Source organism: Flavobacterium rarum (SeqCode), assembly GCF_965234445.1.
In the GTDB taxonomy this organism is placed as follows: domain Bacteria; phylum Bacteroidota; class Bacteroidia; order Flavobacteriales; family Flavobacteriaceae; genus Flavobacterium; species Flavobacterium rarum.
Genome location: NZ_OZ248487.1, coordinates 1 through 57,671, shown reverse-complemented (window position 1 = coordinate 57,671; position 57,671 = coordinate 1). Strand labels below are relative to the sequence as shown.

41 protein-coding genes (1 of these 41 running past the window's edge) are annotated in these 57,671 nt (G+C 33.4%); 36 read left to right on the top strand and 5 right to left on the bottom strand.

Features of this window, described 5'->3' with window-relative positions; all coding sequences use genetic code 11:
• The 3 genes in view from AC8GF4_RS07600 to AC8GF4_RS07590 are tightly spaced (at most 13 nt apart) and all read right to left on the bottom strand, a layout consistent with a single transcriptional unit that may run on beyond the window.
• Window positions 1-259, bottom strand: the beginning of a protein-coding gene (locus AC8GF4_RS07600; RefSeq protein ID WP_506593649.1) for a glycoside hydrolase family 13 protein. The gene continues 1,517 nt to the left of window position 1, outside the view; only the first 259 of its 1,776 coding nucleotides appear in the window; its start codon is at window positions 257-259; the stop codon falls past the left edge of the window.
• A gap of 13 nt (window positions 260-272) precedes the next feature.
• Window positions 273-2,036 carry a glycoside hydrolase family 13 protein gene (locus AC8GF4_RS07595; RefSeq protein ID WP_506593648.1) on the bottom strand — a complete coding sequence of 588 codons (1,764 nt, stop codon included), beginning with the start codon at window positions 2,034-2,036 and terminating at the stop codon, window positions 273-275.
• A gap of 11 nt (window positions 2,037-2,047) precedes the next feature.
• Window positions 2,048-2,956 (bottom strand): carbohydrate kinase family protein, encoded by a 909-nt coding sequence (locus AC8GF4_RS07590; protein ID WP_506593647.1) that lies wholly within the window; start codon window positions 2,954-2,956, stop codon window positions 2,048-2,050.
• Between the two features lie 223 nt (window positions 2,957-3,179).
• Here AC8GF4_RS07590 and AC8GF4_RS07585 point away from each other — a divergent pair, with 223 nt between their 5' ends.
• The 28 genes from AC8GF4_RS07585 (at window position 3,180) to AC8GF4_RS07450 (ending at window position 46,026) form a co-directional block, all read left to right on the top strand.
• Window positions 3,180-5,189, top strand: coding sequence for a kojibiose hydrolase (locus AC8GF4_RS07585; RefSeq protein WP_506593646.1), 2,010 nt, complete (start codon window positions 3,180-3,182; stop codon window positions 5,187-5,189).
• Window positions 5,190-5,900: 711 nt separating this feature from the next.
• Window positions 5,901-8,831, top strand: coding sequence for a SusC/RagA family TonB-linked outer membrane protein (locus AC8GF4_RS07580; RefSeq protein ID WP_506593645.1), 2,931 nt, complete (start codon window positions 5,901-5,903; stop codon window positions 8,829-8,831).
• Window positions 8,832-8,843: 12 nt separating this feature from the next.
• Complete coding sequence (locus tag AC8GF4_RS07575) at window positions 8,844-10,385, top strand: RagB/SusD family nutrient uptake outer membrane protein (RefSeq protein WP_506593644.1); 1,542 nt, start codon at window positions 8,844-8,846, stop codon at window positions 10,383-10,385.
• A 168-nt stretch (window positions 10,386-10,553) separates the two neighbouring features.
• On the top strand, window positions 10,554-13,868 hold the full coding sequence (locus tag AC8GF4_RS07570; protein ID WP_506593643.1) for a VCBS repeat-containing protein: 3,315 nt from the start codon (window positions 10,554-10,556) through the stop codon (window positions 13,866-13,868).
• Entirely contained in the window at window positions 13,861-17,130 is a 3,270-nt protein-coding gene (locus AC8GF4_RS07565; protein ID WP_506593642.1) for a VCBS repeat-containing protein, read from the top strand. Before AC8GF4_RS07570 ends, AC8GF4_RS07565 begins: the two co-directional genes overlap by 8 nt.
• A gap of 33 nt (window positions 17,131-17,163) precedes the next feature.
• On the top strand, window positions 17,164-18,489 hold the full coding sequence (locus tag AC8GF4_RS07560; RefSeq protein ID WP_506593641.1) for a vanadium-dependent haloperoxidase: 1,326 nt from the start codon (window positions 17,164-17,166) through the stop codon (window positions 18,487-18,489).
• Window positions 18,490-18,491: 2 nt separating this feature from the next.
• Window positions 18,492-19,409: a GyrI-like domain-containing protein gene (locus tag AC8GF4_RS07555; protein ID WP_506593640.1), complete on the top strand. Its 918-nt coding sequence runs from the start codon at window positions 18,492-18,494 to the stop codon at window positions 19,407-19,409.
• 120 nt (window positions 19,410-19,529) lie between these two features.
• Window positions 19,530-20,840: an MFS transporter gene (locus AC8GF4_RS07550; RefSeq protein WP_506593639.1), complete on the top strand. Its 1,311-nt coding sequence runs from the start codon at window positions 19,530-19,532 to the stop codon at window positions 20,838-20,840.
• Entirely contained in the window at window positions 20,833-22,008 is a 1,176-nt protein-coding gene (locus AC8GF4_RS07545; protein ID WP_506593638.1) for a glucosidase family protein, read from the top strand. Before AC8GF4_RS07550 ends, AC8GF4_RS07545 begins: the two co-directional genes overlap by 8 nt.
• A gap of 1 nt (window position 22,009) precedes the next feature.
• Window positions 22,010-22,948 carry a carbohydrate kinase family protein gene (locus AC8GF4_RS07540; protein ID WP_506593637.1) on the top strand — a complete coding sequence of 313 codons (939 nt, stop codon included), beginning with the start codon at window positions 22,010-22,012 and terminating at the stop codon, window positions 22,946-22,948.
• 20 nt (window positions 22,949-22,968) lie between these two features.
• Entirely contained in the window at window positions 22,969-24,195 is a 1,227-nt protein-coding gene (locus tag AC8GF4_RS07535; protein WP_506593636.1) for an MFS transporter, read from the top strand.
• Complete coding sequence (locus AC8GF4_RS07530; protein WP_506593635.1) at window positions 24,179-26,050, top strand: trehalase family glycosidase; 1,872 nt, start codon at window positions 24,179-24,181, stop codon at window positions 26,048-26,050. Before AC8GF4_RS07535 ends, AC8GF4_RS07530 begins: the two co-directional genes overlap by 17 nt.
• A gap of 68 nt (window positions 26,051-26,118) precedes the next feature.
• On the top strand, window positions 26,119-26,544 hold the full coding sequence (locus AC8GF4_RS07525; RefSeq protein ID WP_506593634.1) for a CBS domain-containing protein: 426 nt from the start codon (window positions 26,119-26,121) through the stop codon (window positions 26,542-26,544).
• A 159-nt stretch (window positions 26,545-26,703) separates the two neighbouring features.
• Complete coding sequence (locus AC8GF4_RS07520; protein WP_506593633.1) at window positions 26,704-28,986, top strand: NADP-dependent malic enzyme; 2,283 nt, start codon at window positions 26,704-26,706, stop codon at window positions 28,984-28,986.
• 146 nt (window positions 28,987-29,132) lie between these two features.
• The gene (gene ruvA / locus AC8GF4_RS07515; RefSeq protein WP_506593632.1) at window positions 29,133-29,714 is read left to right on the top strand and encodes a Holliday junction branch migration protein RuvA; all 582 of its coding nucleotides are present in this window, start codon (window positions 29,133-29,135) and stop codon (window positions 29,712-29,714) included.
• A 24-nt stretch (window positions 29,715-29,738) separates the two neighbouring features.
• Entirely contained in the window at window positions 29,739-36,908 is a 7,170-nt protein-coding gene (gene sov / locus AC8GF4_RS07510; RefSeq protein WP_506593631.1) for a T9SS outer membrane translocon Sov/SprA, read from the top strand.
• 82 nt (window positions 36,909-36,990) lie between these two features.
• On the top strand, window positions 36,991-37,371 hold the full coding sequence (gene gcvH / locus AC8GF4_RS07505) for a glycine cleavage system protein GcvH (protein WP_506593630.1): 381 nt from the start codon (window positions 36,991-36,993) through the stop codon (window positions 37,369-37,371).
• Window positions 37,364-37,756: a VanZ family protein gene (locus AC8GF4_RS07500; RefSeq protein WP_506593629.1), complete on the top strand. Its 393-nt coding sequence runs from the start codon at window positions 37,364-37,366 to the stop codon at window positions 37,754-37,756. Before gcvH ends, AC8GF4_RS07500 begins: the two co-directional genes overlap by 8 nt.
• 102 nt (window positions 37,757-37,858) lie before the next feature.
• Window positions 37,859-38,602: a deoxyribose-phosphate aldolase gene (deoC, locus tag AC8GF4_RS07495; protein ID WP_506593628.1), complete on the top strand. Its 744-nt coding sequence runs from the start codon at window positions 37,859-37,861 to the stop codon at window positions 38,600-38,602.
• 17 nt (window positions 38,603-38,619) lie between these two features.
• Window positions 38,620-40,734, top strand: coding sequence for a gliding motility outer membrane protein RemB (remB, locus tag AC8GF4_RS07490; RefSeq protein ID WP_506593627.1), 2,115 nt, complete (start codon window positions 38,620-38,622; stop codon window positions 40,732-40,734).
• Window positions 40,735-40,882: 148 nt separating this feature from the next.
• Window positions 40,883-41,785 (top strand): heme o synthase, encoded by a 903-nt coding sequence (gene cyoE / locus AC8GF4_RS07485; RefSeq protein WP_506593626.1) that lies wholly within the window; start codon window positions 40,883-40,885, stop codon window positions 41,783-41,785.
• A gap of 2 nt (window positions 41,786-41,787) precedes the next feature.
• Entirely contained in the window at window positions 41,788-42,375 is a 588-nt protein-coding gene (locus tag AC8GF4_RS07480; protein ID WP_506593625.1) for a cytochrome c oxidase subunit 3, read from the top strand.
• A 42-nt stretch (window positions 42,376-42,417) separates the two neighbouring features.
• Window positions 42,418-43,392, top strand: coding sequence for a cytochrome c oxidase subunit 3 (locus AC8GF4_RS07475; RefSeq protein ID WP_506593624.1), 975 nt, complete (start codon window positions 42,418-42,420; stop codon window positions 43,390-43,392).
• Between the two features lie 16 nt (window positions 43,393-43,408).
• Window positions 43,409-43,759, top strand: coding sequence for a cytochrome C oxidase subunit IV family protein (locus AC8GF4_RS07470; protein ID WP_506593623.1), 351 nt, complete (start codon window positions 43,409-43,411; stop codon window positions 43,757-43,759).
• 76 nt (window positions 43,760-43,835) lie between these two features.
• Window positions 43,836-44,477, top strand: a complete 642-nt coding sequence (locus AC8GF4_RS07465) for a hypothetical protein (protein WP_506593622.1) — start codon at window positions 43,836-43,838, stop codon at window positions 44,475-44,477.
• Window positions 44,478-44,480: 3 nt separating this feature from the next.
• Window positions 44,481-45,167 (top strand): SCO family protein, encoded by a 687-nt coding sequence (locus AC8GF4_RS07460; RefSeq protein ID WP_506593621.1) that lies wholly within the window; start codon window positions 44,481-44,483, stop codon window positions 45,165-45,167.
• Window positions 45,168-45,230: 63 nt separating this feature from the next.
• Window positions 45,231-45,773, top strand: a complete 543-nt coding sequence (locus AC8GF4_RS07455; RefSeq protein WP_506593620.1) for a DUF420 domain-containing protein — start codon at window positions 45,231-45,233, stop codon at window positions 45,771-45,773.
• Window positions 45,763-46,026, top strand: a complete 264-nt coding sequence (locus tag AC8GF4_RS07450) for a CAMCR motif-containing small membrane protein (RefSeq protein WP_506593619.1) — start codon at window positions 45,763-45,765, stop codon at window positions 46,024-46,026. Before AC8GF4_RS07455 ends, AC8GF4_RS07450 begins: the two co-directional genes overlap by 11 nt.
• A gap of 97 nt (window positions 46,027-46,123) precedes the next feature.
• Here AC8GF4_RS07450 and AC8GF4_RS07445 read toward each other — a convergent pair whose 3' ends face one another.
• Window positions 46,124-47,542, bottom strand: coding sequence for a DUF4403 family protein (locus tag AC8GF4_RS07445; protein WP_506593618.1), 1,419 nt, complete (start codon window positions 47,540-47,542; stop codon window positions 46,124-46,126).
• 174 nt (window positions 47,543-47,716) lie between these two features.
• Between AC8GF4_RS07445 and AC8GF4_RS07440 the strand changes: the two genes are divergently transcribed.
• The 7 genes from AC8GF4_RS07440 to tsaB all read left to right on the top strand — a co-directional run bounded on the left by AC8GF4_RS07440 (window position 47,717) and on the right by tsaB (window position 55,735).
• Window positions 47,717-48,418 carry an ABC transporter ATP-binding protein gene (locus AC8GF4_RS07440; protein ID WP_281238003.1) on the top strand — a complete coding sequence of 234 codons (702 nt, stop codon included), beginning with the start codon at window positions 47,717-47,719 and terminating at the stop codon, window positions 48,416-48,418.
• Window positions 48,411-49,655 (top strand): ABC transporter permease, encoded by a 1,245-nt coding sequence (locus tag AC8GF4_RS07435; RefSeq protein ID WP_506593617.1) that lies wholly within the window; start codon window positions 48,411-48,413, stop codon window positions 49,653-49,655. The genes AC8GF4_RS07440 and AC8GF4_RS07435 overlap by 8 nt, the downstream gene beginning before the upstream one ends.
• 2 nt (window positions 49,656-49,657) lie before the next feature.
• Complete coding sequence (locus AC8GF4_RS07430; protein ID WP_506593616.1) at window positions 49,658-50,923, top strand: ABC transporter permease; 1,266 nt, start codon at window positions 49,658-49,660, stop codon at window positions 50,921-50,923.
• Between the two features lie 67 nt (window positions 50,924-50,990).
• On the top strand, window positions 50,991-52,109 hold the full coding sequence (locus tag AC8GF4_RS07425; RefSeq protein WP_506593615.1) for an efflux RND transporter periplasmic adaptor subunit: 1,119 nt from the start codon (window positions 50,991-50,993) through the stop codon (window positions 52,107-52,109).
• 77 nt (window positions 52,110-52,186) lie between these two features.
• A complete protein-coding gene (locus tag AC8GF4_RS07420) occupies window positions 52,187-53,557 on the top strand; it encodes a TolC family protein (RefSeq protein WP_506593614.1) in 1,371 nt (456 codons plus the stop codon).
• Between the two features lie 6 nt (window positions 53,558-53,563).
• The gene (locus AC8GF4_RS07415) at window positions 53,564-54,859 is read left to right on the top strand and encodes an efflux RND transporter periplasmic adaptor subunit (protein ID WP_506593613.1); all 1,296 of its coding nucleotides are present in this window, start codon (window positions 53,564-53,566) and stop codon (window positions 54,857-54,859) included.
• Between the two features lie 201 nt (window positions 54,860-55,060).
• A complete protein-coding gene (tsaB, locus tag AC8GF4_RS07410) occupies window positions 55,061-55,735 on the top strand; it encodes a tRNA (adenosine(37)-N6)-threonylcarbamoyltransferase complex dimerization subunit type 1 TsaB (protein ID WP_506593612.1) in 675 nt (224 codons plus the stop codon).
• Between the two features lie 15 nt (window positions 55,736-55,750).
• Here tsaB and AC8GF4_RS07405 read toward each other — a convergent pair whose 3' ends face one another.
• Window positions 55,751-56,575 (bottom strand): mechanosensitive ion channel family protein, encoded by an 825-nt coding sequence (locus AC8GF4_RS07405; protein ID WP_506593658.1) that lies wholly within the window; start codon window positions 56,573-56,575, stop codon window positions 55,751-55,753.
• Window positions 56,576-56,825: 250 nt separating this feature from the next.
• On the opposite strand from AC8GF4_RS07405, the gene AC8GF4_RS07400 reads away from it, so the two are divergent.
• On the top strand, window positions 56,826-57,671 hold an 846-nt coding region (locus tag AC8GF4_RS07400; protein WP_506593611.1), incomplete at its 3' end, for an ISL3 family transposase.

Sequence of the window (57,671 nt, the reverse complement as noted above, 5' to 3'; positions counted from 1 at the left end):
TTGGATTCATCCAAATGGCATCAATACCTAAACTTTGTAAATAATCTAATCTTTGGGTTATTCCCTTTAAATCTCCTACACCATCACCATTACTGTCTTGAAAACTTCTTGGATAGAGTTGATAAATTATAGCTTCCTTCCACCATTTTGCCTCTGATTTTTCTGCAAATGCAGTTTTAATAGTTTGTGCATTACTGTTTGATGAAAACAATAAAAATAAAGCGATTGGATATACAATTGAATGGTATGTTTTTTTCATGACTGCTTTTATTTTAAAGCTGATAAATAATGGCTTCGTAAGGTCGTAATTCACCCGTTTTTGAAGGCGTTGCATAATTGTTTATTAGAACTTTGGCTTTCGAGAGGTTTATTCCAGTATTTGCAGAAACGTTTTTGGCGCTAAAGTTTAACAATACCAATACTTTCTTGCCGTCAAGTTCTCTAGTGTAAGCATAAACATTTGGATTGTCTTTGTCCATAAGCGTATATTTTCCATAAACCAGCACAAGATTTTCTTTGCGTAATTTGACCATTTTTCTAAAATAATTCAACACCGAGTTAGGATCTTTATCTTGCGCTTCAGCATTCAAAGTAGTGTGATTGTCATTTACTTTAAGCCAAGGAGTTCCTGTGGTAAATCCGCCGTTGGTTGAGCTGTCCCATTGGAAAGGTGTTCTCCCGTTATCTCTGGCACCACCTGTTTTTTGATCTTCAATGAATTGTTTTAAATCACCACCCGCATTTTTTACCTTTTCATATTCAGCAAAAACTTCAATATCTCTATAATCTTCGATTTTGTCAAACTTAGCATTCACCATTCCAATTTCGTCTCCGTTGTAATAATACGGAGTTCCTCTCATCGACAGTAAAAAAGTAGTCAGCAGTTTGGAGGAATAATCATGAAATTCTGGCGAATCATTTCCCCATCGTGTCGCCATTCTAGGTTGATCGTGATTGCCTAAATAAATTGTTCCCCAACCTTTGGTTTGGTAAACGGCATCCCAATCGGAATAAATTTTTTTGAAATCGACTAAGGAATACGGCCCCGATTTTTTGAAATAACCAGGAACGTATCCCAAATTAGTGCCTTCAAAATGGTAACCCATATTTAGTTCTTTTCTGTCGGCATCCACAAAATTCAATGCTGTCGCCGTTAGCATTCCTGCGCCTTCGGCCAATGACATACAATCGTATTTGCTCAAAACTTCGAGATTCATTTCTTTAAGGTATTCATGTAAATGTGGGCCACTTCCCATATAAACATCCCAACGGCCATGATAGTTTTTGTCTAATTCTGCTTGAGTGATTATGGGAAAATTTGGGTCTTTGGATATAAACGGAATTACATCCATTCGAAATCCATCAATACCTTTGTCCAGCCACCAACGCATCATACTGTAGATTTCTTGTCTAACTTTTGGGTTTTCCCAATTCAAATCGGGTTGTTTGTTGTTGAAATAATGTAGGTAATAAGAATCGGTAGTTTTGTCATATCTCCAACCACTTCCATCAGCCTCGAATGCTCCTGGGCGAAAAGCTGGTTTTCCTTTTTCGGCTGGCCACCAATGATAATAATCTCGGTATGGATTGTCACGTGATTTACGGCTTTCTTGAAACCATTTGTGCTCGTCACTGCTGTGATTTACAACCAAATCCATCACGAGTTTGATTCCTCTTTGATGCATTTCTTTTAACAAAGCATCAAAATCCTGCAGGGTCCCAAATTCTTTCATTATATTTTGATAATCAGAAATATCATACCCGTTATCTGCATTGGGTGAACTGTAAATTGGATTTAGCCAAATGATATCAACACCCAAACTTTTTAAGTAGTCCAGTTTGGAAATAATTCCTTTCAAATCGCCTACACCGTCTCCATCAGAGTCTTTGAAACTTCGTGGATAAATTTGGTAAACGACCGCTTCTTTCCACCATTTTCTATCGATTGGTGCTTTTTTTTCTTGAGCTGTCATAGTATTGCAAATGATAGTAATAAGTGTAATTAATACGAGCGAAAGTGTGGTGTTCTTTTTCATTTCTGTTAGTGTTAATTTTTTATCGGATTCATAAAAGAATCAATAGTTGATTGGTTGATTTTGGGATTGGCTCCTTCTTTTTGCGCTACTAATGCCCCAATAGCACAGGCAAAATCTATAGCTTTTTGCGGGTCTTCTTTGGCTAATAGTTTGCTTAAAAGTCCTGCCAAAAAGGAATCGCCTGCTCCAACAGTATCAGCTACTTTTATTTTGTAACCACTGTTATAGTAGAATTGATTGTTGTAGTATAAAACCGCTCCATGACTGCCTTTGGTAACACAAATATGTTTGGTGTTGGTTTGTTCGGCTATAAAAAGAATGTTTTGTTCCAAGGAATGAAAAGGCGATTTTAGATATTTGCTTATTTCATAAATTTCATCAACATTAAATTTTATAAAATCGGCTTCATGCATTAAATGATTTATTAGTTCTTTAGTGTAAAACGGAGCTCTTAAATTGACATCAAAAACAGTATATCTTGCATAATTGATTAATTCAAACAAAGTGTTTTGCGAAACGCTGTCTCTACAAACTAAACTTCCAAAAACGAATACATCGGCTTTTTTTACAATAATCTCATCTTCTGGTGTTTCGATAATTTTGTCCCAAGCTACAGGATAATTAATGGTGTATGAGGCAGAACCTTTATCGTTTAATTGCACAATGACTTCTCCTGTTTTTAAATCATTATCTATTTGTATGGAATCCGAATTTACTTTCTGTTCTTTTATATATTCTATTAATTCTTTTCCTATTTCGTCGGTTCCGATTCGGCTTATTATTTGAGATTGTATTCCCAAAGACGCCAATCGAATGGCTACGTTTAATGGAGCTCCTCCCATTTTTTTATGAGTTGGAAAAACGTCAAATAAGACTTCTCCAAAACAGACAACGGAAACTTTTTTGCGGTTATTGATCATTCCGTTTATTGGATTATTTAATTAAAAATCAGCTTTCAATTGTACTTCATGTTTCAATTGCATTCTTTATAACAAAAAATAAGGATTTATAAAATTAGTTTTCAATTCTTAGTTATTTCTAATTCTAAAAATCGAAAACGTTTTCGGAACGTCGAAAACGTTTTCGATTTAATTTTCAAGAAGTTAATGATTAAATGTTTTAAGTTTATGAAAAAATCACATTATGAAGACAAATGTAAAATGGCTGTTTTTGGTTTTGTTTATTAGTCCTTTAGTTTTTGGACAATCCAAATCGGATGAATGGAATTTGTATGCCAATTCAAGAGAAAATTATTTTGGAGTAGCAATGGCAAATGGACAAATCGGTATTGTTACAGATGATACTCCTTTAAAAACCAAAGAAATAATTTTGAACGGTGTGTATGACGGAAGCCCCGAAAACGGAATAAGCAGAATTGTGCGTGGAATTGAATTTTTAAATCTTCATTTAAGTATTGATGGTCAAGAAATCAAATCCGACAATATTTCAGATTGGAGTCAGGTTGTGAACATTAAAGAAGGGATGAGTACAACCGCTTTTTCGTTCAAAGATCTGGCAACCATAAATTATACAATTTTAGCCAATAGAGCAGTGCCGTATTCGGCGATGGCAATTGTCGAAATTACTCCCAATAAAGATATTGAAATGATTGCCAACAATTATATGGTTGTTCCAGAGGAGCTAAAAGAAGCCAAAAGTCAGTTTCGGGTTTTAAAAGACAATCAATATCTAATGCCTGTTTTTGGTACAACCGCTAAAACATTAACTGGAAAATATAGAGTATCGGCATCAACTACTTTTCTTTTTGACGGACAAAATGAACCTTTAAAACAAACAGGTAATGAAGTTGGGTTTACAAAGAAATTAGAAAAAGGGAAAAAATATAGATTTGCTATTGCTGGAGGTATTTGTACTTCTAAAGATTTTAATGATCCACTAAACGAATCCGAAAGACAGCCTATTTATGCCTTACAGCAAGGAATAGATAATCTACTGGATCGTCACAAACAAGCTTGGGCCGAATTGTGGAGCACGGGTGATATAGAAATAGAAGGCGATTTGGATGCGCAACAACGTGTTCGTTTTGCATTGTATAATTTGTATTCGTACAATCGACCTGAAACCAGGCAAAGTATAGCGCCAATGGGATTGTCTTCGCAAGGGTATAATGGACATATTTTTTGGGATAGTGAACTTTGGATGTATCCAACTCTTTTGGCATTACAGCCTGATATGGCCAAATCGTGTTTGGATTATCGTTTCGACCGTTTGGCAAAAGCAAAGCAAAAAGCCACTATTTATGGGTATAAAGGAGCTATGTATCCTTGGGAATCCGATGATACGGGCGAAGAAGCTACTCCGACTTGGGCTTTGACAGGAATTTTCGAACAACATATCACAGCCGATGTATCCATTGCTTTTTGGAATTATTACTCTTATACACAAGACAAAAAGTGGCTAAAAGAAAACTATAAAGTACTTAAGGAAACAGCTGATTTTTGGGTAAGCCGTGTAGTCAAAAATGATGACGGCAGTTATTCCATTCTGAATGTCGTAGGAGCCGATGAATATGCACAGCATGTAGATGACAATGCATTTACCAATGCATCGGCAATAGAAGCCTTGAAAAACACGATTAAGGCGGCAATCATTTTAAATGAACCCATAAATCAAATGTGGTTAGAAGTTTCGAATAAATTAATGATTCATTCCGAAAACGGAATTACTCAAAACTATAAAGGGTATAAAGGACAAATGATTAAGCAAGCTGATGTTAATTTATTGGCTTACCCTTTGCATGTGATTACAGAGAGAAAGCAAATCGAAAAAGACTTAGATTATTACACGGAGAAGATTGACAAAAAAGATGGGCCTGCGATGGCTTCGGGAGTTTTATCGGTATTATATGCCAGATTGGGTGACAGAGACAAAGCGTATGCTTATTTTGTAAAATCATATTTACCCAATAGCAGACCGCCGTTCGGAGTGTTTTCGGAATCGGCCAATAGCAATAATCCATATTTTGCAACTGGTGCAGGTGCTATGCTTCAAGCGGTAATTTATGGTTTTGGCGGTGTGGAGCAAACAGATAAAGGATTGCAGTACAATAAAGGACTTTTGCCTAAGCAATGGAAGTCTCTAACCATTATAGGGGTTGGGATTGAAAACAAAACAATTACAATAAAACAATAAGAACCTTTTAAAAAAACCACATACTTTGAAAGCAATTTTAATGTATGTGGTTTTTTTATGCTTTTTTTTAAACTATTTTATTCAATGTTGATGGCTTTAGTTTAATAAATGAATGTTTTTTTTAGCCTCAGCTTAATCAGATTAGTACATTTTTTATACAAATCACGGATAAAATCTTTTTTATCCATTAAATCTGTGGTGAAATAATTTGAGAATCAATATGTTTTTTAAATTATAGGCATTTTAATTAATAGACCAAAAAGAAACTGTTAATTTTTATTAAGAAAGTGGTTTAAGGTGTTTTTTATTTATTTATACAAATTAACGTATTATGTTAAAAAAGAGGTTGTTAGGCTTTTTTTTTTCATATTGATAAAATTATTTCAATGGACTTCAATATCTACAAAAGATTAACACAACTAAGGGCTTTGTTTTTGTTTAATTTATGGAATACTATCAAATATGCCTTTAAAATTATATAATATGTTATTTTGTTTGCTATTTATTTTAATATAAATATTTATATCTTAAAATTTTAACGGCTATTTTACAAAATCGAAAACGTTTTCGGTTAAACTACAACGTTATAGTTTGGGTTTTCTTAAATTTTTCTTAATTAAATAACTATGTTTGAATTAATATTTAAACAAATAACCAAATTATTAACTAACTTATTTATTACGTATGAAAAATAGTCTAAAAAAAGGCTTAATGGTTTTCATAACCATGCTGTGTACTAGTTTGATATATTCGCAAGATGTATCAGGACTGGTATCTGATGCAAATGGCCCTCTTCCAGGGGCTTCGGTATTAGTAAAAGGAACAACAAACGAGACTCAAACCGATTTTGACGGTAGGTTTACAATTAAGAATGCGGGTTCAAACGCCGTCTTGGTTTTTACTTACATTGGTCTAAAATCTCAAGAAATCAGTGTTTCAGGTAAGTCTGAAGTTAAAGTGACAATGTCTCAAGATCAAAGTCAATTGAGTGAAGTAATTGTTGTTGGGTATGGAACTTCAAAAAAGAAAGATTTAACAGGTGCAGTAGATATGTTAAGTTCCAAAGATTTTGATAATGTTGCAGCTCCCTCTCCAGCTCAATTGCTTAGAGGTAAAGTGGCAGGTGTTCAGGTTACTCAATCAAGTGGAGAACCAGGTGCTGGAGTTTCTATTAGAGTAAGAGGAAATACATCAATTCGTTCTGGAAATGGCCCATTAATTGTAGTGGATGGAGTTCCTTTAGATGGTGGTAATATTTCTGACAGTGGTGCTGATTTATTGGGTTCTTCAACAGCAAAGAATCCATTGAATTTTGTTAATCAAAACGATATTGCAAGTATTACAGTGTTAAAGGATGCTTCTTCTACAGCTATTTATGGTTCTCGTGGAGCAAACGGAGTTATTGTAATAACAACTAAAAAAGGAAAATCTAATGTTCCAGAATTAACCTATAGTACTTCAATGCAGTTTAGTAGTCTTTCAGGTGATTTTAAGTTGCTTAATGGAGATGAATTTGTTGCAGCTGGAGGTAAAGATAGTGGCTCTAGATCTTATGATTGGGAAGATGCTATTTTGAGATCTGGTTTTTCAACCAATCATGATCTTTCTTTTGCAAAAGCTAGCGAAAATTCGAACACAAGATTGTCATTTGGATTAAACTCAACAGAGGGGATTGTTCAAAATACAGGAATTGATAAGTATTCTGCTTCGTTATATAATTCAAATGATTTTTTTGGGGATGCATTGAAAATAGAAACTAGATTAAGTTATACTTCAATCAAAGATCAAGCAACATTAATTGCAAATAATTCAGGTTTTATTGGAAATGTAATTGGGTCAGCTTTATATTGGAGTCCAACATTACCAACTTATAACCCAGATGGTAGTTATAAAGTAGTGAGTGATTCCTATTTAAATCCAGTACAATTATTAGATTCTTACAAAGATTATACTAACACAAATAAACTATTAGGAAGTATTAATACTACTTGGAAAATTAATAATCATTTCAAATATGCTTTTTTGTTTGGTATAGAAAATTCTACATCTGAAAGAAAAAGCCAATTGTTACCAACCATTAAGATCCAAAATGTTGCAGTTGCAACAGATCCATCTACAAAAGAAGAAAAGAGAGGTCAAGCAAATATTTCTCATATCAATAAATTTAATAAAACATTCGAACATACTTTAAATTATACAAATAGTTTTAGTGACAATTTTAATTTGGATGCATTGGTTGGATATTCTTATTATTCTTATGATTATGATAGAAACTCATCTTCTGGAAAAGGATATGATAAAGGTCAAACTAATTTAATTGATAATATTGAAGGAGGACTTCAAAACGAATTTAGAGTTTTTTCTGATAGAAATAAAGTAGAGTTACAGTCTTATTTTGCAAGGGTAAACGCAACAATCTACAAAAGTTTAATTCTTACTGGAACAATACGTGCAGATGGTTCTAGTAAATTTGGAACTAATAATAAGTACGGTTATTTTCCATCTTTAGGTTTAGCTTATAATGTTTATTCGGATAATGAAGGAATTTTGAATAATCTGAAAGTAAGAGGAAATTATGGTATTACCGGAAATCAAGAATTTGCTCCCAATTCTGCAATATTGAAAACAGCTTATGGAAATAATGGAGCTTTAAGTGTTGTAAATAATCCAAATCCAGATTTAAAATGGGAAACTACTACTTCTTATGGCTTTGGAGTTGATTTTGGATTATTAAACGATAGACTTACGGGATCATTAGATTATTTTCAAAAAGATACTCAAGATTTAATCTATGCTTTTCCACCAGAAGCATCTGGTCCAGGCCCTTCAGATGTACGTTATGCAAATCTTGATGGAAATTTAGTTAATACTGGTTTTGAGGTTTCTTTGAATTATAAAATTATTGATAAAGGAGATTTAACTTGGGATATTTCTGGAAATGTATCTTTTTTAGATAATGAGGCTAAAAATTTTCCAGATGTATTCAAAGCTTATACGGGTGAATTAAACGGACCAGGTTTGTCAGGAGCCTATGCTCAAATTATTACTAATGGATATGCTGCTTATTCTTATGAGCTAGCCGAGTGGGAAGGGTTTGACGCAGTTACTGGAAAATCGATTTATGCAAATGGAGGAGCAAAAAAAATATTAGATAAACAACCAATTCCTAAAATTAATCTTGGTTTTTCTTCTAGTTTAGCTTACAAAGGATTTGATGCAAGTGTTTCTTTTTATGGTGCTTTTGGTCACTATATCTACAATAATACAGCAAACGCACTTTTCTTTAAAGGATCTTTATTAGGTGCTGATAAAAATGTTTCACCAGAAGTTGCTGCTTCAAATCAAGTAAGTAGTGATCCAAATTCAGCATCAACTCAATACTTAGAAAGTGGAGATTTTTTGAGAATGGGTAATTTGACTTTCGGATACACGGTTGAGAGCAAATTCTTAGAAAAAATAAAAATTAAAGCAGCTCGTTTTTATGTAAGTGGAAATAATTTATTTGTTATAACTCCTTACAGTGGCTTCGATCCAGAGGTGGATACTAGTAAACCAATTGGAGGTGTTCCTTCTGCAGGAATAGATTATTTGGCTTATCCTAGAGAGAAAAGCTTTGCTTTAGGTTTGAATGTAACATTTTAATTAGAAGAAAACATGAAAAGAAATAATATAATTAGAAGTGTCTTATTTGTCTCTACCATTATTTTAGGTGTAAGTTGTACAAATTTAGATGAAGAAATACTCGATGGGAAAGACTCTACAAATTCTATAGAAACAAAAGGAGTTTTGCAATCTGCTTATGAAGGGTTAAGGAACTTTCAAGGTCAAGGGCAAATGTTTACAATGGAGGAGATGTCTACAGACGCATTAGTTGGTCCTACAAGAGGAGGAGATTGGGATGACAATGGAAAATGGAGAGCTTTTCATACTCACGAGTGGGACGCAACCAATACAGAAATTAGAGATGCATGGAATTCTTTACTTGTGCCTATTTACAATTGTAATTTGGTGATAGAAAATGGAACGGCAGCTGAAATCTTGCAAGCTCGTTTTCTTAGGGCTTTCTATTACTTTAATGTGATAGACTTGTTTGGTCAAGCTCCTTACAGAGAAATAAATTCAAGTTTACAGGATTTTCCAAAAGTATATACTAGAACTGAAGCGACTGCATTTGTAATCAGCGAATTGGAAGCGATTTTACCTTCTTTAGCTGCAAGAACAGCTAATGATCCAAGTATTGCAAATAAAGATGCTGCTCATTTTTTATTGGCTAAGTTATATTTAAACAAAGGAGTTTATGAGGCTGCAACACCAGCTGGTCCCTACACATTTGCTGCAGCTGATATGACTAAAGTGGTTCAAAATGTTGATGCAATTAGTAGTTCACTTTCTCCAAATTATTGGTCAAATTTTGCTCCAGATAATAATACATCTCCAGAATTATTATTTACTTCAAAAAATGTTGTAGGTACAGGAGGAGGTATTCAATCGCGTTGGAGAATGGGTATGCATTATAATCAATCTCCAAGTGGTTGGAATGGGTTTACTACTTTAGCAGAGTATTATGCAAAGTTTGACCCTACTGATCCTCGTATTAAATATTCGACCACAGAAATTATAGAAAATTTTGGTAATCCAGTTGGTCTTCAACAAGGACAAATGAGAAATGGTAAAGACAGAGATGCCAAAGGAGCCGAAGCTAAAGGGACTTTAGCTAATACTTTAGATTTACAGGATAGAACAGGTAAGCCTTTATTTTATACAACTGCGATTACTTTATTTGTTGAAGGTGCAGTGCTGGAAACAGCAGGTGTACGTGGAATGAAATATATTCCAGATGTAAATAACATTGAAGCACCTAATAATGATTATGTATTCATGCGTTATTCAGATGCTTTGTTAATGAAAGCAGAAGCAGTTTTAAGAGGAGGCACTGGATCTGTTGGGGCCATAATGACAGATATTGCAGCCAGAACAGGAAAACCTGCATCTCCAGCAACTCTTGATGGTGTTTATCTTGAAAGAGGAAAAGAGTTATGGTGGGAAGGTTGGAGAAGAAATGATATGATTCGTTTTGGAAAATTCTTAGGGCCAAGAGAGTTAAAAACAAAAACTTCTGATCCTAAATATTTGTTATATCCTTTACCAGTTAATGTTTTATATAATCCAAATATCAAACAAAACCCTGGATATTAAAAGAATTTTTTACTTCATTTTGTTTTGAGTTAGTTGTAAAGAGGGTAATTTATTACCCTCTTTATTTATTTAATATTTTTATGGGATTTTGATTATACCTACTGGTTTAATGTATAAATTGGACTATTATAGCAAAATCAATTTCCTAACCAAATTCTACCTTATATTATGCTTAATCGTGTTGTTTTATTTTCACTGCTTACTATTGTTTGTTCTAGTTGTTTCAATAATAATACTTATGAGGACAGTTTATTTACCAAACTGGAATCTTCAAAAACCGGAATTAATTTTGTTAACGAAGTTAAGAACGGAAAAAACATGAATATCTTCAAATACCGAAATTTTTACAATGGTGGAGGTGTTGCAATTGGAGATATTAACAACGATGGTCTTTCGGATGTTTTTTTTACATCTAATCTTGGCGATAATAAATTGTACCTTAATAAAGGGAATTTTAAGTTCGAGGATATTTCTAAATCTTCAGGAATTGTAATGTCCAAATCTTGGTCTACAGGTGTCGAAATGGTCGACATTAATGGCGATGGATTGTTGGATATTTTTGTGTGTAATGCTGGAAATGGAATTGATGCCAAAAGAAAAAGCGAATTATTTATCAATAACGGAAACCTGACTTTTACCGAAAAAGCAGCTGAGTACAATCTTGCCGATACGGGCATTACGACTCATGTCGCTTTTTTTGATTACGATAAAGATGGTGACCTCGATGTTTATATTTTAAATAATAGTTTTATTCCAGTAAGCAGTCTCAATTATTCCAACAAAAGAGAATTGCGTGACAAAGACTGGGCAGTTAATGATATTCTAAAAGGCGGAGGCGATAAATTAATGCGCAATGATAACGGAAAATTTGTTGATGTAAGCGAAGCAGCAGGAATTTATGGTAGCCTTATCGGGTTTGGACTTGGGGTTACAGTAGGCGATGTTAACGGTGATTTATATCCAGACATTTACATTTCAAATGACTTTTATGAACGTGATTATTTGTATATTAATAATAAAAACGGAACTTTTAGTGAACAAATTCAAGGTTGGGCATCACATACCAGTCAGTCCTCAATGGGAGCTGACATGGCCGACATCAACAATGACGGAAAACCTGATATTTTTGTGACTGATATGTTGCCGGAAGGGGATGAACGATTAAAAACTACTACTAGTTTTGACAACTACGATTTATTTACACGAAAATTAAACTTGGATTTTTTCAATCAATACATGCAAAATACCTTGCAACTGAACAATGGAAACAATCAGTTTCTTGAAATTGCCAATTATGCGGGTGTTGCCAAAACCGATTGGAGTTGGGGAGCTTTGTTATTTGATATGGATAATGATGGGTACAAAGATATTTATGTGTGCAACGGTATTTATAACGAATTGACCAATCAAGATTTTATGGACTTTTTTGCCAATGATTTGGTTCAAAGAATGGCGATTACTGGTAAAAAAGAAGACATTGAAACCGTAATCAATAAAATGCCAAGTACGCCGATTCCAAATTATGCCTATAGAAACAATAAAGATTTAACCTTTACCAATGAAATAGAAAAGTGGGGGTTGGGTACTCCAAGTTTTTCAAATGGTGCGGCTTATGGCGATTTAGATAATGACGGGGATCTTGATTTGATTGTCAGTAATGTAAATCAAGAGGCTTTTGTTTACCAAAATAATTCAGAGAAAAAGAAAGACAACCATTTTGTGAAAGTAAAATTGAAAGGGGAGAACCAAAATAAATTTGCTATTGGTAGCGTTGTCGAATTGTTTTCTGGAAAAGAAATCATCAGACAGGAATTGATTCCTTCCCGAGGGTTTCAATCTTCGATAGACTACGTGATGACCTTTGGTATTGGAACCAAAAAAATTGACTCACTGCAAGTCATTTGGCCAAATGGAAAATACCAAACCATTAAAAAAGTGGCGAATAATTCGACTATTAATTTAAAGATAACGGATGCAGTTTTGAATTATACGGTTAAGAAATCAACTGTGAAACCGATGTTCGCTGAAAAGGCTAGTTCGTTTTTGGCGCACAAAGAAAATGATTATATCGATTTTGATTACGAAGGATTGATTTCCAAAATGCTTTCCCAAGAAGGACCTTCACTCGCCGTTGCCGATGTTAATGGGGACGGAAATGAAGACGTTTTTATTGGTGGAGCCAAGGGAACATCAGGCAATGTCTATTTGAATAAAGGGAATGATACTTTTTCAATAACCAAACAGATTGATTTAGGTGCAGATGCCAATTATGAAGATACTGCAGCATGCTTTTTCGATGCTGATAATGATGGAGATCAGGATTTAATGGTAGGTTCTGGTGGAAATGAAAAAGCAGATCAGGCCAATTATAAAAATCGTTTGTATTTGAATAATGGGAAAGGTGTTTTTGCTAAAAGTAAAGCAGCTATTCCTATGACCAATAATAACGTTTCTGTAATTGCTCCTTATGATTTTGACAATGATGGTGATATAGATGTTTTTGTGGGTAGCCGCAGCGTGCCTGGGATCTATGGTATCGATCCTAAACAATTGTTATTAGAAAATGATGGCAAAGGAAATTTTACCAATACTACTGATAAAAAAGCATTCAAACTCAATGAAGTTGGAATGATTACAGATGCTGTTTGGGAAGATATTGACAATGATGGTAAGAATGATTTAATCGTTGTTGGAGATTGGATGGCGCCTAGAATATTCAAAAACACTGGCCGCCGTTTGGTGGATTTCAAAGCCAACTTGAGCAGTTTTAGCGGTTTTTGGAACGCTGTAAGTTGTGTGGATTTAAACAATGACGGTAAGAAAGATCTTGTTCTTGGAAACAAAGGAACAAATACGGCTTACAAAGCTTCCGAAAAAAATCCGATGCGAATGTTTGTCAATGATTTTGATAATAATGGAACGATTGAACAAATCACCACTCGTGACATTGATGGAAAAGATATGCCTTTGCATCTAAAAAAAGAATTAGCAGGTCAAATCCCTACCATCAAAAAGAAAAATTTGAGCTATGCAGATTATGCCAAGAAATCATTTCAGGAAATATTCTCTCAAGACGTAGTGGATAATTCCATTCAGAAAAGCGCAACCATTCAAGAAAGTGTAATAGCTATCAATAAAGGAAATGGAAATTTTCAGGTTAAGCTACTTCCAAAAGAAGTTCAGTTCTCTTGTGTAAACACTATTTGTGTAACCGATGTAAATAAAGACGGAATTTCAGATCTTATTTTAGGAGGTAATCAATACGAATTCAAACCACAATTTGGAAGATTGGATGCTAATTATGGAAGTGTGCTTTTAGGCAATAAATCGGGTGTTTATTCTTGGTTGCCTTATAATCAATCCGGATTCTTTGTGAAAGGGGAAATCAAACATATTAAAACTATAAAAAATAAAAATAAAACAGTTTCAGTTCTAGCAGTTACCAATGATAATACCCCAAAAATATTTAAAAGCAATGAATAAGTTTTATAGTTTAGGTTTGGTTGCATTGCTTTTTTTGAGTTGCTCGGAAAAAGAAGATCGTTTATTTGAAAAATTAGACCCTTCAGAAAGCAACATCAATTTTAATAATGAATTACTGGATTCCAAAAACATTTCTATTTTGGATTATCTCTATTATTACAACGGTGGAGGAGTGGCTCTTGGCGATATCAATAATGATGGTTTGGCCGATATTTATTTTACGTCCAATCAAGGTAAAAATAAATTGTATCTCAATAAAGGCAATAATAAATATGAAGATATTTCACAAAAGGCAGGAGTAGAAGGAGAGAGCGATTGGAATACTGGTACCGTTATGGCCGATGTAAATGGTGATGGGTATCTCGATATTTATGTGTGTGCTGTAGTTGGGATCAATGGTTTTGAAGGGCATAATGAGTTGTTTATTAATAACAAAGACAATACGTTTACAGAGAGTTCGGTCGAGTATGGTTTGGATTTGGACAATTACAGTACTTCGGTTTCGTTTTTTGATTATGATTTGGATGGCGATTTGGATATGTATTTGCTAAACCATGCAGTACACTCTGAATTGTCTTTTGGAAATGCTAATATTCGAAATAACAGAGTTTATGAATGCGGTGATAAGTTATTTAGAAATGACAATGGTAAATTCGTTGACGTAAGCGCTCAGGCTGGAATTTTTGGCGGAGCTAATGGATACGGTTTGGGAATTGCAGTTTCGGATTTTAATTTAGACGGTTATCCTGATATTTATATTGGGAATGATTTTCACGAAGATGACTATTATTACCTCAATAATGGCGATGGAACTTTTACAGAATGTCTAAAAAACTATTTTGGTCATACCAGCCGATTTTCGATGGGAGTAGATGTAGCTGATATAAATCATGATGGTTTTCCAGATATAATGTCACTGGATATGCTTCCAGAAGACGAAAAAGTTTTAAAATCTTCTTTAGGAGATGATAACGTTCAAATGTTGAAATTGAGAACCGAAAGGTATGGATATCACTATCAATACACTCGAAATATGTTGCAAATCAATCAAGGCGGACAGCATTTTACTGAGATGGCTTTGTTGAGTGGCGTAGCGGCAACCGATTGGAGTTGGAGCGCTTTATTTGCCGATTACAATCAGGATGGAGAGCAAGATATATTCGTGTGCAACGGAATTCCAAAACGACCAAATGATTTGGATTATGTGAAATATTTCTCAAATGAGCAGGTTAAAAGAAAAATCAGCAGCACCAAGTTATTAGACAAAGAAGCATTGAAAAAAATGCCAAAAGGTGATGTGTCTAATTTTGTTTTTGAAGGAGCGCCCGATTTAAAATTTGTAAATAAATCCAATCAATGGATTGAGAACGATTCCATTATCTCCAACGGAAGTGGGTATGCTGATTTAGACAATGACGGAGATCTTGATGTAGTGACCAATAATATCAATAACGTAGCTTCGGTTTACATTAACCAAACGAATAAATCATCCCATTATTTAAAAGTAAAACTTCAATTTTCTGGTAAAAATACTTTCGGGATTGGGGCAAAAGTTATTACATATTCAAAAGGGAAAATGCAATTCAAAGAGTTGCAGACTACCAGAGGTTTTCAATCATCATCAGAACCGATGCTTCATTTTGGTTTCGGAAAGACGGCCAAAATTGATTCTTTGGTCGTGATCTGGCCTGACAAAACATATCAAACTTTGAAAGATGTGAAAACCAATCAAAGTTTGACTATAAAAGCAAATGCAAACCGAAAAGCATTTGATTATCAAAAATTGCATCCTAAAGCAGTTCCTGTTTTCAAAAAAGTTGAAACAGGTTTAGGTATTGATTTTACACATCAGGAGAATGATTTTATCGATTTTGTGTACCAAAAATTAATACCCTACCAACGTTCGGATCGCGGACCTGCAACTGCAATAGGAGATTTGAATGGTGATGGTAAAGAAGATATATTTTTTGGCGGTTCCAAAGGGAAAAAGGCAACGGTTTATATTCAAAATGCCAATGGTTTTTCTAAAAAAAGCTACAGTGAAATCGAAAAAGATTCTGTTTTCGAAGATGTCTCTGCTGTAATTGGAGATTTTAATAACGACAAAATCAATGATTTGTTTGTGGCTTCGGGTGGAGGAGAAAATGCTTCGAATTTGCAAGACCGTTTGTATCTTGCCAAAGGAAATCAATTGGTAAATTCAGTTTTACCTAAATTAACTCAGAATGCATCTGTAGTCAAAGCTTTTGATTATGATAAAGACGGAGATCTCGATTTGTTTGTAGCCAATAATTCCTTGAATAACAGATTCGGTAGTACATCCGACTGTTATTTATTGAAAAATAATAAAGGTGTTTTTGCTTTTGCGGATGCGAAAACATTTGAAGGCATTGGAATGGTTACCGATGCTGTTTTTAGTGATTTTAACAAAGATGGTAAAGTTGACCTGATCGTCATTGGCGAATGGATGAAACCTACTTTTTTTGTCAATAAAAATGGAAAATTTGTCAATGTAACCGAAACAGTTTTGCCAGAAAAAAGCAATGGATTGTACCAGTCGATAATACCGTTTGACATTGATGGAGATGGCGATCAAGATTATTTGTTAGGAAACTGGGGTATGAATTCCAAATTCAAAGCATCACAAGAGTTTCCTATGAAAATGTATTATGATGATTTTGACAAAAATGGAACTTTTGAAACCATTGTTGTCAAAGAAAAAGACGGTAAATATTATACAACAATGGGTCTTGATGAACTCGTGGAAGAGTTTAGCGGTTTGTTGAAAAAGAAATTCAACAGTTATAAATCTTTTGCAGGAAAACCATTGGAGGAAGTTTTTGATATGAAAATGCTGGAGGCCGGTAAATTGTATGAAGTACATAACTTGAAATCTGGTTATTTAAGAAATGATGATGGAAAATTTACATTCGTTCCTTTTTCCAATAAAATGCAAGTAGCACCTATTACCAGTTTTGTGAAATCCAATTTTGATAGTGATGCCAAAGAAGAAGTTTTTGCCGCAGGAAATTATTTTGGAGTAACGCCTTACCAAAGCCGATTTGATGGCTTCTCGGGAGCATTAATCAAAAATGAAAAGACCATATTTTTAGGCAATCAAATAGGAATAGACTTGACACAAAAAGCAATTCGACACTTGGATATTATTCAATTAAACGGTAAAAAGTATTTGCTGGTTACGATCAATAATAAAAAAGCCGAAGTTTATGAATTGCCGATGAATTCGAATTTAAAAAAATAAAACCTACTCAAAATTTAAAATACATTACAGAATATGAAGTCTAATATTTATACCATAACAGCAGTTTGTTTGCTTTTTCTTTCCTGTGGGAAGCAAAAATCAATAGTGGTGACTACTGATGAATACCACTCGGCAATCGAAAATGTTACTCAAATTATGATTCACGATATTTTTTCACCTCCAGTTGCGAGTAGAATTTTTGTGTATCCTAATGTGGCAGCTTATGAAGTAATTGCCCAAAACAGTACAACCTATAATTCGCTTCAAGGGCAGTTAAAAGGTTTGGATTCTATTCCTGCATTAGACCCAAAAAGTGGAGTTAATAAAGATCTTGCTGCTTTGATTGCCCATATGGAAGTGAGCAAACAATTGGTTTTTTCCGAAGATATGATTGAAGTTTTTAGAGACAGTTTGTATAAAAAATGGGAAAACGAGAACGCCGATGAGTTTGAAGTTTCAAGGGAATATGGTTTAAAAGTAGCCGAGCGAATCAAAAAATGGATGGGGAAAGACAATTACAAACAAACCAGAACGTTGCCTAAGTTTTCGGTTTTTGCGAAACAGGCAGGAAGATGGCAGCCTACTCCGCCCGCTTACATGGATGCAGTAGAGCCTCATTGGAGAGAAATTAGAACATTGGTTTTAGATTCGGCTTCACAGTTTAAACCAGCACCGGCATTACCTTTTTCATTGGATAAAAATTCTCCTTTTTTCAAGCAAGTACAGGAAGTTTATGACATCAGTAAATCATTAGCCAAAAAAGGGGATGCCTCAGAAGAAATAAAAATTGCCCAGTTTTGGGATTGCAATCCTTATGTTTCGGTTAGTCAAGGACACATGATGTTTGCCAAAAAGAAAATTTCTCCAGGTGCGCATTGGATGGGAATCACGAAAATTGCCTGTAAAATTAACAAAGCCGATTTTAACAAAACTGTTTTTGCATATACCAAAACATCGATAGGTATGTTTGAAGCTTTTATCAGTTGTTGGGATGAGAAATACAGAAGCAATGTAGTGCGCCCAGAAACTGTTATTAATCAAAATATTGATGAAAATTGGAAGCCTTTACTGCAAACGCCTCCTTTTCCTGAATATACTAGCGGACATTCTGTTTTGTCAACTGTAGCCGCTACAGTGCTGACTTCTATTTTTGGAGATAATTTCTCGTTTACAGATGATACGGAGTTACAATTTGGATTGCCTAGCCGATCTTTTAAATCTTTCATAACGGCTTCAAAGGAAGCGGCCATGAGTCGTTTTTATGGCGGTATTCATTATAGAGCTGCTATTGAAAACGGCATGGTTGAAGGTGAAAATGTAGGTGATTTTGTGGTTTCTAAATTAAAGATGACGAAGTAATTATGAAGGCAAAAAATAAATTTATAATTGGTTTTTCCTTGTTAGTGTCAGGTCTTCTAATTTGGTATTTGTTTGTTAAAGAAAATGATTATACAATTTCATTTACGGTTAAGGCGGCAACCGGTACTGTTTTTCAAGGGATAAACGAATGGAGTGTTGTAAGGTTAGAAAAAGAAAAAGAAACCTATAAAACAATCTCTAAAAATAATTTTGATCTTATCAAACAGCGAATGACCAAAGGGAATTCTCAAATGGAGTATACTTGGGAGATGGTTCCCGTAAATGATTCGATGACACGAGTTAATGTAGGTATAAAGGAAATGGGGCATGAATTATACAATAAAGTTACTGCTCCATTTTGGAATACCTCTTTCAAAGTAAGTCAAATAAAAAAAATCACCTCTTTTAAAGACGGTTTAAATGATCATATTTCAAAATTTAAATATAAAATTGATGGAATTGGTTCATCAAAAGAAGAGTTTGTGGCATACATATCACTAAAAAGTGTTTTACAAACCAAAGCGCAAACTATGATTGGGAATGATGGATTAATTACGGGTTTTTTGCATACTCATAATATTAAAATTAAAGGAAGACCCTATGTTGAGGTTACAAAATGGGATTTGGATAAAGAAACGCTAGAGTTTAATTATTGTTTCCCAATTGACAAAAACACTAAAAAGATTGCCGACAATGATGTGAAGTTTAAAATTATTCCTTCAATGAAAGGGCTTCAGGCAACTTATTATGGTAACATGAGAACTTCAGACCGTTCTTGGTTTGCTTTAATGGATTATGCAAAAAAGAATGGTTATGAATTAATTAATAAGCCACTAGAGCATTTTATGGCTAATCCTTTTGATGGCGGTGATGAGCTTACTTGGCAAACTCAAGTTGTTATTCCTTTCCAGAAAAAATAAGGACTCTTTTTTTGCTTTACGAAAACGTTTTTGGTGTTTTCGAAAACGTTTTCGGTTTTATATTCTGTTTTTATTGTTTGTATAGAATTACTTTTAATTAAATATTAACTAAACCACGGTATGAATTTTAAAGCAAAAATGAGTTTTTGGCAAATTATCAATATGAATGTTGGATTTTTTGGCATTCAGTATAGTTTCGGATTGCAGCAAAGTGCGGTAAATCCAATTTATGATTTTCTAGGAGCAAGTCCAGATCAATTACCAATTCTTAACCTAGCTGGACCTTTAACCGGATTATTGATACAACCCATAATTGGTGCTTTGAGCGATAAAACTTGGTTGCCAAAATTTGGAGGAAGACGAAAACCTTATTTTTTTATAGGAGCATTGATTTGTAGTTTAGCTTTATTTCTTTATCCTTTTAGCAGTTCGTTATGGATGGCAGCTGGCTTACTTTGGATCTTAGATGTTGGAAATAATACAGCAATGGAACCCTATCGCGCTTTTATTGCTGATAAATTAGACGAATCACAACAGCCAACAGGGTTTCAAGCTCAAAGTTTTTTTACCGGTTTTGGACAAACCTTAGCCAATGTTTCGCTATTTATTTTCCCTCTTATTTTTATTGGATCAACGGGAAAATTACCTACTTGGGTTTTTGCATCTTTTTTTCTGGGTGCAGTTTGCTCTATTGGATCGGTTTGGTGGAGTTCGCATACAACTAAAGAAATTCCTCCTTCAGACGAAGAGTTGCAATTAATGAAATCAGAACCTTTAAATGTATTAACTCCATTTATTGATATTGCAAAAGCAGTAAAGTATATGCCCAAAGTAATGTGGCAACTTGCTTTAGTTTATTTGTTTCAATGGTATGCGCTTTTTTGTTATTGGCAAAATTCGTCAAAAAGTATCGCGCTTTCGGTTTGGCATACCACTCCTCAAAAAGACATGAATTTGTATGCCGAAGCGGTAAGTTGGACAGGTCTGGTAAATGGCTGGTATAATGTTGTTACTTTTTTAGTTGCTTTTAGTTTGGTCTATTTTGCCAAAAAATATTCTGCAAAAATGGTGCATTTTACCTGCTTGATTTTAGCGGCAATTGGATTTTTACTTTTTCCGCATATCGAGAATAAGTACCTTTTATTTCCAGCGATAACTGGTTTTGGAATAGGTTGGGCTAGTATGATGGGAATTCCATATCTAATGGTTGTTTCGCAAATTCCAAAAGAACGATACGGAGTTTACATGGGAATCATTAATATGATGATTGTAATTCCAATGTTTATTCAAACAATTAGTTTTGGATATATTCTCAAGCATTTTTTAAATAATGACCCACGTTTAGCAATAACATTTGCGGGTGTTTTATTAGTTTTAAGTGCTGTTTTTACTTTATTTATCACAACCAAAAAAGAAGGAATCAGTGAATAATTTAGCCTATAAAAAAGCAATCGAATTACTTCAGAAAGTTTCTTCTTCAGAAGGGTTTTTAGCAAGCGCACAAAACATTTCAAACTACAAAAGAGTTTGGGCTAGGGATGGCGTGATTTGCGGATTGGCGGCTTTAGCATCTGGTGATGCTGATTTGATATTGACTTTCCGAAAAACAATAGAAACATTGGCGAGCCACCAACATAACAACGGTACTATTCCATCTAATGTAATGATAGATGGTACAAAGATTGAAGTGAGTTATGGTGGTTTGGCTGGAAGAGTCGATGCAGTAACTTGGTTTGTAATTGGGATTTGTCAGTATGCTTTTCATATCAATGACCATTCTTTTATAAATAAATACAAACTCAATATAGAGAAATGTTTGGTTTTACTGGAAGCCTGGGAATTTAATAACAAAGGTCTTTTGTACGTGCCGCTGTCAGGTAATTGGGCCGATGAGTACATTACCGATGGTTATGTGTTATACGATCAACTACTAAGAGTTTGGGCTTTAAGAAGCTACAATCATTTTGTTGAAAGTGAAACAATTGCTCATAAAATTCAGGAAATAACAACTCAAATAGAATGTAATTTTACCCCCCATTCTGTTGGAGACAAATACCACGAAAGAGCGTATAAGGAATTGATTTTTCAAAATTACATGCCTTGCTCTTTTTCTCCTGCGGGTTACAAAACGCAATTTGATGCATTTGCCAATTCTTTGGCTTTGATGCTCAATATAGGATCAAGTGAATTTCAAAATTGCATAGTAGACTATTCTTTAGAGCTTAAAAATAATATGCCTTTGCATTTATTACCAGCTTTTTGGCCTCCTATTTATGAATCCGATTTGGATTGGAATCTTCTTAAAAACAATTGCAAGTACGAATTTAGGAATTACCCCAATGAGTTTCATAACGGGGGCAGTTGGTCTATGGTCAATGGGTTTTACGGATTGGCTTTGCTCTACAAATTAAAAATAGAAGAATCGATAGCAGTACTAAACGCTATAAATGAACTAAATGCTGTTGAAGATTTTAGCTTTTATGAAAATTTCAATAGTGAAACAAAAGGGCCAAATGGAGTTCCTCTTTGTGCTTGGAGTGCAGCAGCAACCGTTTTTTTGCACCAAAGTATTTATGCTAATTTTAAATTTTTAGTTTAAAATGGAAAAAACTATTGATATTATATGTGTTGGAGAGTTATTGATTGATTGTATCGGTCATCAGGTGAATGCCACGATAAAGGAAACCGAGGATTATCACAGGTATCTGGGTGGTTCGCCTACCAATGTTGCTACGAATTCGGCAAGATTGGGTATGAAAGCGGTTTTGGTGGCTACTATTGGTAAGGATGGTTTGGGAGATTTTAGTATTCAAAAACTTCAGGATAACAAAGTGATTACTACGCAAATTGCTCAATTATCGGATGCTTCTACTTCGATAATTTTGGTTTCAAAATCAACTGGGACTCCAGATTTTATTCCATATCGCGATGCCGATTTTCAAATTGCATCGAGTCAAATACCCGATGACTTATTAGAAAGTGCAAAAATATTTCATACTACTTGTTTTGCTTTAAGCAAAAAACCAGCACAGGAAACTATTGTAGGTTCTGCCAAAAAAGCCAAAGCTTTGGGCTTGAAAACGAGTATTGATATTAATTTTTCGGAGAGAATTTGGCCCAATCGGCAAGAAGCCAAACAGGTTCTCAGTGAGTATTTGTCGACCAATCCATTTGTAAAATTAAGTGAAGACGACTGCTACCGTCTTTTTGCGGAAGCGAAATCAGAAGATTTTATATTCGACTACTTTCATGGTTTGGGCGCTTCTACAGTTTGCTTGACCAAAGGCGGTGATGGAGTAGTGTTGTCTGACAGAGAAACGGGGATAATTCGTAAGGAAGCGTTGCCAGTTATAGAAATAAAAGATACTACAGGAGCTGGAGATGCTTTTTGGACTGGGTTTTTGTATGCTCAGTTGCAAAATAAAGATTTTAAACAAACTATTGATATTGCTCAAAAACTAGCTGTTTTGAAACTTCAAAATATAGGTGGCTTGCCAACTGGGATAGATATGTTAGATTATTTAAATGCCGATTTATAAACCGTTTTAAAATTATTTAAATGAAAAACACCACTTTAAAATTAGCTCTTTTTATTAATTATTTTGTTTTTGCAGCACTATTGAATAGTGTTGGATTGTTAATTCAGAAGTCGCAAAATATTTACGGAGTTTCAGAAGTACAAGCGAGTGTGTTAGAACCAGCAAAAGATTTAACTATTGCTTTTGTTGCTTTTCTGATAGGTTCTTTACTGCCAAAATTAGGGTATAAAAGAGGAATGCTTATTAGTTTGGCGATTGTTTTTTTGGGTTGTTTTATAATGTACTTTGGAGATTCTTTTTGGAGTGTAATATTGTTATTTGCCTGTACCGGTTTTTCTTTTGCCATTATAAAAGTATCCGTAATGGCCTTAATCGGTGTGGTCGTTGATACTGAAAAACAGCATAAAGCCTTTATGAGTTATATCGAGAGTGTTTTTATGTTAGGTATTGTTTTTGCATATGTCATTTTTCCAATGTTTTATAGTGAAACCAATCCCAAAGCTTGGCTGAATGTTTACTTGGTTTTGGCGGGATTGATAGCACTGGTGTTTGTTTTTATTTTAACGTCAAAATTCAATTTGCCCAAAGTAGAAAATCAAAAAACTTTTAAAGAAGATTTTAAAGGTATGCTGGGTTTATTAAAAAGACCATTGATTATTCTGTTTGCTATATTTGCATTTATGTATGTCATGACAGAGCAGGGAATCATGTCTTGGCTGCCTACTTTTAATCAGAAAGTATTGCATCTCAATGAACGATTAGCAGGTCAAATGGCTGTAATATTGATGCTTTCGATTGCTTTTGGTCGATTCGTTTCGGGTGTAATTGTCAAGAAAATGCATTGGTATTTTTTTTTAACGATTTGTTTATTTGCGGCAGCGGGCCTAATTGTTTTTGTTCTACCAATGGCTTCTGGAATAGAAATTGTTCAAATTGATACCCTGTCTCAAGTGCCACTTATTGGATTTGTCTTTCCCTTAATTGGTTTGTTTTTAGCTCCCATTTATCCTATTGTAAATTCAACCATTATTAGTGCTACCGAAAAAGAATTTCACGGAGCGGTTGCTGGATTGCTTACTTTTTTCTCAGCTATTGGCGGTACATGCGGATCGGTAATTATTGGTTATTTATTCCAAAAAATTGGAGGGAGTAAAGCGTTTTATTTTTCGCTAATTCCTTTGGTTATTCTAGTTGTTGTTCTCTTTTTTATTAACAAAATAAACAAAAAAAATGAAGTTCTTACTTAAAGTCGACCAAGTGTTTGAAGCGCTGTTGCTTCAAGAAGATACGGATTATGATAAAAAAATAACCAAAGATGATTTAGGGCCAAAAATATTTGTGTTGGTAGATGAAAAAACCAAACAAAAACAAATTATTGAAGGAACCTACCACTTGTCTAATTTGCTTCAGGAATTGGCTTTGCTCAAAGAAAATGGTGAAGTATTGGCAGAAGTTGATTTAAATTTTATATTAGAAAATCCGGTAGAAAGAATTTCTCGTAAAATAAAAGACGATTATTGGGATGAACTAACGCGTACCATAGACAAAAAAGGTTTGAAATTAATTCTTGAGGATGTAAAAACTTCAAATGAAATGGCTACGCTGTATGTTTCCGAAAAAGACCAACAAGGAGTTTTGTATTTTAAAGAATTAGAAAAAGAATTAAAAAACTTTGAAGTTGTAATTCTACCCAAAGACTTTTCGGTAGAATTTATTGAAACATTAAATGATAAACCTGGTATTTTGGCATTGGCATTACAGCAAAAAATATACAGTTTACAAGGAGTGCCATTTGTTGTACCTGGTGGAAGGTTTAATGAAATGTATGGCTGGGATAGTTATTTTATTGGTGTTGGTTTACTGATTGATGGAAAATTGGACAAAGCAATTGCTATTGCAGAAAACTTTAAATATCAAATTATTCACTACGGGAAAATTCTAAATGCGAATCGCAGTTATTATTTAACTAGAACGCAACCCCCATTATATTCGTCTTTACTTGTTGCAATTGCCAATGATAGAAATGTAACTAAAGATTGGTTGCGTAGTCATCTAGAAACAGTGATTTTGGAATACAATACAGTTTGGATGGTGCAAGGCAATAGATTGACGCCAACTGGATTGAACCGATACAAAGCAGATGGCGTTGGAATGCCTTTTGAAGTAGAACCTGGACATTTTGATGATGTTTTAGAGCCATATTCTGTTAAGTATAATTTGCCAATTCGTGAATTTGAAAAACAATACTTAGCTCGAACCATTTCTGATCCTGAATTGGATTTGTATTTTGAACACGATCGTTCTATGCGTGAAAGCGGCCATGACACTACTAATCGTTTTATTAATACGTGTGCCAATTTGAATGCTGTGGATGTCAATAGTTTTCTCTATAAATATGAAAAAGACATCGAAAATCTGATAAAGGAACATTTTGACAATTCGTTTATAGTTGGAAATCTTGAATATACTTCGGAGAAATGGGCAGAAAAAGCGATTTTCCGAAAAGAAAAAATAAATCAATTATGTTGGAACGAGGAAGCAGGTATGTATTTTGATTACGATTTTGTAAATAAAAAGCAATTTCCTTTTGAGGCAGCAACAACATTTTTTCCGCTTTGGGCAGGTTTATGTAACGATCATCAAGCAAAAAAATTAGTTCAAATTGCTTTACCTAAATTTTTAAAAATGGGTGGAATTACAGGTAGTACTAAAGATAGTTTAATAGGTTTTGACGAAAATGCACCATTGCGACAATGGGACTATCCATTTGGTTGGGCTCCACACCAAATGCTTTTGTGGGAAGGTTTGTTAAATTATGGATACAATGAAAAAGCCATGGAAATGGTCTACAGATGGCTATGGTTAATAACCAAAAATGCAGTAGAATTCAATGGCACAATTCCCGAAAAGTTTGATCTGGAAACCAGTTCTCATAAAGTTTTTGCTGAATACGGCAATGTAGGAACAGAGTTTGATTATATCGCGAAAGAAGGTTTTGGATGGGTAAATGCGTCCTATCAATATGGGTTACAAATTTTGGATGGTGCTTTAAAGTCAGAATTAAATTTATTGACACCACCAGATCAATTATTTAAGTGTTAATTTATTATTGAATTTTGAATTTTGTATGTGTTTTTTTTCTAAATTTAACGTTCTAAAAATTAACCGTTATGACTGTAAATCAAATATTAAGCACAAAAGGGAAAGACGTTTATTCCATTGTTTCTACAATTGCCGTTTTTGAAGCCTTAAGAGTTATGGGAGAAAAAAATATAGGTGCCATTCTTGTAATTGAAGATGGAGTTTTGAAAGGGATTTTATCAGAGAGAGATTATGCTAGAAAAATTGTTTTGAAAGATAAGTCTTCAAAAGAAACACCTGTTAGTGAAATTATGGAAAGTGATGTGGTAACTGTGAAACCTTCGGACAATTTGGATTATTGTATGGGATTAATGAGCCAAAAGAGAATTAGACATTTACCAGTGATAGAAAATGAAGTAATAATTGGACTTGTTTCTATTGGAGATGTAGTAAAAGCTATAATTGAAGTTCAAAAAGAAACCATTAAACATTTGGATTCATACATTTCACAATAACAAGTACTTAAAGTTTTTGTTCAATAGCTACTTCTACGGTAGCTATTTTTTTTTGGACTAAATTGGAGGAGATTTTAATAAAAAAATAAGTTAAAAGCCTTAGTTTAGTTGAAGTGAGTTATCTTTGTTCTCTAAAAAAAAACTAGAAAAAACCAAAAAATGGATAAGAATAGTAAAAGAAGAGAAGCGTTATTGTATCACGCTAAACCGACTCCAGGAAAAATTCAAGTAGTCCCAACCAAAAAATATGCAACCCAAAGAGATTTGTCATTGGCCTATTCCCCGGGTGTTGCAGAGCCTTGTTTAGAAATAGCAAAAGACATTAACAATGTTTATAAATATACTGCAAAAGGAAATTTAGTTGCAGTAATCACAAATGGAACAGCTGTTTTGGGTCTTGGAGATATTGGACCAGAAGCTTCAAAACCAGTAATGGAAGGAAAAGGCTTGTTGTTTAAAATTTTTGCTGATATTGATGTTTTTGACATCGAAATTGGGACAAAAGATATAGAAGAATTTATACAAACCGTTAAAAATATTGCGCCAACTTTTGGAGGGATTAATCTTGAAGATATTAAGGCGCCAGAATCTTTTGAAATTGAACGTAGATTAGTCGAAGAGCTTAATATTCCTGTGATGCACGATGATCAACACGGAACAGCAATCATTTCGTCGGCAGCATTAATTAATGCATTGGAATTGGCAAATAAGAAAGCTGAGGATGTGAAAATGGTTGTTTCTGGTGCTGGTTCTGCTGCAATAGCCTGTGCCGATTTGTATGTTTTATTAGGTGTACAAAGAGAAAATATATTGATGTTTAACAGCAAAGGACTTTTGACAAAAGACAATCCTTCTTTGTCTGAATTGCAATTAAAATATGCAAAAGACATTGCACCAATGAGTCTTGAAGATGCACTAAAAGGGGCAGATATTTTCTTAGGATTGTCTACGGGAGATATTATGACACCTCAAATGTTATTAGGTATGGCAAATGATCCAATTGTATTTGCAATGGCCAATCCTGATCCAGAAATTGCTTACAATCTTGCCATTTCTACTCGTAAAGATGTCATTATGGCTACAGGTCGTTCAGACCATCCTAATCAAGTAAATAATGTTCTTGGATTTCCTTATATTTTTAGAGGTGCGCTTGATGTACGTGCAACCAAAATAAATGAAGCTATGAAAATGGCTGCTGTAAAAGCGCTTGCCGCTTTGGCCAAAGAGTCTGTTCCTGAGCAAGTGAATATAGCATATGGTGCGACAAAATTGAATTTTGGAAGAGAATACATTATTCCAAAACCGTTTGATCATAGGCTAATTACTATAGTTGCTCCTGCGGTTGCAAAAGCCGCAATGGATTCTGGTGTGGCATTAAATCCAATTACTGATTGGGGAAAATACGAAGAAGAGCTGTTGAATCGTTTGGGGAATGATAATAAAATGATTCGTTTAATTACTAATAGAGCTAAAACAGATCCTAAAAGAATTGTATTTGCCGAAGCAGAACAATTGGACGTGTTAAAAGCAGCTCAAATTGTTTATGAAGAAGGTATTGGGTTTCCTATACTTTTAGGAAATAAAGAAATTATATTAGAGTTAAAAGCAGAACTTGGTTTTGATGCCGATGTTCAAATTATAGATCCAAAACTGGATGAAGAAGAAGAAAGAAGAGAGCGATTTGCAAATGCCTTGTGGGAGTCAAGAAAACGAAATGGAATTTCTTTGTATGACGCACAAAAGTTTATGAGAGAAAGAAATTATTTTGCCGCTATGATGGTCAATGCCGGTGAAGCGGATGCTCTAGTTTCTGGACATTCCAGAAGTTATCCTTCGGTAGTGAGACCCATGTTACAAATAATTGGAAAAGCACCAAACGTATCCTTAGTTGCGACTACAAATATAATGATGACCAATCGTGGTCCTATGTTTTTGTCGGATACGGCAATAAACGTAAATCCAACTGCAGATGATTTGGCAAAAATTGCTGTAATGACAGCCAATGCAGCAAAAATGTTTGGGATAGACCCTGTTATTGCAATGGTGTCTTATTCGAATTTTGGTTCATCAGTAAATGAAAGCGCATCAAAAGTAAAAGAAGCAGTTGCATATTTACATAAAAATCATCCTGATATTATAGTTGATGGTGAAGTACAAGCCGATTTTGCTTTAAATCCAGAAATGCTAACGGCTAAGTTTCCTTTTTCTAAATTAGCCGGAAAAAAAGTGAATACTTTGATTTTTCCTAATTTGGAAGCCGCCAATATCACTTATAAACTGATGAAAGAATTAAACAAAGTGAGTTCAATTGGTCCAATTATGATGGGGATGAAAAATCCAGTTCATATTTTTCAATTAGGGGCTAGTGTGGAAGAGATGGTCAACATGGCTGCTATTGCAGTAATTGACGCTCAAGAAAAAAGTAATAGACTGAAAGGATAAAAATCAGCAAAAGTTGTAATTGAATAATTTGAGATTATTAGGTTTTAAATGTTAGCAGTTGGGTTTTGCAAAATGCAGCCTTCATAAACTCAAACATTTTGCCTTTTAATCTCAAATTTTATTATATTTGAACATAAAATTTATTTATGATAGCACATTTACAAGGGAAACTGGTCGAAAAAACACCTACAGAGGTTGTAATTGACTGTGGAGGAGTGGGGTATCATGTTAATATTTCGTTGCACACTTATTCATTACTGCCAAAAACTGATTTTATAAAATTATTTACACACCTTCAAATAAAAGAAGATGCGCATACTTTATTTGGTTTTGTAGAAAAATCAGAGAGAGAGATTTTTAAAATGTTATTGTCTGTTTCTGGAATAGGCGCAAGCATTGCCCGTACAATGCTCTCGTCATTAGATCCAAAACAAATTATTAATGCAATTGCATCGGGAGATGTTGTTACAATACAAACCATTAAAGGGATTGGAAGCAAAACAGCACAAAGAGTTATTCTTGATTTAAAAGAAAAAGTGTTAAAATTGTATGATTTAGACGAAGTTTCAATGTCTCAAAGCAATACAAATAAGGATGAAGCGTTATCTGCTCTAGAAGTTCTTGGTTTTGTTCGAAAAACATCCGAAAAAATCATCGAAAAAATTGTCAAAGAAGATCCAGAGGCTACTGTGGAAACTATAATAAAGAAAGCTTTAAAAAATTTATAAAAGGGGACTAGAAGCCAAATCGATATGCATAAAATTTATTTTTTTTTGCTGGTATTTTTTTGTGGTATTTTATCACAGGCTCAAGCACAAGAAGTGGTTCAGGATACTGTAAAAAAAGGATATGATGTTGGTGAGATTCAAATGGCGAATCCTAAAAGTATTTTATCTGCCTATACCTATGATCCAGTTACGGATACTTATGTTTACACCAATTCTATAGAAGATTTTAATATCAATTATCCTATTGTTTTGACTCCTGCAGAGTATGAAAAATTGATGCTCAAAGAATCAATAAATACTTATTTTAGTAAAAAGTTAGATGCTGTTGATGGAAAAAAAGAAGGAAGCGAAGCAGCCAAAAAAGATTTATTACCTCGATATTATATAAAATCAGGACTTTTTGAATCCATTTTTGGAAGCAATACCATAGATGTGAAGCCCACAGGATCTATCGAAATTGATTTGGGAATGTTGTATACAAAACAAGATAATCCTTCATTTTCTCCTCGAAATAGAACCAATACTGCTTTTGATTTTAACCAAAGAATTAGCATGAGTTTACTTGGAAAAGTAGGGACTAGACTTCAGGTAAACGCCAATTTTGATACACAGTCTACTTTTGCTTTTCAAAATTTATTAAAACTGGAATATACACCAGCTGATGATGATATTGTTCGGAAAATTGAAGTAGGGAATGTAAGTATGCCCTTAAATAGTACTTTGATTCAAGGAGCTCAAAGTTTATTTGGTGTAAAAACCGAATTGCAGTTTGGTAAAACTACAGTAACAGGAGTGTTTTCTGAGCAAAAATCACAAGCAAAAAGCGTAATTGCGCAAGGTGGAGGAACAATACAGGAGTATGAAATGTACGGTTTGGATTATGACAACGACAGACACTTCTTCTTGTCACAATATTTTAGAGACAAATACGATGCTTCATTAAAAAACTATCCTTTTATTGATTCCAGAGTGCAAATAACAAGGCTTGAAATTTGGGTCACCAACAAACAAAACAGAGTAAATACCACTAGTAATAACTTAAGGAACATTATTGCGCTTCAAGATTTGGGGGAAGCACAAATAACGGGTTTGCCTGACAACAAAGTAGTAGTTTTGAATCCTTCAATTGGGATGTTTGTAAAACCTATAGATTCTCCAACAGACAACTCCAATAATCTTTATAATCCTGCTTTAATTAAGGATAATACTGGTTCAGGATATTTAAATCAAAACATTCGAGAAATTGTAACAGCAAGTTCTGGTTTTTCTGCTGCTATCTCGGTTAAAGAAGGTCAAGATTATTCAAAATTAGAGAATGCACGAAAGCTATTGCCAAACGAATATACTTTTAATACGCAATTGGGGTATATCTCTTTGCAACAACGATTAGCAAATGATGAGATTTTGGCTGTGGCATACGAGTATTCTATAGGTGATAAAGTGTATCAAGTAGGGGAGTTCGGGAATGATGGAGTTGAAGCTACTGTGGTAGGAGGAAACCAACCTTCAAATCAAACTGTTATTTCTCAGACTTTAGTTTTAAAAATGTTGAAAAGTAGTTTGACAAATGTGTCAAATCCGGTTTGGAATTTGATGATGAAAAATATTTATCAAATTCAAGGTGCGTATCAATTGATAAAAGAAGATTTTAGGTTGAATATTTTATACAAAAATCCTTCTGCCTTAAATTATATCACACCAGCTACAAATGCAGCAGGAAATCCTGTGCCTTTTCCCTCTAATCCAACAGCTGATAATACTATAGAAAACACCACTTTGTTGAAAGTACTAAATGTGGATAAGTTAAACTATAATAATGACCCTCAAGTAGGAGGTGATGGCTTTTTTGATTTTATTCCGGGATTAACTGTAGATACTCAAAATGGTAGAATTATTTTTACGAGTAAAGAACCTTTTGGTGAATTGCTGTTTAAAAAGTTAGATGATCCAAACTCTCCTCGAAGTTATGATGATGTAACTACCTATAATGAAAACCAAAAAAAATATGTAAACCCCTATATGTACCGCATAACTCAAGCTGGAGCCATTCAAAATCCAGAAGTAAACAAATTTCTTTTAAGAGGAAAGTTTAAATCTGTTGGTGGTGACGGAATATCTATTGGGGCTTTTAACGTTCCTTTGGGGTCTGTAAAAGTAACAGCTGCTGGAAGGATTTTGGTTGAAGGAATTGATTACAGTGTCAACTATCAATTGGGTAGGGTACAAATATTGGATCCATCGTTGCAAGCATCTAATACTCCAATCGAAATTTCATTAGAAAATAATTCGGTGTTTGGGCAGCAGACTAGAAGGTTTTTTGGGGTAAATGTGGATCATTTAATTTCAGAAAATTTCATGGTTGGAGCTACTTTCTTGAATATGAAAGAAAAACCATTTACTCAAAAATCCAGTTATGGACAGGAATCTGTGAATAATAGTATTTTTGGATTACACGGTAACTATTCTTCTCAAGTGCCCTTTTTTACTCGTTTGGTCAATAAATTACCTAATATTGATACAGATGTTCCTTCTACTATTGCGGTAACAGGTGAGTTTGCTTATTTAATGCCCAATGCATCCAAAGGTGATCAATTTCAAGGGGAATCCACCAGTTATGTTGATGATTTTGAAAGTTCGCAATCCTCAATTGATTTGCGTTCTCCATTTGCTTGGACCTTATCTTCTACACCAGAAAATAATCCCGCTAGTACTTATAATTTTAATGGTAATTTACAAGGTTTGGATTACGGTTTTAAAAGAGCAAAATTATCTTGGTATTCTATTGATCCTGTTTTTTATACTTCAAAACCTTCAGGAATTTCAAATGATGATTTGTCTTTGAATTCAACAAGGAGAGTTTATAGTGAAGAATTATACCCTTTGACTGATATTGTTCAAGGGCAATCTCTCGTTGTTAATACTTTGGATATGAGTTTTTACCCCAAAGATCGTGGACCTTATAATAATTCGGCTACTGCCAGTGATGCTCCTCAGGATAATTTTGGAGGTATAGTAAGGTCATTAAGTTCTACCAATTTTGAACAAAGTAACGTAGAATATATACAGTTTTGGGTTATGGATCCATATGTGGGAGAAGGTAAAATTCCACAATCAAATACGGGTAAGGTTTATTTTAATCTTGGTGAAATATCTGAAGATGTTTTGAAAGATGGTCGAAAAGTTTACGAAAATGGTTTAGGGCCAGATCAGATTTTAGTAAAGCCACCAACAGTTTGGGGAAATGCACCAGCGTCTCAATCCTTAATTTATGCATTTGACAATAACGCAGGCAATCGTGTCAATCAGGATGTTGGTTTAGACGGGCTCCCTTCTAGTGGCGAAGGAACTTTTTATACCAATTATGCCTCAGAACCCGATCCTGCAGGAGATGATTATAAATATTATTTAAATACAACTGGTAATATATTAAATCGTTATAAAAATTACAACGGTGTCGATGGGAATTCAAATGTTAATATTGATTCTCCCAATAGAGGCTCTTCAACGGTTCCAGATGTAGAGGATGTTAATAGAGATAATACTATGAATACAATCAATGCGTATTACGAATACAGCATTGATATGAAACCCAATATGCAAGTTGGTCAAAACTACATTTCGGATGTTCGAAACACTGTGGTTACTTTGGCCAATGGTAGTTCAACCGATGCAAGATGGATTCAGTTTAAAATCCCTGTTTCTTTACCAGAAAATACCATTGGTGAAATTACAGACTTTAGATCTATCCGTTTTATGAGAATGTTTTTGACCAAATTTACAGATCAAGTTACCTTACGTTTTGGAGCTTTGGATTTAATTAGAGGAGAATGGAGACGTTATACACAGTCATTGGAAATTGGGGATGTTAATCCTAATGATGATGGTACTGTTTTTGAAACTACTTCTGTAAATATTGAAGAAAATTCCAAGAGATGCCCCGTAAATTATGTGAGTCCTCCAAGTGTTGTTCGAGAACAATTGTATAATAATAATACTGTTATCAATCAAGATGAACAATCCTTGTCAATGAGGGTTTCAGGAAATGGATTAGAATATTTGGATGGACGTGGTGCTTTCAAGAATTTTAATATTGACATGCGTCAATACAACAAACTTAAAATGTTTTTGCACGCGGAATCCTTGCCAGATGAAATAGCTTTAGAAGACAATCAAATGGTCGCTTTTTTACGTTTTGGTGCCGATTACTCTACAGATTTTTATCAAGTTGAAATTCCTTTAAAAGTAACTCTTCCCTCTTCTTCATCCGGAAAAGACTGCCCTCCTTTAAGTCCAGATTTGGTTTGGCCTTCTGAAAATGAAGTTGATTTGTCTTTGGAATTATTAACACAATTAAAGTTGAAATCTTTGAAAATTGATAAATCAACTTTGCCTGCAGATGGTATTTATTATTCAGATGATGATCCAACTCAAATCGGTGGTGATGGTAGTAGTAAATTGCGTTTAGGAATCAAGGGAAATCCCAATTTAGGTTTGATTCGAAATATAATGTTAGGTGTGAAAAGCAATGAACGGAAAGATATAAAAGGGGAAGTTTGGTTTAATGAACTCCGATTGGCCGATATGGACAATAAAGGAGGTATGGCTGCACTTTTGAATGTGGATACCAATTTTGCAGACTTAGCAACAGTATCCTTTTCAGGAAATATAAAGAATTTTGGATTTGGTACCATAGAACAAGGTCCAAATGAAAGAAGCCGAGAAGATATTCAACAATATAATGTGGTGACTAATATTAATTTGGGTAAGTTTTTGCCAAAAAAATGGGGAGTAAATGTGCCTTTTAATTACTCTATTGGTGAAGAAATTATAAAACCAGAATATGATCCTTTTTATGAAGATATAAAACTGAAACAAGTTTTGGACGATGCCGATACTGAAGCAGAAAGAAAAACCAAATTGAACCAAGCAATAGATTATACAAAACGTAAAAGTATTAATTTGATTGGGGTTCGAAAAGAAAGACTTGCAGAGAAAAAACCAATGCCTTATGATGTTGAAAATTTTACTTTTTCTCAATATTATAATGAAGTACAGCGTCACGATTTTGAAATTGTTGAAAATTTGGATCAGCAATCAAGAACAACAGTAGATTACGCTTTTGCTTTCAAGCCAAAGCCAATTGAACCTTTTCAAAAAACTAAGTTTATGAAAAAAAGCAGCTATTGGAAGTTTTTAAGCGATCTTAATTTCAATTATTTGCCTTCAAACATTACTTTTAATACCGATGTAATTAGACAAAATAATGAACAACAATTTAGACAAATAGAAGATATCGGGATCGGATTTGAACCATTATTCAGAAGGAATTATGGTTTTAATTATCAATATGGTTTTGTTTTTAATTTGACAAAATCATTAAGAATTAATTATACAGCTGCATCTAGAAACTTAGTAAAAAGTTATTTAGATGAGGATGACGTTCCGATTGATGATGTAACTATTTGGGATCGTTATTTTGATGTGGGTACTTCAAATTTCCACATGCAACAGTTTGTTTTGAACTATGAAATTCCATTGAACAAAATTCCTGCTCTGGGATTTATCAAAGCAAATTATTCCTATACAGGTGATTATAGTTGGCAGCAAGCTTCAGAAGCTTTTGGTAAAGTTGAAAAAAATGGTCAGTTTTATAATTTAGGGAATACGGTTCAAAATGCCAAATCTACAAATTTCAGTACTACTTTTAATATGGAAACCTTGTATAAATATATCGGTATTTCCAAAAGTTCCGCCAATGCAAAACCAAAAGCAACAGTTGCACCCAAGCCAGGGGAAAAAGTTGTAAAAACGGATGTCTTAAAAAAGATTAATCAAAACTTGTTTGTGGATGGTTTGAAAGGAGTGCTGACAAGTTTAAAGAGTGTCAATTTGAGTTTTATCGAAAATAGAGGGACTGTTTTGCCGGGATATATTCCAAGTGTTGGGTTTTTTGGTTCTTCCAAACCAACTTTAGGTTTTGTTTTTGGAAGTCAAAGTGATGTGAGATATGAAGCAGCCAAAAACGGATGGCTAACCACTTTTCAAGAATTTAGCCAAAATTTCACTACCGTAAAAAATCAAATTTTTAAAGGTTCTGCCAATTTGGAGTTAACACCTGATTTAAAAATTGATTTATTGGGCGACCGTTCTTATTCTGAAAACTTTTCAGAACAATATGATGTGAGTTCAGATGGTACTTACAATCCAAGATCTCCATATAGTTTTGGTATATTTTCTGTTTCAACTATTTTGATAGGGACTTCTTTTTCTACAAGTAATGAAGTTAGTTCTACCGCCTTTGATAAGTTTCGAGACAATAGATTGGTCATTGCAAACAGATTGGCTACCGAAAATGGAATTGATATTACTAATCCGATCAATCTTGATTCGAAAGGGTTTCCAAAAGGATATTCTAGTTCTAATCAGGCTGTTTTATTGCCTGCTTTTTTAGCTGCATATTCGGGGACAAGTGCCAAAAGCGTTTCTTTTGATATTTTTAAAAGTTTTCCTTTGCCCAATTGGGCCATTAAATACACAGGGTTAATGCGTTATGGTTTTTTTAAGAAGAACTTTAAACGTTTTTCTTTGCAACAAAATTACAGAGCTTCTTATACCGTAAATTCTTTTAGATCGAATTTTAAATACAATGAGAATCCAAAAGGTCTTGATGATAGTGGTAATTTTTACAATCCTACCATAATGTCAAATGTTACTTTGGTCGAACAATTTAACCCATTAGTAAAATTTGATTTTGAGTTAAAAAACTCCATAAAAGTTTTGACTCAAATTAACAAGGATAGAGCTTTGTCAATGAGTTTTGACAATAATTTATTGACAGAGGTTCACGGTATTGAATATGTTATAGGTTTAGGATATCGTATTAAAGATGTAACTTTTTCTTCTAGACTTGCTGATAATCCTACTGGAGTAATAAAAAGTGACATTAACATCAAAGCCGATTTGACATTAAGAGACAATCAAACCATTGTTCGTTATTTAGATTATAATAACAATCAATTGGGAGGAGGTCAAAATATTTGGACGTTAAATGTAACTTCGGATTATTCACTAAGTAAAAATTTAACTATAATCTTTTATTACAATCATTCTTTTTCTAAACCCGTAATTTCGACTTCTTTTCCATTAACTAACATTAGTTCAGGATTTACATTCCGTTATACTTTTGGAAATTAATTTTTGAAAATCTAAAGGGGAAATGTGTTTAAGATTGTTACATTTGCAAAAAAAATAATTAATAATTTCAAATATAATATTTATGAGCATACCAGCAAATTTAAAGTACACTAAAGATCACGAATGGGTAAGTCTTGAAGGCGATGTTGCTACAGTGGGAATTACTCATTTTGCGCAAAAAGAATTAGGAGATATTGTATATGTTGAAGTAGAAACATTGGATCAAACTTTGGATAAAGATGAAGTTTTTGGGACAGTTGAAGCTGTAAAAACAGTTTCCGATTTGTTTCTTCCTTTGTCGGGTGAAATTATCGCTTTCAATGATGCTTTAGAAAGTACTCCAGAAAGTGTAAACTCAGATCCTTATGGCGCTGGATGGATGATTAAAATTAAAATATCAAATCCTGCTGAAGTAGAAGAATTACTTTCAGATGAAGCATATAAAGAATTAATAGGTGCCTAAATTTTTATTGTTTTTTGTTGCTTTATTATGGACTGGAATTGTGAGTTATTTTTGTTTAGTTAATTCAAATGAAATTCCAACCATAAACATACCAAATCTGGACAAGTTCATACATACTTTTTTTCATTTTGTGTTTACTTTTGTTTGGTTTTTGTTTTTTCGAAAACAGTTTAGAAGGGATAATACAGTCAAACCATTGATGTATTCTTTTGTGTTTTCTTTTGTTTTTGGAATAGCAATAGAAATATTGCAACAACAAATTACGTCTACCAGACATGCTGATATTTTGGACATTGTAGCCAATACTACTGGAGCAACATTAGCTGTTTTTACAGTTTTAATTTGTATTAAATTCAATATATTAAATTCAGTTTTAAAAAAATAAGACCCACTTCGGTGGGTTTTTCTATTTTCATAGTAGCATACCTACGGTCATATCAATTGAATGATGTAATTTTGTTGCACTATAACTTCTTAAATTTTAAAGATGGACATTAAAAATTATTTGGATTCTACCTATTTAAAAACCAATATTCAAGCTGGTTTGAGTGAAAAAGAGAATGAAGAAGTCGCTAGTAAATTCATTCAAGAAGCAATTGATGAAGATTTTAAATTGATAATGATTCGTCCAGATAGAGTAGCTTTGGCAAAGAAAATGATTACAGCTACCAATTCAAAAGTTTTGATCGGAACAGTAATTGACTTTCCAGATGGTATTTCTACTGTAGAGAATAAATTGGAGGAAGCAACTCAATGTGTTCAAAATGGCGCAGATGAACTGGATTTTGTATGCAATTATAATGCTTTTAAATCTGGAGGTATTGCTTTAGTTAAAGAAGAAATACTAAAAGGTACACAACTGGGATTAGATAATAATAAAGTGGTGAAATGGATCATAGAAGTGGCAGCACTAAATGATTTACAGATTGCTCAATTAAGTGCATTGATAAAAAACGTAATTGTAACAAACTTTAAAGAAGAAAATTTTAATTCTGTTTTTGTAAAATCATCAACGGGTTTTTATATTACTGAAAACAACCGTCCCAATGGAGCTACAATTCCTTCAATTAAAATAATGCTAGAAAATGCATGTCCTCTTCCTGTTAAAGCTGCTGGAGGGGTCAGAACCTATAATGAAGCAGTAGAGATGGTAAATCTTGGAGTAAAACGAATTGGCACTTCAGGGGCCAAAGCGATAGCAAATGGAGAAGAATCTTCTTCTCAATATTGATTTCAAATCAAATTTAAATGATGAAATATTTCCTTACTTTTTTTACTTTTTTTTGTGGTTTGCTTGTCAATGCTCAAACTCCGATTCCCAAACAATTTAAATCTTCTGATGAACGTTTTCCTGTTTTTTCAAGTTGTGCAAATTTACAGGAACAAGATTTGGAAGTTTGTTTTTATAACGAAGTGCAACAATTAGTTTATCATAATTTTAAAGTTCCTGAAAAATTACAGCAAAACCAGTATACAGGAATTGTTAAGGTTCTTTTTGAAGTAGATGCCACTGGAAAATTTAAAATTATAATCGTCAATTCAAATAATGAAGATCTAATAGCTGAAACAAATAGAGTTTTTAATAGTTTACCAAAAATTTTTCCACCTACTTATAATGGAATGCCAACCTATTCCAAATTCAATTTAAGTTTTGCAATACCGCTTTTGTCTCCAGAGGAAATAGCGGCGACTGCAAAAGCAAAAAAAGAAAATATTAATGTTAATGAAGGATTAACAGAGTTAGATAGTATTGTGTACAAACGATTTGACACTCCTCAATTTACAAGCCATTTGAACATCCCTTTTTCGCATAGTTATTACGCTCAATTTGATGCTCAAATGAATCAAATTGGAAGTAATAATCATACAGCTTCAAAACCATATACATTTACTGAGGTAGAAAAATATTATAATTTTCAAAAAGTAAACGCCAGTTTGATGAAAAACAAATCAGGTTGGTGGGGAAGAAAAGTGTCAAATGAAAACCTAGCCGAAATTCAGGGAGAAGGGTATTGGTTTGCTTTGAATTTTTTGTTTAATGTACAAGGAGGTATGTCAAATCCTAGTAAAACGGATTATACTTATGTAAATACTAGAGCATTAAATTTTAAAGGTGGGCTTGGACCTCGTTTGAATTTTACCACTACTTTTTACGAAAGTCAAGGACGGTTTGCCGATTATTATAATGATTATTCAAGATCAATCAAGCCATCAGGAGGAAATCCTGCTATCGTTCCTGGTGTAGGTATTGCAAAAGAATATAATTCGGATTCTTTTGATTTTCCAATGGCAGATGCTGCTATTACTTTTAATGCTGCTAAATACTTGAATTTGCAATTGGGTTATGGCAAAAATTTTATCGGCGACGGTTACCGTTCGTTGTTTTTAAGTGATGGTGCAAGTCCTTATCCTTATTTTAAAATTGACGCCAATTTTTGGAAAATAAAGTATACTGTTGATTATATGTGGCTAAAAGATGTCCGTCCCGAAGTTACTTTAGAAAAAACGTATGCGTCTAAGTATATGGTCAATCATTACTTAAGTTGGAATGTGTCCAACAGATTGAATTTAGGCTTCTTTGAGTCTGTTGTTTGGACAAATACCAACGGAAGAGGATTTGATGCGAATTTTATAAATCCTATTGTTTTTTATCGTGCTGTCGAATTTTCTTCCTCTTCCAAAAGCGGAAATGCAGTTTTAGGATTGACTTATAAATACAAATGGAATAATCAAGTCAATCTATATGGTCAATTATTAATTGATGAGTTTTCTACAAGTGATATTTTTGGAGGAAATAAGAGTTGGAAAAATAAACTGGGTTATCAAATGGGTGTCAAATATTTTAATGCATTCAAGGTTGATAATCTATTGTTGCAATTGGAATTTAATCATGTTCGCCCTTATGTGTATTCGCATAGTGATCCAATAACCAATTACGCTCATAATAATCAAAGTTTAGGGCATCAATGGGGAGGAAATTTCCAGGAATTGGTGTTTTTAGGGTATTATCATAAAGATCGTTTTTATGCTAACACTAAGTTTACTATTGGAACTCGTGGTTTTGATTTTGCAAGTACGGGGGCTAAATCAAATTACGGAGGAAATATTTATAGAGATTATGATGTAGATAGATATGCTGATACTGGCGTAAATGTTGGGCAAGGAAATAAAACAAGTGTTTTTATTTCGGATATTCAAGTAGGTTATTTAGTTAATCCCGCTACCAATTTAAAGTTTTTTGGTAATTTTCTATATAGAAATTTTGATCCTACAACCAATACTGCAGTAGTATTTAAAGAGCAAACTACTTGGTTTACTCTTGGTTTTAGATCCGATGTATTTAATTTTTATTTGGATTATTAATTTTGTAAAATTTGGTAAGTTTTTTTATTATGCTGTAATAACTGATTAAATAAAAAACTAATATTTCATTCCCTAATTTCATTGAAAATTTTTGAATCTAATTTGTATCTTTGCACAATATTTTAAAAAAAACAAAACAATTTCTTCATTGAGTACAATACAAAATTCTTATTCTTTCAAGTCTATTTATATTGATTTTAAGGCAATTACTAAAGCAGGTTTAGCTATCAGTGTTGTTTTTTCATCAATTGCAGGCTATGTTCTTGGTTTCGATGATTCTCATCCTTTTAGCTGGATGGTTTTGTTAAAACTAGCTATTGGTGGATATTGTATGGTAGGAGCTTCCAATGCTTTTAATCAAGTAATCGAAAAAGATTTAGATCTATTAATGGATCGAACAAAAAATCGTCCTGTTCCATCCGGAAGAATGTCTCCTCGAATTGCATTGATTGTAGCAAGTGTTCTTACTATTATAGGTGTTACATTGCTGTATTCTATTAATCCAAAATCGGCAATGTTTGGTGCTATCTCAATATTTTTATATACAAGTATTTATACGCCTCTTAAAACAGTCACTTCTTTATCCGTATTTGTTGGCGCTTTTCCTGGTGCAATTCCTTTTATGCTGGGTTGGGTTGCTGCAACTGGAGAGTTTGGGATTGAGGCAGGGACTTTGTTTTTGATACAATTTTTTTGGCAATTTCCTCATTTTTGGGCCATTGGTTGGTTTTTGTATGAAGATTATGAAAAAGCAGGATTCTTTATGTTGCCAACAGGTAAGAAAGATAAAGGAACATCGCTACAAATTATATTATACACTGTTTGGTTGATGATTGCGTCTCTTTTGCCTGCATTAGGATTTACAGGACGTTTATTTTTGACTCCTTTAGCAGCAGTTTTGGTGTTTCTATTAGGACTTTGGATGTTGTTTTATGCCGTAAAGTTGTATAAAATACGTTCATCAAAATCAGCAAGAACATTAATGTTAGTAAGTGTATCTTATATTACACTTTTGCAATTAGTTTTTATATTGGATAAATTTTTAAGATAATTATGGAAATAACAATGACAACAGAAGAGTATAAATCAAGAACTGCAAGATCATATAAATTGATTTTGTTGTTTGCTATGGTAAGTATGACCATGATGTTTGGAGGGCTTACTAGTGCCTATGTAGTGAGTCAATCAAGAGCAGATTGGTTGAAAGATTTTGAACTGCCATCTGCTTTTTATTTTAGTACAATAGCTATTTTGGGATGTAGTGTTACATTTCATTTAGCGAAAAAAGCAATTCAAAAAGGAAATCAAAGTAGAACTACTTCATTTCTTTTGGCTACATTAGCACTTGGAATTTCCTTTGTGGTGTTTCAATTTGTAGGTTTTGGACAAATAGTAGCAAACGGGTATTATTTCACCGGGAGCGCTAGTTCGATTACTACAACATTTCTATATATAGTAGTACTAGTGCACCTTATTCACCTTGCGGGTGGTATGATTTCACTGATTATTATTATTTATAATCATTTTAAACAAAAATATAATTCAACACAAACTCTTGGAATAGAACTAGGTGCAATGTATTGGCACTTTCTCGATTTCTTGTGGGTTTATTTATTTTTATTTTTATATTTCTTTAAATAAGAAAAAAACGTAAATTTGGGAACTTTTTAACGAATAACTTTTATGGAAGCGACAGTTACTACTGCAAATAGTGAAAAAACTTGGGGAGGCGGCAATGAGCCAATGGGAGCAAGTTATGGTAAATTAATGATGTGGTTTTTTATCGTATCAGATGCCTTAACGTTCTCTGGATTTTTAGCAGCTTACGGTTTTTCAAGATTTAAATTTATTGAAACGTGGCCTTTGGCCGATGAAGTGTTTACACACTTTCCATTTTTACACGGTGTTTCTGCTCCGATGTATTATGTGGCATTAATGACTTTTATTTTAATTTTCTCGTCTGTTACGATGGTGTTAGCCGTTGACGCAGGACATCAAATGAAAAAGGATAAAGTAGCCCTTTATATGTTTTTAACAATCATTGGAGGTATTATTTTTGTTGGCTCTCAAGCTTGGGAGTGGAAAAATTTTATTAAAGGAGAATATGGTGCTGTTGAAACTACAGGAGGTAGCTTGCTACAGTTTGTCGACAAAGAAGGGCATCGTGTTGCTTTGGCTGATTTTGCTGCAGAATTACCTGTAGAAAGAGAGCATTTAACAAGAGACAAAGCTAAATGGTTCATGAGTGAACCTGCTATTCCAACTTATACAGTTGCAGAAGTACAAGCGGGATTCAAGAGTCATCCTGATGTTTTGATACGAATTGAATCTTTAAATAAAAAGAAAGAAAAAATTGTACTTTCAAGAGAAGAATCTCTAGTGAGATTAAATCAAGCTAGTTTGGTAATTGAAGGAGCAAACTTAACTCATAATGAATACGGAAGTAAGCTTTTTGCTGATTTCTTTTTCTTCATTACTGGTTTTCATGGATTCCACGTTGTGTCGGGTATTATTATCAACATCATTATATTCTTTAATGTTTTGTTGGGTACTTATGAAAAAAGAAGAAGTTATGAAATGGTCGAAAAAGTGGGTCTTTATTGGCACTTTGTTGATTTAGTTTGGGTATTTGTTTTTACATTCTTCTATTTAGTTTAATTTTAGATTTATCATTATGTCACACGCACACGTTTCTAATACAAAAAGAATTTGGACTGTTTTTGGTCTGTTGTCTTTAATTACAACAGTCGAAGTTGGTTTTGGTATCGTAAGACCAGATGCTTTGTTTCTTCATACTTTTGTTGGAGTGAGTTTATTAAACTGGTTGTTTATTATATTAACACTTGTAAAAGCATATTATATTGTATGGGCATTTATGCACATGGAAGGAGAAAAAAGTACATTGCGAAATGCCGTTGTTTATCCTTTAATATTTTTAGTTTGTTATTTGCTTTTTATTCTCTTAACAGAAGGAGACTATGTTTTTGAGGTTTTTAAAAATTCTACAATAAAATGGAATTTTTAACATCATATTAATTCAAAAAAGAGGTACGCATTGCGTACCTTTTTTTATTTTTGTACTTTAATTTATTCATATCCTAATGAAAAAAAATATTGTTCTTTTTGTCCTTTTTATTTTACCAATTGTTGCCTATCTTTTTTTTGCTTCAGGCGTTAACAGTTTTACTAAATTACCAATTTTAACTCCGAAAGTTTCCGATTTTGGAAAATGGAAATCTTTAAATGGTGAAAAAGTGAGTTTGAATAATAAGATAACTATTCTTGGTTTTTCGGGTACAGAGATTCTTAAAAACAGAGGTAATTATTTTAATCTAAATGAGAAGATTTACCAAAGATATCATAACTTCAAAGATTTACAGTTTGTTGTTGTTGCTCCTTTGGGTACCGAAAAAGATGTTAAAGCTGTAATTGATGCTTTAGGTGCTTTTACAGATGTAACGCAGTGGCATTTTGTTTTTACAACTCCTGAAGAAATAAAAATTTATTTTAATCAATTAAAATTAAAAGGGTCTTTGAATCCTGATTTTGGTACTGCTGATGTTTATATCGTTGATAAGCAAAGAAATTTGAGAGGAAGAAAAGAGAAGAAAGACTATAAAGAAGGATACAGTACTTTTCATCCAGCTGAATTGAGTAATGAAATGCTAGATGATTTTAAAGTAATTCTTTATGAATATCGTGCCGCTTTAAAAAAGAATCATAACGCTACTAAACAATTATAAATTATGTTTAAAAATAAATCGTATATCGGGATTTCTTTTGTAATTCTCGTTTTTGGAATTTATGCAATTCCCAAAATTGTAGAAAGATTTAATAATAACAGTGTTGTTCAAGGAGATCGATTGGATAAAGTTAGTGGTTCAACTAAAAAGGACGGTAAATTAGTTAAATTAGGAGCTGTTCCAAAATTTGAATTGACCAACCAAGACAATCAAATAATAACAAATGAAATTTACAAAGGAAAAGTTTATGTTTTGGAGTTTTTCTTTGCTACTTGCCCTTCTATATGTCCTAAAATGAATGCTAATATGCTGATACTTCAAAACACTTTTTTTGGAAATCCAAATTTCGGTATTGTCTCAATAACAATTGATCCTTTACACGACACTCCTAAAGTTTTAAAAGAACATGCTAATGTATTGGGAGTAAAATCTTCAAATTGGAATTTCTTAACTGGTGACAAAGAGTATATTTACAATTTGTCCAATAAAGGATTTAATATTTATGTAGGAGAGAACAGTAAAGTGCAAGGCGGTTTTGAACATTCTGGTCTTTTTGCTTTGATTGATAAAAACGGATATATCAGATGCAGAAAAGATGATTTTGGAAATCCAATTTTATATTATGATGGGCTTGAGAAAAAAGGGATCAGAGATATCCAACAAGATATTCAAACTTTGTTAAAAGAATAAAGAACAAAGAACAAAGAAAAAAGATAATACAAGTAGAATGTAAAATTAGATTAAAAAGATAGAATGGAAAATAATGCCTTAGAACAAAAATATAATAAGTGGATTGTGTTGTTGTCAATTGTAATCCCTGTTGCGGTTGCGGTTCTCTTTAAAGTGAAGTTAAAAGATTTTGGATTTGATGTAACACCGCTTTCCTTTTTACCGCCAATTTACGCTACTGTAAATGGAATTACGGCTTTACTTTTAATTGCAGCAGTAATGTCTATAAAAAAGGGGAATAAAAAGCGTCATGAATTGTTGATGAAATTGGCAATTGGTTGTTCTGTTGCTTTTCTTGTTATGTATGTAGCGTATCACATGACTGCAGATTCTACTAAATTTGGTGGAGAAGGAATTTTAAAATATGTGTATTTCTTTATACTTATAACTCACATAGTTTTATCAATAGCAGTAATTCCTCTTGTCTTGATAACTTATGTTAGAGCTTTGTCCAACAAATTTGACAAACATAAAAAAATCGCCAAAATTACTTTTCCAATTTGGCTTTATGTTGCTGTAACAGGAGTAATTGTATATTTAATGATAGCTCCATATTATGTTTATTAAAGAAAATAGAAAAGAGAGAATAGAAAAAAGAAGAATTGGGTTGAGAACATATTTCTATGTTTTATGTTTTATGTTCATTTCTCTGTCTTCAAGTGCACAATGTGCTATGTGTAGAGCAGCCTTAAATGGTGAAGATAATAAAGAAAAAGCGGCTGCAATCAATGATGGAATTGTTTATTTAATGGTGATTCCTTATGTTTTGGTAGGAGCTCTAGGATATTATATTTATCGTATGAAAAAGAAGAAGTCTTAAGAAAATTCAATCGCGGTTTCAATTGTTAAAAAAAAATCAGTTTTGAAAAAAAATTATTTTTCAGAACTGATTTTTTTTTAACTTCAAACTGTTGACTCTATTTCAACCCATCAATAGAAACGTTTACCGTTCCATTTACCTTTATAAAAGCAATAATCGCTTGATTGGTTAATTCTATTTTTTGAAACTGAATGTCTTCCATCTTTCCATTGACGAAAACACCTGGCATAGGAGTGTAGTTTTTTAGATAAACCAGCATATTTTGTTTGGCTTCGTCCATATTTGTTTTAATTGAATACCGACAGCTTTCTTGCATTTTCTTTAAAATAATACCTTGAGCCAACCAATTGGCTGTTCGCATTAATCTGCTTTTGGTATCTAATACATAATCCAATTTGTCAAAATAGATTTCTTTGGTGGAGTCATTATATTGTGGGATTCCGTTTAAATAAATGGTTCCGTTTACCGAACCTAGAAGGTCTAGAGCAATTACCATTTTACCATCTTTGTGCCAAATAGCTACGTTTTGTACTTTTACTTTTTTGTTTCCAGACCCAAATTCTTGCCCTACAAAATTTGTTGTCATCAATCGAGAAGCTTCTTGATAAGTTGAAACTGCTGCTATGTTGGCCGTAATTTGTTCTGGGATTTTGTCAACGGCTTTCAATACAATCTTGCTGGATTCAAATTTTGTTTCTGGCTTTTTACCAATAAGGGTTTCCATATTGCATTTCATACCCATATTCAATAAAAACGAATCGTTTTTAAGTTTGGCATTGGTAGAATATACTTCGATTGGGACTATTCTGAGCCAAGTTTTATACACTTCACTCAATTCCATCGGAGTGCATATTTTGGATATCGCATCCATTACGTTGGGTTTGAAATCCATAGAATTTTCGATTGCAGTATCAATGCTTTTTTCGATTTTCGATTTAAAAAGGCTTACTGCTGGATTGATGAGATAGGTTACAGGCATGTTTTTGCCAAATACAGTCATTGTTGGGCTCTCAACCCAATCCAGTGATTGTAATGTTGTTTTGGAGCTTAGTCTCCAATTACTCAAACTTACACTGCTTAATAAAGTGATGGCTCCATTAAGATTGAATTCTTGAGTTTTGTATAAGTCAACACCCAATGTTTTGGTTCCAATTCTGTATTTTACCCAAATTTTTAAAGGTAAAACCGTTTTTATTTTTTCAGTCTCTTTTCCATGGTCATTTGTGATGGTAATCGGTGCTTGTTTCCAAACTTTGATTTCGATATTGTCATCTTCGATTTTAGTGTCTTCGTAGATTAAACCATTTAACAGTGTGTTGGTTTGGTTTTCAATGTCTTTTAATTTGATACTAACTGGCAAATTGATAAAGGATGGAATGCTAGTGTAAGTCAGAGGAACGGCATCATCTGGTTCGGGTTTTAAAGCTTCTATTTTTTGAAAAGTCGAAGAACAACTTGAAGTTAAAAGAAGTAAAGTAGAAATGAAAATAATTAGAAATGAAAATGACTTTAGCATTTGTTTTGTGTTTTTGGCTACAAATTTAACAAAACAAATATATTTTTTGATACAGTTGTAACAATTTTAATGAAATTAAGTCTTATGAATTAAATTAGTTCTAAGGATGCTTAGATTTATGAATACTGCTTTATTTTATAAAATAAATACCTTTTTTTAAAAACAGACGAAATCATGATTGAAATTAAAGACTTACATAAATCATACAAAATGGGACATTCCGAATTGCATGTGCTAAAAGGAATTAATTTCAATATAAAAGAAGGGGAATTGGTTGCCATTATGGGATCTTCGGGTTCTGGGAAATCTACTTTGCTTAATATATTAGGAATTCTTGATGAAGCTGATTCCGGTCTTTATACATTGGATAATGTTCCAATCAAAAAATTGAATGAAACAATAGCTTCCAAATACCGAAACCAATTTCTTGGTTTTGTTTTTCAATCTTTTAACTTAATAAATTACAAAAGTGCCTTGGATAATGTGGCTTTGCCTTTGTATTATCAAGGGGTGAAGAGAAAAGAAAGAAATGAGATTGCGATGCGATATTTAGAGAAAGTAGGTCTGGCCTCCCATTCTCATCATTTACCAAATGAACTTTCTGGAGGACAAAAACAGCGTGTAGCTATTGCAAGAGCTTTGGCTTCGAACCCAAAAGTATTATTGGCCGATGAACCAACGGGAGCTTTGGATACTTTGACTTCGTATGAAGTAATGGAATTGATACAAGGGATTAACGATGAAGGCAAAACGATTTTGATTGTAACTCACGAACCTGATATTGCTGCTATGTGCAAACGAAATGTGGTTTTGAAAGACGGAATCATCATTGATGATAAAATGGTAGAACAAGTAAGAGCATCTTCTTATGTTTAATATAGAACGTTGGCAGGAAATATTTGAGGCAATTGCCAAAAACAAATTGAGAACTTTTCTTACTGGGCTTTCTGTGGCTTCGGGTATTTTTATTTTAGTCATACTACTTGGAGTTGGTAAAGGTTTGCAGAATGGTATTGAAAAACAATTTGAACGGGATGCAGCTGGTATAATCGAGGTGTGGTCTGGAGCAACTACCAAAGCATATAAAGGTTTAAATCCTGGAAGACAAATACAGTTTAGAAATAGTGATTATGATATTTCTGTTCAAAAATATGGTGATCAGTTTGAAAAGAATGGATCAACTTTAAATGCTTGGGGTGCAAGTATTGTATATGGAAAGGAGTCAGGAAATTATCAATACCGAGGGGTAAATCCAGATTATTTAGCGATAGAAAATGCTACTGTTGTTAAGGGGCGTTTTATTAATGCAAACGATTTGATATATAATGAAAAAGTAGCCATAATTGGACAAAAAATAAACTTGGATCTATTTAAAGGAAAAAATCCAATAGGGGAAAAAATTTCGGTAAATAATATCAATTTTAAAGTTGTTGGAGTATTTACTGATCCAGGAGGCGAAAGAGAAGAAGGAAGAGTTTTTATACCATTATCAACTTCGCAACAGGTTTATGGTGCTGGTGAAAACATCAGTAATATGTTTTATACCCTAAAAAAGAAAGATACTTATGATGAAGCTGTAGCTCAGGCAAAAAAATTCACCAATGATTTAGGGACATTATTGAAAAGTAAAAACATGATTGCTCCCGATGATGAAAGTGCAATTGGTATAAACAATTCAATTGTAGAAGCAAAAAAATTTTATGACCTGAATCTTTATATTCGATTGTTTTTTTGGTGGGTAGGAATTTGTACTATAATTGCTGGAGTCGTTGGGGTAAGTAATATTATGATGATTATTGTAAAAGAAAGAACTAAAGAAATTGGAATTAGAAAAGCTCTTGGTGCTTCACCATTGTCAATAGTTATAATGATTTTGCATGAATCGATATTTATAACCACTATTTCTGGTTTTATTGGATTGTTAACCGGATTAGCACTTTTAGAATTGGTTGGTCCGCATGCAGAAAGTGAATATTTTAGAAATCCGCAAGTAGATTTTACTGTGGCAATATCAACCTTAATTGTTTTAGTAATTGCAGGGGCTTTGGCAGGATTTATTCCGGCATATAGAGCTGCAAAAATTAGACCTATTGTAGCACTTAGAGATGAATAATTATGTTTGATAGAGAAAAATGGAACGAAATTTTAGAGGCTTTAACAGCTAATACTTTCCGAACGCTTTTGACAGCTTTTGGAGTGTTTTGGGGTATATTTATTTTGGTTATTTTGTTAGCTGCCTCAAATGGTCTGGAAAATGGTGTCAAAAAAGGATTTGATGGAATTGCGACAAACACTATGTTTATGTGGACACAAGGTACTTCAAAAGCCTATAAAGGTTTGCCTAAAACAAGACAATTTAATTTTAAGAACAATGATGTCGATGCTTTAAAACAAAAATTCCCAGATCTTTTGTATGTTTCACCACGCAATCAACTTGGTGATTTTAATGGAGTCAGTAATGTTATAAGAGGAACAAAAACTGGTGCATATACCATTTATGGTGATTATCCTGAGCTAATCAAGCAAGAGCAGATGGAAATTATTAAAGGTCGTTTTGTGAATCAACAGGATATTCTTTCAAGACGCAAAGTGGCAATTATAGGTAGAGGTGTTATTGCAGAATTGTATATGAATGCTGAAGAGGTTATAGGAACTTATATTAAAATTAATGGTGTAAATTTTATGGTGGTTGGAGTATACAAATCCAAAGGTCAAAATAATGGAAATGCCGAATCTGCTCAAAAAAATATTTTCATTCCCTTTACTACTTTTCAACAAGCTTTTAATTTTGGAGATACTGTTGGTTGGATGGCACTTACTGCAAAAGACGATGCTTCTATTACCGCATTAAAACCTGGTATTTTAGCCTTTATGAAGGAAAGACATACTATTCATCCCGATGATGAAAGAGCGGTTGGTAATTTTGACTTGTTTGAAGAATTTCAAAAAGTACAAGATTTGTTTATGGTACTTAAATTCATTGCTTATTTTGTTGGAACATTAGTATTGTTATCTGGGATTATTGGTATTTCAAATATTATGTTGATCGTAGTAAAAGAGCGTACCAAAGAAATAGGAATCCGAAGAGCATTGGGTGCAAGCCCTGGCGCTATTCGATCTCAAATATTAATGGAAGCTATATTTTTAACAATAATAGCAGGAATGTTTGGAATTGCTGTTGCTACAGGTTTACTTGCCATACTGAATATGATATTAGCAACAATGCCTACAGAAGGAATGATGTTTATAAATCCAAGTGTGGACTTAGTAGTTGTTTTTATAGCCTTGCTTATATTGGTAGGATCTGGTTTGCTGGCGGGTTTTATTCCTGCGCAAACTGCTATCAATATAAAACCAGTAGATGCATTACGAACAGAATAACACCCCTTACCCCAAATGGGGATTAAGAGGTAAATAAAAATATTAATAATCGAATAAAATTTAAAAAATGAAAAAAGGAGTAACCATAACCGTATTGATTCTTATAGCTATAGTTTTTTTCGGGGCTTTATATTATTTGTACGCCAAAAATCAAGAATCACCTGTTGTTTTTGAAACGGATAAAGTTGAAGTCAAAACTATTCTAAAAAGTACTCTTGCAACGGGGAATATTGTGCCAGACGAAGAAGTATTAATTAAACCCAATATTTCGGGAATTATTGAAGCAGTATATATCAAAGCTGGCGAATCAGTAAAAGCAGGTGACATGATTGCCAAAATCAAAGTAGTTGCCAATGTTTCCAATTTAAGCAATTCGCAAAATCAAGTCAAAACGGCTAAAATAGATTTGGATAACCAAGAAAAATTATTTCAAAGACAAAAAACATTGTTTGATAAAGGGGTTATTTCTGCCAATGATTTTGATGCGGCTCAATTGGCTTATAGCCAAGCCAAACAAAATTATAGTGCGTCGATTCAAGGATTTGACATCGTTAAAACAGGAACTACTTCTGGGTTGGGCAGTTATGCGAATACTTTGATTCGTTCAACTGTAAACGGAATGGTACTTGATGTTCCTGTGAAGGTAGGTAATCAAGTAATTGAAAGTAATAATTTTAATGAGGGTACTACTATTGCAAGTGTTGCCGATATTGGAAGAATGATATTTGTTGGTAAAGTAGATGAATCTGAAGTGGGAAAGATCAAATTAAATATGCCAATCGAAATTACTGTTGGAGCTATTGAAAACAAGAAATTCGAAGCTGTATTAACTTATATAGCTCCGAAAGGGAAAACAGAAAACGGTGCTATACAATTCGAAATTAAGGCAACGCTTACCAACAGAGACAATACTTTTATTAGAGCTGGTTTGAGTGCAAATGCCTCTATCATATTAGAAAAAGCTGATAAAGTTCAAGCGTTGAAGGAGTCTTTAATTCAATTTGATAAAAAAACACAAAAACCTTACGTTGAGGTTGAAACAGGAAAACAAAAGTTTCAAAGAAAAGATGTTACCTTAGGAGTGAGTGATGGAATTTATGTTCAAGTTAAAAGTGGCATCAAAGCTACAGATAAAATAAAAGTCTGGAATCAAGGGTTAATTACAGAAGAAGCAAAGCCTAATTAAACATTGAAAAAGGATTTTTACATAGAAATTAAGTTAAATATGCGTAGTATATTTGTTACGCTTTTATTCCAATAAAAATGAAAAAAATAAATTATATTAGTATCGCTTTAGTCTTTCTGATGGGATTGTCGGCTCAAGCACAGACCAAAGTATGGACTTTAGAAGAGTGTGTAAAGTATGCTATAAAAAACAATATTTCGATAAAAAACACCGAATTGGATACGCTGTCTGCGAGTATAGACAAAAGAGGTGCTTTCGGAAATTTTTTGCCAAATGCCAACTTGAATGCCAATCATTCATGGAATATTGGTCTAAATCAAGATATAACAACAGGACTTTTGAGAAATCAAACGACACAATTTACAAGCCTTGGAGCCAATATTGGAGTAGATATCTACAAAGGAATGCAGAATCAAAATACAATGCGTAGAGCGAATCTTTCTATTGTATCTGCTAAATACAAATTGGTAAAAATGCAGGAAGACATTGCTTTGAATGTTGCCAATGCTTTTTTGCAGGTACTTTTTAATAAAGAAAATCTAAAAGTACAACAAGAACAGTTGTCCATAAATGAAAAACAATACAAACGTTCTGAGGAACTTGTAAAAGCGGGTTCTATACCACGTGGAGATTTACTAGATATCAACGCAACTGTGGCTTCAAACAAACAAAATGTTATTACAGCCGAAAACTCTTTGTTGATTTCTAAATTGAGTTTGGCACAATTACTGCAATTGAAGGAATTTTGGGATTTTGATGTAATTGATGATACTAATGCCAAAGATGAAAATAATATAATGTCGATAAAACCGATGGATATTTATACAAAGGCAAAAGAAAGCAGAACAGAGTTAAAAATAGCACAAACCAATTTAGAGATTGCTCAGAAAGATGTAGCAATTTCAAAAGGTGCTTTTCAGCCTACTTTAACAGCTTTTTATGGTTTTAATTCGAGAGTTTCTTATGCTGATGTTATTGCTTTTGATAGCACAGGAAAACCTGTAGGGACAAAACCAGCAGATTCTTTTGGAACGCAATTGAATGATAATAAAGGTCAAAATTTTGGAATGCAGTTGAATATTCCTGTGTTTAATGGGTTTTCTGTTAGAAACAACGTGGATCGTTCTAAAGTAGCTTTGGAAAAATCCAAAATTGCATTGGAAAAAGAAGATTTAGATTTGCAAAGAAATGTATATACTGCTTTTACAGATGCCAAAGGGGCTATGAATGCTCACGAATCATCTCTTGTAGCATTAGAATCTAGACAAGAAGCATACAATTATGCAAAAGAACGATATGCGGTAGGATTAATGAATTCTTTTGATTTTAATCAAGCACAAACGTTACTTACCAATGCACAATCAGAAGTTATTAGAACCAAATACGATTATATCTTTAAAATCAAAATATTAGAATTTTATTTCGGAATTCCAATTATCAAAAAATAATTTATTATGTCAAAAAAAACAATTTACATCTTATTAGGATCTTCAGTAGCAATTATTGCTGTATTAATTGGGCTTTCAAAATCGGGAGTCATAGGGAATAAAGATAAAGGAAAAGAGATTGAAATTGCCAATGTTGAAACAGGGACTATCGTAGAAACAGTATCGGCAACAGGAAAAATTCAACCCGAAATTGAGGTCAAAATATCCTCTGAAGTTTCTGGAGAAATTATTTCACTTAATGTAAAAGAAGGTCAAGTAGTAAAAAAAGGTGACTTATTGGTAAAAATAAATCCTGATTTATATACTTCAGGGTACAACCGTTCAGTTTCCAATTTGTCAGGAACCAAAGCGGGTTTGAGTCAGTCCGATGCTTCTTTTAATGAAGCAAAAGCCAACTATGATAGAAACAAATCCTTGTTTGAAAAAGGGATTATCTCCAAGTCAGATTGGGACAAATCAGTAGCTTCTTTTGAAGTAGCAAAAGCCAACAAACAATCGGCTTATTACAATGTGCAAAGTGCTTCTGCAACTGTTAATGAAGCCAAAGACAACTTGGGTAGAACGACTATTTATGCTCCAGCAGATGGAACTATTTCTATGCTGAATGTAGAACTTGGCGAAAGAGTATTGGGGACGCAACAAATGGCGGGAACAGAGATTTTAAGAGTAGCCAACTTGAATAATATGGAAGTGGAAGTAGATGTGAATGAAAATGATATCGTAAAAATAAAAGTTGGGGACTTGGCTAATGTAGAGGTTGATGCCTATTTGAAAAAACAATTCAAAGGGGTTGTAACTAGCATCTCTAATTCTGCTAGTACAGCTTTAACAGCAGATCAAGTAACCAATTTTAAAGTGAAAGTTAGAATCTTAAAAGAATCCTATCAAGATTTAGTGGTAGGTAAACCACTTTCTTATTCGCCATTTCGACCTGGAATGACGGCTACAGTTGATATTATAACTACTACCAAAACCAATGTAGTTCATGTGCCAATAAGTGCTGTAGTTGTAAAATCCGACACAACAGCTGTAAAAGAAATTAAAATGGACGGACCGGAATCTGAAAATAAAAAACCAGCTCCGAAAAGTGATAAAAAATTAGAGTGTGTTTTTGTAAAAGTGGGAGATAAAGCCAAAATTCGAATTATAAAAACAGGTATTCAAGACGATGCTAATATTGAGGTAGTTTCCGGTCTTAAGAAAGGTGATGTTGTAATTACAGGCCCTTATACAACGGTTTCTAAGGATTTGAATTCTGGAGATAAGGTTTTTATTCAGAAAGAAGAAGTTAAAAAGAAATAGTTATTGCCTTTTTTAGTCTTTACAATAAATCTTTTTAAATACAGTTAATTTGAAACACGTCTAAAATTTTTTAGGCGTGTTTCTTTTTTTTTATAAGAAATTTTCAAAATTCGATGTAAATTTGCAATCGTATCCATTATTTGAAGGTTTTAGGTTTGTTATAAACAGTCTAAAGTCTAAAATCTAAAATCTAAAATTAAAGTGTCTTACATTCTCAACATTGAAACCGCTACCAAAAAATGTTCTGTTGCTTTGGCAAAAGAAGGAAAAACGATACTATGCAAAGAAATTGCCGAAGAAGGCTATTCACATGCAGAGCGTTTACATGTTTTTATAGAAGAAATACTCGATGAAACGGGAATAAGATTTGGTGATCTCTCTGCTGTTGCAGTAAGTCAAGGGCCGGGGTCTTATACGGGATTGCGAATAGGCATTTCGGCAGCAAAAGGGTTGTGTTATGCAATGAGTATTCCGCTTATTGCTGTTGATACTTTAAAGGTTTTAGCATCTCAGGTAAACGTAACAGATGGTTTGATTGTGCCAATGATTGATGCTCGTAGAATGGAAGTGTATAGTGCTGTTTTTTCTGCCTCTTTAGAAAAAAACAGAAAGGTATTGGCCGAAATTATCACGGAAGATTCATTTATAGATATTGAAGAAACCGTTTATTTTGTAGGTGATTGTAACGAAAAATGTAAAACAGTATTGACAAAGAATAATTTTGTGTTTCTCGATGCCATTAAATTTCCTTCGGCCAATGAAATGAGTTCTTTGAGTTTTGATAAATACAAAAAAAGCGACTTTGTTGATGTCGCTTATTTTGAGCCTTATTATTTAAAAGATTTTTTAATTACTACTTCCAAAAAACAGCAATAAGTATTTATATTTTAGTTAATTGTTTTTCGAAAACTCTGTTACAAAGGGTTGGAAAGTAATTCCAGCTGTATCAAAAGCCAATTTACAGTTTTCTAAAGTTTCTGAGATAACAATTCCCAAATCTTCGTTTTTTGCCCAAGGTCTTACCGAAATTTGAATAGAATTATCGGTTAAGTTTTTAACTGCTACTTCTGCTGCTGGTGATACTAATACTTTTGGGTTGTTATTAAGCACAGTGGTTATAAGATCTTTTACCTTTTTAATATCAGTGTCATAAGATATAGCAATAGTCAAATCGGCTCTTCTAGTTCCTTGCATAGAATAGTTTGTTATCGTTCCGTTTGATAATGATCCATTGGGTACAAAAACAGTTTGGTTGTTCGCTGTTATTAATTTGGTTACAAAAATTTGAATTTCTTGTACAGTTGCCAAAACGCCTTGGGCTTCAATAGTATCTCCAACTTTAAATGGTTTGAAAAGGATGATAAGCATTCCTCCTGCAAAGTTAGATAAGGAACCTTGCAAAGACAAACCAACTGCAAGTCCCATAGCTCCCAAAATTGCAACAAAAGAAGAGGTCTCAATTCCAAGTTTTGAAATAAAGGTCACAAAAAGCAATACTCTTAATGCCCATAAAAGTATATCTGCTAGAAACTTGGTTAATGTTGGATCTAATTCTCTTTTGACCATTATTTTTCGAATAATTCTATTTATAATTCGAATAGCGTATAGTCCAATAAAAAGAATTAGAAAAGCGGAAATTACTTTTGGAGAATAATCGACAAGTGCCGTAATAAAGGTATCGGCATAACCAGCAATGTAGTTGGGGTCTAAAGTCATATTTGAATTCATAAAAAACCTTCTCGATGGAGAAGGTTGTGTTTTGAATTGCAAAAATACGAATTTAATTTATTGTGTCTATTCAGTAGTTTCTAAGATTCTAAGTTTCTAATATTTTAGTAGTAAATATAAAAATATAAACACCTAAAATTCATGTAATTATTAAAATTATTTTAGAAAAAGACTACGATTATTTTTTTGGCTCTTCGCCTAAATTAGTGGGTATACAAAATATTCACTAATTTTCGGCATGGAAGATTTATCAGGCTTAGGCCCCTTGTTAGGAATAAAAGCACCTTGGTTGTTAGTTGATGCAAAAGTTCAAAAAGCAAATCTAGTTATTGATGTTTATATAGATTTTGAACGTGGCACGAAATTTCCTTGTCCTTGTTGTGGGCAAGAGCGTTCCGTTTATGATAGTAGTTTTAAGCGAATTCGTCATTTGGATATATTTGAATACCGTTGTTATTTAAATGTTCGCATTCCTCGTATAGATTGTCCAAAAGATGGCGTGAAAGTTATTCAAGGTAATCCCTGGAGTAGAAACGGTACGCATTACAGCTTTAAATTTGAGTCGTTTGTAATTCGACTGAGTAAAGAAATGTCTATCTCATCCGTAGGGAGAGAATTGGGCGAACCAGACAAGAATCTATGGAGAGTTTTCCATTATTTTGTAAAAAACAAAGTGATTACTAAATTTAACTTCGCAGATGTTAGGCGTGTTGCTGTTGATGAGACAGCAATAAAAAGAGGGCATAATTATGTTTCTGTTTTTACCGACTTAGATACTGGGAACGTGCTGTATGTAACGGAAGGAAGAAAAAAAGAAGTCTTCTCTGAGTTCTACGGATGGCTCTGGGACAATGGAGGTTTTCCAAGTAATATAGAACTTTTCAGTATGGATATGTCGGTATCCTATCAAGCAGGACAACGAGAGTATTTCGCTGGTACGGAAGTTGTATTTGATAGATTTCATATTAAAAAATGCCTTAATAAAGCCGTGAATTCGGTTAGGAATGAGGAAGTGAAAACTGTTGAATCCCTTAAAAAGACCAAATACATATTTTTGAAGAACGAAAAAAATCTAACTGAAAAT

What these genes read in the sequence shown, in the direction of transcription:
- AC8GF4_RS07595 (WP_506593648.1), bottom strand. Translation starts at nt 2,036, where the DNA reads ATGAAAAAGAACACCACACTTTCGCTCGTATTAATTACACTTATTACT.
- AC8GF4_RS07435 (WP_506593617.1), top strand. Translation starts at nt 48,411, where the DNA reads ATGTTTAATATAGAACGTTGGCAGGAAATATTTGAGGCAATTGCCAAA.
- AC8GF4_RS07570 (WP_506593643.1), top strand. Translation starts at nt 10,554, where the DNA reads ATGCTTAATCGTGTTGTTTTATTTTCACTGCTTACTATTGTTTGTTCT.
- AC8GF4_RS07535 (WP_506593636.1), top strand. Translation starts at nt 22,969, where the DNA reads ATGAAAAACACCACTTTAAAATTAGCTCTTTTTATTAATTATTTTGTT.
- AC8GF4_RS07575 (WP_506593644.1), top strand. Translation starts at nt 8,844, where the DNA reads ATGAAAAGAAATAATATAATTAGAAGTGTCTTATTTGTCTCTACCATT.
- AC8GF4_RS07565 (WP_506593642.1), top strand. Translation starts at nt 13,861, where the DNA reads ATGAATAAGTTTTATAGTTTAGGTTTGGTTGCATTGCTTTTTTTGAGT.
- AC8GF4_RS07465 (WP_506593622.1), top strand. Translation starts at nt 43,836, where the DNA reads ATGAAAAAAAATATTGTTCTTTTTGTCCTTTTTATTTTACCAATTGTT.
- AC8GF4_RS07550 (WP_506593639.1), top strand. Translation starts at nt 19,530, where the DNA reads ATGAATTTTAAAGCAAAAATGAGTTTTTGGCAAATTATCAATATGAAT.
- AC8GF4_RS07560 (WP_506593641.1), top strand. Translation starts at nt 17,164, where the DNA reads ATGAAGTCTAATATTTATACCATAACAGCAGTTTGTTTGCTTTTTCTT.
- AC8GF4_RS07420 (WP_506593614.1), top strand. Translation starts at nt 52,187, where the DNA reads ATGAAAAAAATAAATTATATTAGTATCGCTTTAGTCTTTCTGATGGGA.
- AC8GF4_RS07425 (WP_506593615.1), top strand. Translation starts at nt 50,991, where the DNA reads ATGAAAAAAGGAGTAACCATAACCGTATTGATTCTTATAGCTATAGTT.
- AC8GF4_RS07460 (WP_506593621.1), top strand. Translation starts at nt 44,481, where the DNA reads ATGTTTAAAAATAAATCGTATATCGGGATTTCTTTTGTAATTCTCGTT.
- gcvH (WP_506593630.1), top strand. Translation starts at nt 36,991, where the DNA reads ATGAGCATACCAGCAAATTTAAAGTACACTAAAGATCACGAATGGGTA.
- AC8GF4_RS07590 (WP_506593647.1), bottom strand. Translation starts at nt 2,956, where the DNA reads ATGATCAATAACCGCAAAAAAGTTTCCGTTGTCTGTTTTGGAGAAGTC.
- AC8GF4_RS07525 (WP_506593634.1), top strand. Translation starts at nt 26,119, where the DNA reads ATGACTGTAAATCAAATATTAAGCACAAAAGGGAAAGACGTTTATTCC.
- remB (WP_506593627.1), top strand. Translation starts at nt 38,620, where the DNA reads ATGATGAAATATTTCCTTACTTTTTTTACTTTTTTTTGTGGTTTGCTT.
- AC8GF4_RS07445 (WP_506593618.1), bottom strand. Translation starts at nt 47,542, where the DNA reads ATGCTAAAGTCATTTTCATTTCTAATTATTTTCATTTCTACTTTACTT.
- AC8GF4_RS07430 (WP_506593616.1), top strand. Translation starts at nt 49,658, where the DNA reads ATGTTTGATAGAGAAAAATGGAACGAAATTTTAGAGGCTTTAACAGCT.
- AC8GF4_RS07455 (WP_506593620.1), top strand. Translation starts at nt 45,231, where the DNA reads ATGGAAAATAATGCCTTAGAACAAAAATATAATAAGTGGATTGTGTTG.
- AC8GF4_RS07555 (WP_506593640.1), top strand. Translation starts at nt 18,492, where the DNA reads ATGAAGGCAAAAAATAAATTTATAATTGGTTTTTCCTTGTTAGTGTCA.
- AC8GF4_RS07530 (WP_506593635.1), top strand. Translation starts at nt 24,179, where the DNA reads ATGAAGTTCTTACTTAAAGTCGACCAAGTGTTTGAAGCGCTGTTGCTT.
- AC8GF4_RS07580 (WP_506593645.1), top strand. Translation starts at nt 5,901, where the DNA reads ATGGTTTTCATAACCATGCTGTGTACTAGTTTGATATATTCGCAAGAT.
- AC8GF4_RS07480 (WP_506593625.1), top strand. Translation starts at nt 41,788, where the DNA reads ATGGAAATAACAATGACAACAGAAGAGTATAAATCAAGAACTGCAAGA.
- AC8GF4_RS07470 (WP_506593623.1), top strand. Translation starts at nt 43,409, where the DNA reads ATGTCACACGCACACGTTTCTAATACAAAAAGAATTTGGACTGTTTTT.
- AC8GF4_RS07450 (WP_506593619.1), top strand. Translation starts at nt 45,763, where the DNA reads ATGTTTATTAAAGAAAATAGAAAAGAGAGAATAGAAAAAAGAAGAATT.
- sov (WP_506593631.1), top strand. Translation starts at nt 29,739, where the DNA reads ATGCATAAAATTTATTTTTTTTTGCTGGTATTTTTTTGTGGTATTTTA.
- AC8GF4_RS07475 (WP_506593624.1), top strand. Translation starts at nt 42,418, where the DNA reads ATGGAAGCGACAGTTACTACTGCAAATAGTGAAAAAACTTGGGGAGGC.
- AC8GF4_RS07405 (WP_506593658.1), bottom strand. Translation starts at nt 56,575, where the DNA reads ATGACTTTAGACCCCAACTACATTGCTGGTTATGCCGATACCTTTATT.
- deoC (WP_506593628.1), top strand. Translation starts at nt 37,859, where the DNA reads ATGGACATTAAAAATTATTTGGATTCTACCTATTTAAAAACCAATATT.
- AC8GF4_RS07585 (WP_506593646.1), top strand. Translation starts at nt 3,180, where the DNA reads ATGAAGACAAATGTAAAATGGCTGTTTTTGGTTTTGTTTATTAGTCCT.
- AC8GF4_RS07520 (WP_506593633.1), top strand. Translation starts at nt 26,704, where the DNA reads ATGGATAAGAATAGTAAAAGAAGAGAAGCGTTATTGTATCACGCTAAA.
- AC8GF4_RS07440 (WP_281238003.1), top strand. Translation starts at nt 47,717, where the DNA reads ATGATTGAAATTAAAGACTTACATAAATCATACAAAATGGGACATTCC.
- ruvA (WP_506593632.1), top strand. Translation starts at nt 29,133, where the DNA reads ATGATAGCACATTTACAAGGGAAACTGGTCGAAAAAACACCTACAGAG.
- AC8GF4_RS07415 (WP_506593613.1), top strand. Translation starts at nt 53,564, where the DNA reads ATGTCAAAAAAAACAATTTACATCTTATTAGGATCTTCAGTAGCAATT.
- AC8GF4_RS07540 (WP_506593637.1), top strand. Translation starts at nt 22,010, where the DNA reads ATGGAAAAAACTATTGATATTATATGTGTTGGAGAGTTATTGATTGAT.